The organism is Modestobacter sp. VKM Ac-2986, from assembly GCF_026967795.1.
Classification (GTDB): domain Bacteria; phylum Actinomycetota; class Actinomycetes; order Mycobacteriales; family Geodermatophilaceae; genus Modestobacter.
In genome coordinates this window covers 629,976-685,753 of record NZ_JAPVBH010000002.1, presented here as the reverse complement: position 1 = coordinate 685,753, position 55,778 = coordinate 629,976, and the positions used below count along the sequence as shown (strand labels likewise).

The 55,778-nt window shown below is 75.1% G+C and carries 55 protein-coding genes and 3 tRNA genes (2 of these 58 cut by a window edge); 29 read left to right on the top strand and 29 right to left on the bottom strand.

Annotated features, from left to right (window positions below; translation table 11 throughout):
* Positions 1-53 carry the 3' portion of a hypothetical protein gene (locus tag O2W14_RS07530; RefSeq protein ID WP_269175448.1) on the top strand. 454 nt of this gene lie to the left of the window's left edge, so 53 of the gene's 507 nt are visible here — the last part of the coding sequence; the start codon falls outside the window, past its left edge; its stop codon occupies positions 51-53.
* A 41-nt stretch (positions 54-94) separates the two neighbouring features.
* Positions 95-1,015, top strand: coding sequence for a DUF6910 family protein (locus O2W14_RS07525; RefSeq protein WP_269175447.1), 921 nt, complete (start codon positions 95-97; stop codon positions 1,013-1,015).
* Position 1,016: 1 nt separating this feature from the next.
* On the opposite strand, the gene O2W14_RS07520 is transcribed toward O2W14_RS07525, so the two are convergent.
* A tRNA-Leu gene (locus tag O2W14_RS07520) sits at positions 1,017-1,097 on the bottom strand.
* A 254-nt stretch (positions 1,098-1,351) separates the two neighbouring features.
* Here O2W14_RS07520 and O2W14_RS07515 point away from each other — a divergent pair.
* The 8 genes from O2W14_RS07515 to O2W14_RS07480 all read left to right on the top strand — a co-directional run bounded on the left by O2W14_RS07515 (position 1,352) and on the right by O2W14_RS07480 (position 7,447).
* Positions 1,352-2,227 carry an alpha/beta hydrolase family protein gene (locus O2W14_RS07515; protein ID WP_269175446.1) on the top strand — a complete coding sequence of 292 codons (876 nt, stop codon included), beginning with the start codon at positions 1,352-1,354 and terminating at the stop codon, positions 2,225-2,227.
* 116 nt (positions 2,228-2,343) lie between these two features.
* On the top strand, positions 2,344-2,934 hold the full coding sequence (locus tag O2W14_RS07510; protein ID WP_269175445.1) for a QsdR family transcriptional regulator: 591 nt from the start codon (positions 2,344-2,346) through the stop codon (positions 2,932-2,934).
* 81 nt (positions 2,935-3,015) lie between these two features.
* Positions 3,016-3,291 (top strand): DUF3618 domain-containing protein, encoded by a 276-nt coding sequence (locus O2W14_RS07505; RefSeq protein WP_269175444.1) that lies wholly within the window; start codon positions 3,016-3,018, stop codon positions 3,289-3,291.
* A 178-nt stretch (positions 3,292-3,469) separates the two neighbouring features.
* Positions 3,470-3,889: a DUF427 domain-containing protein gene (locus O2W14_RS07500; RefSeq protein ID WP_269175443.1), complete on the top strand. Its 420-nt coding sequence runs from the start codon at positions 3,470-3,472 to the stop codon at positions 3,887-3,889.
* A 46-nt stretch (positions 3,890-3,935) separates the two neighbouring features.
* Positions 3,936-4,643, top strand: a complete 708-nt coding sequence (locus O2W14_RS07495; RefSeq protein WP_269175442.1) for a hypothetical protein — start codon at positions 3,936-3,938, stop codon at positions 4,641-4,643.
* 50 nt (positions 4,644-4,693) lie between these two features.
* Positions 4,694-4,987 (top strand): metal-sensitive transcriptional regulator, encoded by a 294-nt coding sequence (locus tag O2W14_RS07490; RefSeq protein ID WP_269175441.1) that lies wholly within the window; start codon positions 4,694-4,696, stop codon positions 4,985-4,987.
* 34 nt (positions 4,988-5,021) lie between these two features.
* Entirely contained in the window at positions 5,022-5,216 is a 195-nt protein-coding gene (locus tag O2W14_RS07485; RefSeq protein ID WP_331253582.1) for a heavy-metal-associated domain-containing protein, read from the top strand.
* Positions 5,213-7,447, top strand: a complete 2,235-nt coding sequence (locus O2W14_RS07480; protein ID WP_269175439.1) for a heavy metal translocating P-type ATPase — start codon at positions 5,213-5,215, stop codon at positions 7,445-7,447. The genes O2W14_RS07485 and O2W14_RS07480 overlap by 4 nt, the downstream gene beginning before the upstream one ends.
* Positions 7,448-7,469: 22 nt before the next feature.
* Here the strand turns inward: O2W14_RS07480 and O2W14_RS07475 are convergent, their stop codons facing one another.
* Entirely contained in the window at positions 7,470-8,099 is a 630-nt protein-coding gene (locus tag O2W14_RS07475; protein ID WP_269175438.1) for a TetR/AcrR family transcriptional regulator, read from the bottom strand.
* 120 nt (positions 8,100-8,219) lie between these two features.
* Between O2W14_RS07475 and O2W14_RS07470 the strand changes: the two genes are divergently transcribed.
* Positions 8,220-9,299: an EAL domain-containing protein gene (locus O2W14_RS07470; RefSeq protein ID WP_269175437.1), complete on the top strand. Its 1,080-nt coding sequence runs from the start codon at positions 8,220-8,222 to the stop codon at positions 9,297-9,299.
* 91 nt (positions 9,300-9,390) lie between these two features.
* Here the strand turns inward: O2W14_RS07470 and O2W14_RS07465 are convergent, their stop codons facing one another.
* The gene (locus tag O2W14_RS07465) at positions 9,391-9,984 is read right to left on the bottom strand and encodes a histidine phosphatase family protein (RefSeq protein WP_269175436.1); all 594 of its coding nucleotides are present in this window, start codon (positions 9,982-9,984) and stop codon (positions 9,391-9,393) included.
* Complete coding sequence (locus tag O2W14_RS07460; protein WP_269175435.1) at positions 9,977-11,242, bottom strand: MFS transporter; 1,266 nt, start codon at positions 11,240-11,242, stop codon at positions 9,977-9,979. Before O2W14_RS07460 ends, O2W14_RS07465 begins: the two co-directional genes overlap by 8 nt.
* 171 nt (positions 11,243-11,413) lie before the next feature.
* On the opposite strand from O2W14_RS07460, the gene O2W14_RS07455 reads away from it, so the two are divergent.
* The gene (locus O2W14_RS07455) at positions 11,414-12,268 is read left to right on the top strand and encodes an aldo/keto reductase (protein ID WP_269175434.1); all 855 of its coding nucleotides are present in this window, start codon (positions 11,414-11,416) and stop codon (positions 12,266-12,268) included.
* A gap of 70 nt (positions 12,269-12,338) precedes the next feature.
* Here O2W14_RS07455 and O2W14_RS07450 read toward each other — a convergent pair whose 3' ends face one another.
* From O2W14_RS07450 to O2W14_RS07435, 4 genes are read right to left on the bottom strand one after another with little or no spacing between them, the layout of a single operon-like run.
* Positions 12,339-13,430 (bottom strand): NAD-dependent epimerase/dehydratase family protein, encoded by a 1,092-nt coding sequence (locus O2W14_RS07450; RefSeq protein ID WP_269175433.1) that lies wholly within the window; start codon positions 13,428-13,430, stop codon positions 12,339-12,341.
* A 30-nt stretch (positions 13,431-13,460) separates the two neighbouring features.
* Positions 13,461-14,543, bottom strand: coding sequence for a winged helix DNA-binding domain-containing protein (locus O2W14_RS07445; RefSeq protein ID WP_269175432.1), 1,083 nt, complete (start codon positions 14,541-14,543; stop codon positions 13,461-13,463).
* A gap of 40 nt (positions 14,544-14,583) precedes the next feature.
* On the bottom strand, positions 14,584-15,420 hold the full coding sequence (locus O2W14_RS07440) for an alpha/beta fold hydrolase (protein ID WP_269175431.1): 837 nt from the start codon (positions 15,418-15,420) through the stop codon (positions 14,584-14,586).
* A gap of 35 nt (positions 15,421-15,455) precedes the next feature.
* Positions 15,456-18,008: an EAL domain-containing protein gene (locus tag O2W14_RS07435; RefSeq protein ID WP_269175430.1), complete on the bottom strand. Its 2,553-nt coding sequence runs from the start codon at positions 18,006-18,008 to the stop codon at positions 15,456-15,458.
* A gap of 155 nt (positions 18,009-18,163) precedes the next feature.
* On the opposite strand from O2W14_RS07435, the gene idi reads away from it, so the two are divergent.
* Positions 18,164-18,709: an isopentenyl-diphosphate Delta-isomerase gene (gene idi / locus O2W14_RS07430; RefSeq protein ID WP_269175429.1), complete on the top strand. Its 546-nt coding sequence runs from the start codon at positions 18,164-18,166 to the stop codon at positions 18,707-18,709.
* Between the two features lie 115 nt (positions 18,710-18,824).
* Here idi and O2W14_RS07425 read toward each other — a convergent pair whose 3' ends face one another.
* A complete protein-coding gene (locus O2W14_RS07425; protein WP_269175428.1) occupies positions 18,825-19,805 on the bottom strand; it encodes an ATP-binding protein in 981 nt (326 codons plus the stop codon).
* A 133-nt stretch (positions 19,806-19,938) separates the two neighbouring features.
* Between O2W14_RS07425 and O2W14_RS07420 the strand changes: the two genes are divergently transcribed.
* The 4 genes from O2W14_RS07420 (at position 19,939) to O2W14_RS07405 (ending at position 23,239) form a co-directional block, all read left to right on the top strand.
* Positions 19,939-20,973, top strand: a complete 1,035-nt coding sequence (locus tag O2W14_RS07420) for a methylenetetrahydrofolate reductase C-terminal domain-containing protein (protein WP_269175427.1) — start codon at positions 19,939-19,941, stop codon at positions 20,971-20,973.
* Entirely contained in the window at positions 20,970-21,734 is a 765-nt protein-coding gene (locus O2W14_RS07415; protein WP_269175426.1) for a class I SAM-dependent methyltransferase, read from the top strand. Before O2W14_RS07420 ends, O2W14_RS07415 begins: the two co-directional genes overlap by 4 nt.
* A 135-nt stretch (positions 21,735-21,869) precedes the next feature.
* On the top strand, positions 21,870-22,943 hold the full coding sequence (locus O2W14_RS07410) for an FAD-dependent oxidoreductase (protein ID WP_269175425.1): 1,074 nt from the start codon (positions 21,870-21,872) through the stop codon (positions 22,941-22,943).
* Positions 22,940-23,239, top strand: a complete 300-nt coding sequence (locus O2W14_RS07405; RefSeq protein ID WP_269175424.1) for a hypothetical protein — start codon at positions 22,940-22,942, stop codon at positions 23,237-23,239. The genes O2W14_RS07410 and O2W14_RS07405 overlap by 4 nt, the downstream gene beginning before the upstream one ends.
* A gap of 38 nt (positions 23,240-23,277) precedes the next feature.
* On the opposite strand, the gene O2W14_RS07400 is transcribed toward O2W14_RS07405, so the two are convergent.
* The 3 genes from O2W14_RS07400 to O2W14_RS07390 are packed head-to-tail and all read right to left on the bottom strand — an operon-like array spanning position 23,278 to position 27,509.
* Positions 23,278-25,620: a SpoIIE family protein phosphatase gene (locus O2W14_RS07400; RefSeq protein ID WP_269175423.1), complete on the bottom strand. Its 2,343-nt coding sequence runs from the start codon at positions 25,618-25,620 to the stop codon at positions 23,278-23,280.
* Positions 25,617-26,342 carry a biliverdin-producing heme oxygenase gene (locus O2W14_RS07395; RefSeq protein ID WP_269175422.1) on the bottom strand — a complete coding sequence of 242 codons (726 nt, stop codon included), beginning with the start codon at positions 26,340-26,342 and terminating at the stop codon, positions 25,617-25,619. Before O2W14_RS07395 ends, O2W14_RS07400 begins: the two co-directional genes overlap by 4 nt.
* A gap of 18 nt (positions 26,343-26,360) precedes the next feature.
* Positions 26,361-27,509, bottom strand: coding sequence for a PucR family transcriptional regulator (locus O2W14_RS07390; RefSeq protein WP_269175421.1), 1,149 nt, complete (start codon positions 27,507-27,509; stop codon positions 26,361-26,363).
* Positions 27,510-27,613: 104 nt separating this feature from the next.
* On the opposite strand from O2W14_RS07390, the gene O2W14_RS07385 reads away from it, so the two are divergent.
* Positions 27,614-28,549, top strand: a complete 936-nt coding sequence (locus O2W14_RS07385; RefSeq protein ID WP_269175420.1) for a proline dehydrogenase family protein — start codon at positions 27,614-27,616, stop codon at positions 28,547-28,549.
* 53 nt (positions 28,550-28,602) lie between these two features.
* A complete protein-coding gene (gene pruA, locus O2W14_RS07380; RefSeq protein WP_269175419.1) occupies positions 28,603-30,228 on the top strand; it encodes an L-glutamate gamma-semialdehyde dehydrogenase in 1,626 nt (541 codons plus the stop codon).
* 43 nt (positions 30,229-30,271) lie between these two features.
* On the opposite strand, the gene O2W14_RS07375 is transcribed toward pruA, so the two are convergent.
* A complete protein-coding gene (locus O2W14_RS07375) occupies positions 30,272-30,814 on the bottom strand; it encodes a gluconokinase (RefSeq protein ID WP_269175418.1) in 543 nt (180 codons plus the stop codon).
* Between the two features lie 61 nt (positions 30,815-30,875).
* Here O2W14_RS07375 and O2W14_RS07370 point away from each other — a divergent pair, with 61 nt between their 5' ends.
* On the top strand, positions 30,876-32,048 hold the full coding sequence (locus tag O2W14_RS07370) for an MFS transporter (RefSeq protein ID WP_269175417.1): 1,173 nt from the start codon (positions 30,876-30,878) through the stop codon (positions 32,046-32,048).
* A gap of 7 nt (positions 32,049-32,055) precedes the next feature.
* On the opposite strand, the gene O2W14_RS07365 is transcribed toward O2W14_RS07370, so the two are convergent.
* Genes O2W14_RS07365 through O2W14_RS07355 form a run of 3 tightly spaced genes read right to left on the bottom strand, consistent with a single transcriptional unit; the run spans position 32,056 to position 33,629 of the window.
* Entirely contained in the window at positions 32,056-32,427 is a 372-nt protein-coding gene (locus tag O2W14_RS07365; RefSeq protein WP_269175416.1) for a hypothetical protein, read from the bottom strand.
* A 56-nt stretch (positions 32,428-32,483) separates the two neighbouring features.
* Positions 32,484-32,855 (bottom strand): hypothetical protein, encoded by a 372-nt coding sequence (locus O2W14_RS07360; RefSeq protein WP_269175415.1) that lies wholly within the window; start codon positions 32,853-32,855, stop codon positions 32,484-32,486.
* A 48-nt stretch (positions 32,856-32,903) separates the two neighbouring features.
* Positions 32,904-33,629 (bottom strand): GAF and ANTAR domain-containing protein, encoded by a 726-nt coding sequence (locus O2W14_RS07355; RefSeq protein WP_269175414.1) that lies wholly within the window; start codon positions 33,627-33,629, stop codon positions 32,904-32,906.
* A gap of 340 nt (positions 33,630-33,969) precedes the next feature.
* Here O2W14_RS07355 and O2W14_RS07350 point away from each other — a divergent pair, with 340 nt between their 5' ends.
* Positions 33,970-34,701: a GAF and ANTAR domain-containing protein gene (locus tag O2W14_RS07350; RefSeq protein WP_269175413.1), complete on the top strand. Its 732-nt coding sequence runs from the start codon at positions 33,970-33,972 to the stop codon at positions 34,699-34,701.
* A 175-nt stretch (positions 34,702-34,876) separates the two neighbouring features.
* Here O2W14_RS07350 and O2W14_RS07345 read toward each other — a convergent pair.
* Positions 34,877-34,952, bottom strand: a tRNA-Lys gene (locus O2W14_RS07345).
* 241 nt (positions 34,953-35,193) lie between these two features.
* On the opposite strand from O2W14_RS07345, the gene O2W14_RS07340 reads away from it, so the two are divergent.
* The gene (locus O2W14_RS07340; RefSeq protein WP_269175412.1) at positions 35,194-36,375 is read left to right on the top strand and encodes a L,D-transpeptidase; all 1,182 of its coding nucleotides are present in this window, start codon (positions 35,194-35,196) and stop codon (positions 36,373-36,375) included.
* Positions 36,376-36,427: 52 nt separating this feature from the next.
* On the opposite strand, the gene O2W14_RS07335 is transcribed toward O2W14_RS07340, so the two are convergent.
* Positions 36,428-36,970 carry a DUF1353 domain-containing protein gene (locus tag O2W14_RS07335; RefSeq protein ID WP_269175411.1) on the bottom strand — a complete coding sequence of 181 codons (543 nt, stop codon included), beginning with the start codon at positions 36,968-36,970 and terminating at the stop codon, positions 36,428-36,430.
* Positions 36,971-37,198: 228 nt separating this feature from the next.
* Here O2W14_RS07335 and O2W14_RS07330 point away from each other — a divergent pair, with 228 nt between their 5' ends.
* Complete coding sequence (locus O2W14_RS07330; protein ID WP_269175410.1) at positions 37,199-37,831, top strand: sortase domain-containing protein; 633 nt, start codon at positions 37,199-37,201, stop codon at positions 37,829-37,831.
* Between the two features lie 136 nt (positions 37,832-37,967).
* On the opposite strand, the gene O2W14_RS07325 is transcribed toward O2W14_RS07330, so the two are convergent.
* Both O2W14_RS07325 and orn read right to left on the bottom strand, forming a co-directional pair.
* A tRNA-His gene (locus O2W14_RS07325) sits at positions 37,968-38,040 on the bottom strand.
* 97 nt (positions 38,041-38,137) lie between these two features.
* Complete coding sequence (gene orn / locus O2W14_RS07320; RefSeq protein WP_269175409.1) at positions 38,138-38,806, bottom strand: oligoribonuclease; 669 nt, start codon at positions 38,804-38,806, stop codon at positions 38,138-38,140.
* A gap of 470 nt (positions 38,807-39,276) precedes the next feature.
* On the opposite strand from orn, the gene O2W14_RS07315 reads away from it, so the two are divergent.
* Positions 39,277-41,049: a hypothetical protein gene (locus O2W14_RS07315; RefSeq protein ID WP_269175408.1), complete on the top strand. Its 1,773-nt coding sequence runs from the start codon at positions 39,277-39,279 to the stop codon at positions 41,047-41,049.
* Positions 41,050-41,092: 43 nt separating this feature from the next.
* On the opposite strand, the gene O2W14_RS07310 is transcribed toward O2W14_RS07315, so the two are convergent.
* Positions 41,093-41,623, bottom strand: coding sequence for a ferritin (locus tag O2W14_RS07310; protein ID WP_269175407.1), 531 nt, complete (start codon positions 41,621-41,623; stop codon positions 41,093-41,095).
* Positions 41,624-41,725: 102 nt separating this feature from the next.
* Here O2W14_RS07310 and O2W14_RS07305 point away from each other — a divergent pair, with 102 nt between their 5' ends.
* Positions 41,726-41,878, top strand: coding sequence for a hypothetical protein (locus O2W14_RS07305; protein ID WP_269175406.1), 153 nt, complete (start codon positions 41,726-41,728; stop codon positions 41,876-41,878).
* Between the two features lie 72 nt (positions 41,879-41,950).
* On the opposite strand, the gene O2W14_RS07300 is transcribed toward O2W14_RS07305, so the two are convergent.
* The 3 genes from O2W14_RS07300 to O2W14_RS07290 all read right to left on the bottom strand — a co-directional run bounded on the left by O2W14_RS07300 (position 41,951) and on the right by O2W14_RS07290 (position 45,478).
* Positions 41,951-42,964 carry an NADPH:quinone reductase gene (locus O2W14_RS07300; protein WP_269175405.1) on the bottom strand — a complete coding sequence of 338 codons (1,014 nt, stop codon included), beginning with the start codon at positions 42,962-42,964 and terminating at the stop codon, positions 41,951-41,953.
* A 94-nt stretch (positions 42,965-43,058) separates the two neighbouring features.
* Positions 43,059-43,325 carry a WhiB family transcriptional regulator gene (locus O2W14_RS07295; RefSeq protein WP_269175541.1) on the bottom strand — a complete coding sequence of 89 codons (267 nt, stop codon included), beginning with the start codon at positions 43,323-43,325 and terminating at the stop codon, positions 43,059-43,061.
* A gap of 470 nt (positions 43,326-43,795) precedes the next feature.
* Complete coding sequence (locus O2W14_RS07290; RefSeq protein ID WP_269175404.1) at positions 43,796-45,478, bottom strand: DUF885 domain-containing protein; 1,683 nt, start codon at positions 45,476-45,478, stop codon at positions 43,796-43,798.
* Positions 45,479-45,631: 153 nt separating this feature from the next.
* Here O2W14_RS07290 and O2W14_RS07285 point away from each other — a divergent pair, with 153 nt between their 5' ends.
* Complete coding sequence (locus O2W14_RS07285) at positions 45,632-46,453, top strand: SRPBCC family protein (protein WP_269175403.1); 822 nt, start codon at positions 45,632-45,634, stop codon at positions 46,451-46,453.
* Between the two features lie 99 nt (positions 46,454-46,552).
* On the opposite strand, the gene yczE is transcribed toward O2W14_RS07285, so the two are convergent.
* A complete protein-coding gene (yczE, locus tag O2W14_RS07280) occupies positions 46,553-47,182 on the bottom strand; it encodes a membrane protein YczE (protein WP_269175402.1) in 630 nt (209 codons plus the stop codon).
* A gap of 60 nt (positions 47,183-47,242) precedes the next feature.
* Here yczE and yczR point away from each other — a divergent pair, with 60 nt between their 5' ends.
* Both yczR and O2W14_RS07270 read left to right on the top strand, forming a co-directional pair.
* Positions 47,243-48,625, top strand: a complete 1,383-nt coding sequence (yczR, locus tag O2W14_RS07275) for a MocR-like transcription factor YczR (protein ID WP_269175401.1) — start codon at positions 47,243-47,245, stop codon at positions 48,623-48,625.
* Positions 48,626-48,772: 147 nt separating this feature from the next.
* Positions 48,773-50,701, top strand: a complete 1,929-nt coding sequence (locus tag O2W14_RS07270) for a coagulation factor 5/8 type domain-containing protein (RefSeq protein ID WP_269175400.1) — start codon at positions 48,773-48,775, stop codon at positions 50,699-50,701.
* A 58-nt stretch (positions 50,702-50,759) separates the two neighbouring features.
* Here O2W14_RS07270 and O2W14_RS07265 read toward each other — a convergent pair whose 3' ends face one another.
* The 4 genes from O2W14_RS07265 to O2W14_RS07250 all read right to left on the bottom strand — a co-directional run bounded on the left by O2W14_RS07265 (position 50,760) and on the right by O2W14_RS07250 (position 55,443).
* On the bottom strand, positions 50,760-51,746 hold the full coding sequence (locus O2W14_RS07265) for a LacI family DNA-binding transcriptional regulator (protein ID WP_269175399.1): 987 nt from the start codon (positions 51,744-51,746) through the stop codon (positions 50,760-50,762).
* A 148-nt stretch (positions 51,747-51,894) separates the two neighbouring features.
* Positions 51,895-52,896, bottom strand: coding sequence for an ABC transporter permease subunit (locus tag O2W14_RS07260; RefSeq protein WP_269175398.1), 1,002 nt, complete (start codon positions 52,894-52,896; stop codon positions 51,895-51,897).
* Complete coding sequence (locus tag O2W14_RS07255; protein ID WP_269175397.1) at positions 52,893-54,434, bottom strand: sugar ABC transporter ATP-binding protein; 1,542 nt, start codon at positions 54,432-54,434, stop codon at positions 52,893-52,895. Before O2W14_RS07255 ends, O2W14_RS07260 begins: the two co-directional genes overlap by 4 nt.
* A gap of 61 nt (positions 54,435-54,495) precedes the next feature.
* On the bottom strand, positions 54,496-55,443 hold the full coding sequence (locus O2W14_RS07250) for an ABC transporter substrate-binding protein (RefSeq protein WP_269175396.1): 948 nt from the start codon (positions 55,441-55,443) through the stop codon (positions 54,496-54,498).
* A gap of 214 nt (positions 55,444-55,657) precedes the next feature.
* On the opposite strand from O2W14_RS07250, the gene O2W14_RS07245 reads away from it, so the two are divergent.
* Positions 55,658-55,778 carry the 5' portion of a class I mannose-6-phosphate isomerase gene (locus O2W14_RS07245; RefSeq protein ID WP_269175395.1) on the top strand. The gene runs 869 nt beyond the window's last position, so 121 of the gene's 990 nt are visible here — the first part of the coding sequence; the start codon lies at positions 55,658-55,660; its stop codon lies beyond the right edge, outside the window.

The window sequence follows — 55,778 nt, the reverse complement described above, 5'->3', positions numbered from 1 at the left end:
TGGTGCTCGAGTGGGCGGGTCCCGGCCGGCGGTCCCGGCGCCAGGGCCCCTGACCCGCCGGGCGCCCGGCGGGTCGGGGCGGCACAGTGACGGCATGCGGGTGACGGCGGACGGCGTCCGCGAGCTCCGGTTCGACGACGGGAGCCCGGTGACGGCCGCCTCGGCGATCGCGCCGCTGGGCGGGGGCTGGCTGGTGGCCCAGGACGACGCCACCTCCGCCGCCTGGGTGCGCCCGGACGGCGTGCGCCCCGTGCGGCTGCTCCCGCCGGTGGAGGGGCACGACCGGTTCGCCGAGGCGGCCGGGACCAAGCACCTCAAGCCCGACCTGGAGGTGGCCTGCCCGGCCGAGGTCGACGGCGAGCCGGCCGTGCTGCTGCTCGGCTCGGGCTCCACGCCCCAGCGGATGCGCGGGGTGCTGGTCCGGCTGGTGGACGGCGAGCCGGTGGTCGCCGCCGCGGAGCTGGGCCCGCTGTACGCACGGGTCGCCGCGGTCCTGGGCACGCCGATGGACCAGCTGAACCTGGAGGGCGCCAGTCGCTCAGCCGGCACGGTGCGCTGGTTCCAGCGCGGCAACCTGGCCGCCGGCGTGCCCTCGGCCGGCGTCGACGTCCCGCTGGACGCGCTGGTCGACGCCGTCCTCGGGGTCACCGACCCTGCCGGGGTCCCGGTCACCGCCCCCGGTGTGCTCGACCTGGGCGAGGTGGCCGGCGTGGGCCTGGCCGTCACCGACGCGGTGGCGCTGCCCGACGGGCGGCTGCTGCTCAGCGCGGCGGCGGAGGACACCCCGAACGCCGTGGACGACGGCCCGGTCGTGGCCGCGGCCCTCGTGCTCGTCGACGGGACGACCGTGCAGTCCGTCGTCCCGCTGCCCGAGGTGGCCGGCCGGGTCCTGAAGGTCGAGGGGCTGGCGCTGCGCTCCGCCGGTGCCGGGCGTGCCGACCTGCTGGCCGTGGTCGACGCCGACGACCCGGACGCCCCGTCGGTGCTGCTGGAGCTCGGCGTCGACCTCGGCTGAGTGCGAGAGGCGGGAGTCGAACCCGCACGCCCGAGGGCACCAGGACCTAAACCTGGCGTGGCTGCCGTTACACCACTCCCGCGTGAGCCAGGAGTCTAGGAGGGCAGGGCGCCCCGGTCGTCCTGGCCGGGGCAGGACGGTCGACGGGACGTGAACGCCGTGGAACAGATGAGCATTTTGTTCCGCCAGACCGTTGACCCGTCCCCGGGCACCTGGTTACGGTCCGATCACGCACCGACGTGAGGCAGCTCACCGGACGGACGCCAGCGGCGGTGCGCGCAGGTCCCTTCCCCCCGCCGTGGTGCAGCAGCGCCCACGGCTCCCGAGAGGACGACGATGCACCTCCCACGTCCCCTGGCGAGCACGCTCACCGTGCTCTCCGTGGCGCTGGCCACGCTCCTCACCGCGCCCGGCACCGCCAGTGCCGATCCCTCCTGGTGGCGGGGTCCCGCCCCGACCCAGGCCAGCGTCAGCGCCACGACCGGCCCCTTCGCCACCACGTCCACGACCGTGTCGGACCTGTCGACCCGCGGCTTCGGCGCAGCGACGATCTACTACCCGACCTCCACCACCCAGGGCACGTTCGGGGGCGTGGCGATCGCGCCCGGCTACACCGCTGCCCGGTCCAGCGTCGCGTGGCTCGGCCCGCGGATCGCCTCGCAGGGCTTCGTGGTCATCGTGTTCGACACCAACTCCCGCTACGACCAGCCGGCCGCGCGCGGCGACCAGCTGCTGGCGGCGCTGGACCACCTGACCACGGTCAGCTCGGTGCGCAGCCGGGTCGACCCCGACCGGCTGGCGGTCATCGGCCACTCGATGGGCGGCGGTGGCACCCTGGAGGCGGCCAAGGACCGGCCCACCCTGGACGCGGCCATCCCGCTGACCGGCTGGAACACCGACAAGAGCTGGCCGGAGGTCCGCACCCCCACCCTGGTGATCGGCGCGGAGGAGGACACCGTCGCGCCGGTGGACAGCCACTCCATCCCGTTCTACGAGTCGCTGACCAACGCCCCGGAGCGGGCGTACGTGGAGCTGAACAACGCCAGCCACTTCGCCCCGAACAGTGCGAACACCACGATCGCCGCCCAGTCGATCGCCTGGCTCAAGCGGTGGGTCGACGCCGACACCCGGTACAGCCAGTTCCTGTGCCCCGGCCCCAGCGTCACGCTGACCGGCCCGGTCTCCGACAGCCGGTCCACCTGCCCGGTGTGACCGCACGTCGCTGAGGGGGGCGGTCGCCGTGGGGACACGGCGGCCGCCCTCCGCCACGTCCGGCCCTGGCACGCCGAGGACCGGGAGGTGGCCGGTCCTCGCCTACGCTCCCCGCCGTGATCGCGCCCCCGGAGGAGGTCGTCCGCGCCGCCGCGCACACGCTGCTGCGCGGTGAGCGCCTGGACACCTCGACGCTCGCCGCGGAGCTGGGGATCTCCCGGGTGACGCTGTTCCGGCGGGTGGGCAACCGGGACGCGATCCTGGGCGAGGCGCTCTGGGTGCTGGCGCGGGGGGCGCTCCTGATCGCCACCGAGGTGCACGACGCCCGGCCGCCGGACGCCACGCCACCGAGCCGGATGCGCTCGCTGGAGATCGCCGAGGAGCACCGGCACCTGGTGAGCCTGGCCCCGGCGCTGAAGCGGCTCCTCGAGGAGGAGCCCACGACCACGCTGCGCATCGTCACCGATCCGGGGGGCCGGGTGCAGCCGCGGCTGGTCGAGGCCTACACCGACCTGTTCCAGCGGGACGTCGACGAGCTCGGGCTGGTGCCGCTCGTGCCGCTGCCGGTCCTGGCCCTCGCCGTCGTCCGGCTGGGGGAGTCGTTCCTGTACTCCGACGTCCTGGTGTCCCGGGCCCCGGACCTGGCGGCGGCGACCACCGTCCTGGACGCGCTGGTGACCGGCGTGCTCGGGCTCCCCTCCCCCTGACGGGTGTCCCCGTCGCGCGGGAGGGGGAGTGCGGAGGCGGCCGATCGGCCGAGGCGGCCGGCATCTGGCAGGCTGTCGCCCGTGCCACGCAGCCCCGAGCAGATCCAGCAGGAGATCGACGCCGCCCGAGAGTCCCTCGGGTCGACGTTGGACGAGCTGGCGTACCGCACCAACCCGACCCGGCTGAAGGCGCAGGGCAAGGCCAAGGCGCAGGCCTTCCTCGCCAGCCCGACCGGCATCGCCGTCGAGAGCGCCCTCGGCCTGGTCGTCACCCTCGTGGTGACCACCAAGGTCGTCCGCCGCGTCCGCAACCGCCGGCGGGCGAAGGTCGTGGTCGGGCACACCCGCCGGCGCTGACCGCCTCCCGGCACCCCTGCCCGCCGCGTGCGGGAGGGGGTGTCCGGTCGCGGGCCCACGCGGCCCGCACGCGGCGTCCGGCGGGGGCACACTCGGGGCCGTGAGGCACCCGACACCCGATCCCGCAGGTCCCGGCCAGGAGTCCGTCTGGGACTATCCCCGCCCACCGTCGGCGCAGGTGACCGGCCGCCGTGTCGAGGTCACCGCCGGCGGGCAGGTCGTCGCCACCACCGACCGCGCGGTGCGCGTCTGCGAGACCAGTCACCCGCCGGTCTACTACGTGCCCCGGGACGACGTCGTCCCCGGCGTCCTGGAGCGCGGCAACGGCTCCTCGTGGTGCGAGTTCAAGGGGCAGGCCACCTACTGGGACCTCGTCGTCGACGGTGTCCGCCACCCCTCGGTCGCCTGGTCCTACGAGCGGCCCTCGCCCGGCTACGAGCACCTGGCCGGTGCGGTCGCCTTCTACCCGAGCAGGGTCGACGGCGCGACGGTCGACGGGGAGCCGGTGCGCGCCCAGGCCGGGGACTTCTACGGCGGCTGGATCACCGCCGACGTGGTGGGCCCGTTCAAGGGGGAGCCCGGCACCCGCGGCTGGTGACCGGGGTGCTGGCCCGGCGGGGGCGGAGCTGTCATGCTCCCCGGCCATGCGACGGGGAGCCCTGCTGGTCCTCGGGCTGGTGACGTCCTCGGTCCTGACCGGGTGCGGCTTCCTCGAGGAGCTGGCCCACCCGCCGGTCACCCCGGTCGCCGCCCCGGTGTCGACCACCCCGCGCCCGACCCCGACCCCGCCGCCGGCCACCCCCGTGCTCACCGCGCAGCTGCTCGACGACCGGCAGCTGCCCGGCGGGCCGTTCCGCGGCAGCCTGCTGGTCGACGCGCACCCGGTGACCGCCGGCTTGCCGCCCCTGGACGTCACGTTCCCCACCGACTGTGGCCTGGAGGAGGCGACGACGCGCCACCTCGCCGTCGACCTCACCTTCACCGACCGCCCGGGCGCGGTGACGGTGGTCTCCGCCGGCGTCTCGGTGAGCGGTCCGGCCGTGGACGCCGGCGTCGTGGGGCTGTTCGTCGAGTCCTCGGACAGCGACGTCTGGTACTGCCGGGACGGTGACCGGACGCCGTCCGCCGACCACCTCGTGCTGGGCGCCACGGAGGCGACCACCGTGACGGCGTACCTGGTCGTGGGCCCCGACGCCCCGGACGACGCCCTCACCGGGCTGACCGTGGCGCTCACCGACCTGCGCGACCCGGTGGCCGGGGGCTCCGGCCGCGACGGACCGTGGACGGTGGTGGGCGGGCCGGCGTCGTCGTGCCTCGACGCCCCGGGCGGGCTCTGCGTCTCGGTCGGCTGACCACCGCCCGGGCTGGCGCGAGGGTACCCCCGGGGGGTACCCTCGGTCGCATGACGGGCTACGCGGGGGAGAAGGACCAGCTGCTCGCGCGCCTCAAGCGCGTGGAGGGCCAGGTCCGCGGCATCGCACGGATGGTCGAGGACGACACGTACTGCATCGACGTGCTGACCCAGGTCTCCGCGGCCACCAAGGCGCTGCAGGCGGTCGCACTCGGCCTGCTCGACGACCACCTGGCCCACTGCGTCCGCGACGCGGTGGCCAGCAGCGCCGCCGACGACGGCGCCACAGCCGACGCCAAGATCGCCGAGGCCTCCGCCGCCATCGCCCGGCTCGTCCGTTCCTGACCCGACCGACCACAAGGAGCCCCCTGTGCCCACCATGGACTTCACCGTCACCGGTATGACCTGCCAGCACTGCGTCGCCTCGGTCACCGAGGAGGTCAGCGAGCTCGGCGTCACCGAGGTCGACGTCGACCTGGCCACCGGCCGGCTGCACGTCGTCGGCGACGTGACGCCCGAGCAGGTGCAGGCCGCCGTCGCCGAGGCCGGCAGCTACACCGCGCAGCCGGCATGAGCGCCGGGCCGGAGGCGGCCCGGTCGCAGGCGCCGGCGCCGCTGGACGAGGTCCGCCTCGACATCACCGGGATGACCTGTGCCAGCTGCGCGAACCGGATCGAGCGGAAGCTCAACAAGCTCGACGGCGTCGAGGCCAGCGTCAACTACGCCACCGAGGCCGCGACCGTCCGGTTCGACCCGGCCCGGGTCGTCACCGACCGGCTCCTGGAGACCGTGAGCGCCGCTGGGTACGCAGCCGCGCTCCCCACCCCGCCGGCGGACGACGACGAGCAGGAGCCCGTCGCCCCCGAGTCCGCACTGCGGCAGCGGCTGCTGGTCAGCACCGTGCTCGCGCTGCCGGTGGTGCTGCTGTCGATGGTGCCGGCCTGGCAGTTCACCAACTGGCAGTGGGTGGCGCTGGCGCTGGCCACCCCGGTCGTGCTCTGGGGGGCCTGGCCCTTCCATCGCGCCGCCGTCGTCAACGCCCGGCACGGCGCCAGCACCATGGACACCCTGGTCTCGATCGGCATCACCGCGGCCTACCTGTGGTCGCTGTGGGCGCTGTTCCTCGGCGACGCCGGCATGGCGGGCATGCGGATGAGCTTCACCCTGCTGCCCGAGCGCGGCGCCGGCACGCACGAGATCTACCTGGAGGTCGCCTCGGCGGTCACCGTCTTCCTGCTCGCCGGCCGGTGGGCCGAGGCCCGCGCCAAGCGCCGCTCCGGCGCCGCGCTGGCCGCGCTGCTCGAGCTCGGGGTGCGCGAGGCCGCCGTGCTGCGGGACGGCGTCGAGGTGCGCGTGCCGATCGCCGAGCTCGCCGTGGGCGACCGTTTCGTCGTCCGGCCGGGGGAGAAGGTGGCCACCGACGGTCTCGTCGTGAGCGGCAGCTCCGCGGTCGACCTGTCGATGCTGACCGGGGAGAGCGTCCCGGTGGAGGTCGCCGAGGGTGACCGGGTCACCGGCGCGACGGTCAACGTCGGTGGCCGGCTGGTCGTCGAGGCCACCCGGGTCGGCGCGGACACCACGCTGGCCCAGCTCGGCCGCCTGGTCACCCAGGCGCAGAGCGGTAAGGCGCAGGTGCAGCGGTTGGCCGACCGGGTCTCGGCGGTGTTCGTGCCGGTGGTGCTGGTCATCGCGCTGGGCACCCTGCTCGGCTGGCTGCTCCTCACCGGCGACGTCACGGCCGCGTTCACCGCCGCCGTCGCCGTGCTGGTCATCGCCTGCCCGTGCGCGCTGGGCCTGGCCACCCCCACCGCCCTGCTGGTGGGCACCGGCCGCGGCGCCCAGCTGGGCGTGCTGATCAAGGGCCCGGAGGTGCTGGAGAGCACCCGCCGGGTCGACACCGTGGTGCTGGACAAGACCGGCACCGTCACCACCGGGCAGATGAGCCTGGTCGAGGTCGCCGGCCACCCCGACACGCTGCGGCTCGCCGCGGCCGTCGAGGCCGGCAGCGAGCACCCGATCGCCCGCGCCGTCGTCGCCGCAGCCGGTGCACCGCTGGCGCCGGTCACCGGCTTCGCCAGCCAGGCCGGCATCGGCGTCACCGGCACCGTCGAGGGCCACGACCTGGTCATCGGCTGCCGCGGCGACCTGCCGCCGGTGCCGGCCGACCTGGCCGCCGTCGCCGACGCCGCCGAGGCCGCCGGGCGCACCGCCGTCCGGGTCGCCTGGGACGGCGAGGTGCGCGGGGTGCTGGTCGTCGCCGACACCGTCAAGCCCAGCAGCGCCGCGGCCATCACCCGGCTGCGCGCGCTGGGGCTGGCGCCGGTGCTCGTGACCGGCGACAACGCCGGGGCCGCCGCCGCGGTCGCCCGCGCCGTGGGCCTGGCCCCCGACGAGGTGGTGTCCGGGGTGCTGCCGGCCGGCAAGGTCGACGTCGTCCGCGACCTGCAGGCCCGCGGCCGGGTGGTCGCCATGGTCGGCGACGGCGTCAACGACGCCCCCGCACTCGCCCAGGCCGACCTCGGGCTGGCGATGGGCTCGGGCACCGACGTCGCGATCGAGGCCAGCGACCTCACCCTGGTGCGCGCCGACCTCGACGCCGCGGTCGACGCCGTCCGGCTGGCCCGGCGCACCCTCGCGGTGATCAAGGGCAACCTGTTCTGGGCCTTCGCCTACAACGTGGCGCTGGTGCCGCTGGCCGCGCTCGGGTTCCTCAACCCGCTGCTGGCCGGGCTGGCCATGGCGGCGTCCTCGGTGCTGGTGGTGACCAACAGCCTGCGGCTGCGCCGCTTCCGGTCGGCCGCCTGACCTGCCCGGCTGCCCCGGCCGCTCAGCCGGGGCAGCCGGCCCGGCGGGCGGCCAGCAGGGGCAGGACCACGTCGGCCAGGATCTCGTCGGCGTAGGCCTCGGTGACCGGCTCGCTGCTGAACAGCCAGCGCTGCAGGATCGGCGCGCTGGCCGAGGAGGACACCGCGCTGCCGGGCACGGAGTCGTCGACCTCGCCGCGCGCCACGGCGCGTGCCCAGACCTGGCGGTACACGACCGACCACAGGTCCATCGGCCCGCTGCGGAACGCCGTCTGCAGCGCCGGCTCGTGCGGCAGTGCCGACATCAGCGACAGCGTCGCGGCACCCAGTGGCCCGTTGACCGCCGACACCAGCCCGTGCAGCAGCAGGCGCAGGTCGCCCTCCAGCGACCCGGTGTCCGGCAGCGTCATCGAGGAGGCGCTCAGGTCGGCGACGGCGTCGGCGACCAGGTCGGACTTGGTGCGCCAGCGGCGGTAGATCGTCGCCTTGCCCACCCCGGCGGTGGCGGCCACGGCGTCCATGGTCAGGCCCGCGTACCCCGACTCGGCCAGGACCGCGAGGATCGCCGAGCGGATCGCGCCGTCCCGGGAGGGGTCGCGGGGACGGCCGCCGCGACCGGGTCGGTCGCCGGCAGGGGAGGTGGGGTCGGACACGACTAGACACTAGTCCGGTTGATCATCGTTCCCACTGTGAGCCGGGCCCCACCTGCCCCACTGCGCTCAGCGACCGCGCGCCTGCGGCTGGTCACGGAGGTGGTCGGTCATCCTGCTGCCGTGACCGGCCCCGTCGACTCCGTGCGTCCCTCGTGGGAGACCCCGCGGTCTGCCCGCCGCCTGCTCCTGGCCAGCACCCTCACCCACGTGCTGCCCAGCATCTCCCGGGTCGCCGGGGCGATGGGCCTGCGGATCGGCACCGCACCGGGGCTGCTGGACGTCGTCGACGACGAGGGCGGCCGGCGGATCGACCGGCTGCTCCAGCGGCTGGCCCGCGAGCTGACCTCCGCCGAGACCCAGGCCGTGCGGGTCACCACCGACCCGCCCGCGGACGGCGTCGCGCTGGCCACCCGGCTGCTCACCGCGCCGACGCTGGCCGTCGAGCTGGCCCGCCGCGGCATCACCGTGGAGATGGGCCTGCTCACCGGGGCCGAGCTGTGGCCGGTCTACCAGCCGATCATGTCGCTGACCTCCGGCGGGATGGTCGGGCACGAGGCGCTGCTGCGCGGCCGGGTCGACGGCCGCGAGGTCGGCGGGGGCGACCTGTTCTTCCTCGCCGAGCGCGGCGGCTGGCTGGACCGGCTCGACCGGCTGGCCCGCGAGGCCGCGATCAGCCACGCCGCCGGCTGGCTGGGCGGCGCCGACCTGTACGTGAACTCCGACCCGGCGGCGGTCCACCGGCCCTCGGTCTGCCTGGCCAGCACCGAGCGGGCCGTGCACGAGGCCGGGATCGACCCGCGGCAGCTGGTGTTCGAGGTGGTCGCCTCGCACGCGGTCACCGACCGGGAGCACCTGCTGTCGGTGCTGGAGCACCACCGCTCGCTGGGCTGGCGGGTGGCCCTGGACGACGTCGGCGTCGGCTGGTCCGGCCTGGCGCTGGTGTCGGTCGTCCGCCCGGACGTCGTCAAGCTCAGCAAGGCGCTGGTCGCCCGGCTGCACGAGCCCGGACCGAACGCGATCGCCCGGGCGCTGACCGAGCTCACCCACCTGCACGGCGGCACGGTCGTGGCCGAGGGCGTGGAGTCCGAGCTGATGGCCGACCGGGCGCGGGCCGTGGGCGCCGACCTCGGGCAGGGCTGGCTCTTCGGCCACCCGGTGCGCCCGGAGCCGGAGTCCGAGCCCGAGCTCGTCCTGGTCTAGCGGCCCGCGCCCGTCCGCCGTCCGAGCCGCTGTCCGGCCCCCTCGCAGGGGCCCGCCGCGAGCGTGCGGGTGGTGGGGGGCGAGGGGCTCCTCAGACGGTGTTCCAGCCGATGAGGGCCGGCCAGTCGTGCTCGTGGCCCAGGACGCCGTAGCGGCCGGTGGCCAGCGGGAAGATCGCACCCTTCTCCGGGCCGAAGCCCAGCCAGCGGGCGGTGAGGATGCGCAGCACGTGCCCGTGGGCGACCAGCGCGACGTCGCCGTCGGCCAGCAGCGGCCGGGCCCGCTCCAGCACCCGGTCGACCCGCGCGGCGACCTGGACCAGGCTCTCGCCGGGGGTGTCGCCGGGCTCGGTGCCGTCGCTCCACAGCGACCAGGGGTGGCCGAGCTCCTCGTGGATCTGCGGGGTGGTCTTGCCCTCCCACCGCCCGTAGTCGACCTCGACCAGGTCGGGCTCCAGCTCGGCGGTGATGCCGTGGTCGAACAGGCCGGCCAGTTCCGCGGTGCGCCGGGCCCGGGCCAGCGGGCTGACGAAGGCGTGCGTGATCTGCCGGTCCGACAGCTCCGCCCGCAGCGCCCGGGCGTCGTCCTCACCGCCGGGGAGCAGCGGCAGGTCGGTCAGCCCGGTGTGCTGCCCGCTCGTGCTCCACTCGGTCGCCCCGTGCCGGACGACGACGATCTCACCCACGACGTGCCTCCTCTGCGGGCGCCGGTGCCGGCGCCGCGTCTCGTGCTGCCTCGGTCCGTCCGCCGGCGGACGCAGTCCCGGCGACGGCCATCACGGCCACTGATCCACAGATGACCAGCAGCGGTGCGGTCCAACCGCCCGTCGCGTCGTGCACGGCCCCCACGACCAGGGGTCCGGTGGCCGCCACGACGTAGCCCCCGCCCTGCACCATCGCCGACAGCTGCCGGCTCCGGGTCAGGTCGGGCGACCGCCGCACGATGGCGATGAAGACGACGGTGATGCCGCCGCCCTGGGCCGCCCCGGCGAGGCTGCACCACAGCGGCCACAGGCCCGGGGCGACCAGCAGCCCGATCGGCAGCGTCGCCCAGAAGGCGGTCACGGCCAGCAGCACCAGCGCGGGGCGCTTCCACCAGGCGACCAGGGCGGGCACGGAGAACGCCCCGACCACCGCCAGCACCTGGAACAGCGAGGAGCTGACCCCGGCCTGGGCCTTGGTCAGGCCGTTCTCGTCGGCCAGCAGCGTGGGCAGCCAGGCCGTCGTGCCGTAGTAGCTGAACGCCTGACCGGAGAAGGCCAGCGTCAGACCCCAGGCCACCGGGCTTCGCCAGACCGGGGGGCCCGGGGCGGCGGCCGGTGGCGGGGGAGGGGCGGTGCCCGCGGCCTCGGCGGCGGCGGCGCGGGCCACCTGGCGGCGCAGCGCGGTGGTCCAGACGGCCGCGGCGACCACCACCAGCAGGCCCCATGCGGCCAGCGCGAGCTGCCAGCCGACGAGGTCGGCCAGCGGCGCGGTGAGCGCGGACGTCGTCGTCGCCCCGACGTTGAGCGCGGCGGTGTACGCGGCGGTGACGATGTTGGTGGCGCCGGGGAAGTCGCGGCCGATGACCACCGGGACGACGACGTTGCCCACGGTGATGCCCAGCCCGATCACCACCGTGCCGGCGATCGCGGCCTCCTGGCTGCCCAGCGACCGCAGCACCGTGCCGGCCAGCACCCCGGCCAGGGAGAGCAGCACCGCCCGGTGCACTCCGCTGCGGGCGATCAGCAGCGAGGCCAGCGGGGCGGCCAGGCCGAAGCACAGCACCGGGATGCTGGTCAGCAGGCCGATGGTGCCCGCACCGACGCGGAGGTCCCGCTGCAGGTCCTCGACCACCGGGGCGACCGCGACCAGCGGCCCGCGGAGGTTCAGCGCGACCAGCAGCACCCCGGCCAGGAGCAGCACCGGCAGGGCCGTCGTCCCGGCCCGCCGTGTCCGTTGCACCGGACCACCTTCCCCCACCGGGGCCCGGCGTCCAGCATGCGCACCAGCGACTGTGCCGACCCTCACATGACCGGGGGCGGGGAAGGACGGGCGCCCGGGAGCCCTTGTAGGGGACGGGACCCCGCAGGCCGCAGCCGCGGGTCCCACCCGACTCGAGCTCCTGGAGGACCCATGACCGCCCCCACCACCCCGCTCACCTTCGACCTCGGCGGCGACCTCACCGTCCACCGCCTCGGCTACGGCGCCATGCAGCTCACCGGCCCGGGCGTCTGGGGCGAGCCGGCCGACCGCGCCGGCGCGCTCGCCGTGGTCAAGGCCGCGATCGAGCAGGGCGTCGACTTCATCGACACCGCCGACTCCTACGGCCCGCAGGTCAGCGAGCAGATCATCGCCGAGGCCGCGTTCCCGTACCCGGACGGCCTGGTCATCGGCACCAAGGCCGGCCTGACCCGCACCGGCCCCGGCGTCTGGCCCCCGGTCGGTCGCCCGTCCTACCTCAAGCAGCAGGTCGAGCTGTCGCTGCGCAACCTCAAGGTCGACCGGATCGACCTGATCCAGCTGCACCGCATCGACACCGAGGTGCCCCTCGCCGACCAGCTCGGTGCCTTCGCCGAGCTCAAGGAGGAGGGCAAGGTCCGCCACGTCGGCGTCTCGGAGGTCTCCGTCGACGAGCTGAAGGCCGCCCGCGAGATCACCGAGATCGTCTCCGTGCAGAACCTGTACAACCTGACGAACCGGCAGTCCGCCGACGTGCTGGCCTACGCCGAGGCCGAGGGCATCGCGTTCATCCCGTGGTTCCCGATCGCCACCGGTGACCTGGCCAAGCCCGACAGCCCGGTCGCCGAGGTGGCCCGCGAGCTCGACGCGACCCCCTCGCAGGTGGCACTGGCCTGGCTGCTGCAGAAGTCGCCGGTCATCCTGCCCATCCCGGGCACGAAGTCGATCGACCACCTGACCGAGAACATGGGCGCTGCGCAGCTGACGCTGTCCGCCGAGGACATGGCCAAGCTGGACGCGCTGGCGTAAGCGCTCCACGACAGCCGACGACGGCCGGGTCCCCGCACGGGGGCCCGGCCGTCGTCGTCCCGGCGGCTGGTCAGGCGGGGGTGTGTTCCGGGCCGGTGCCCGGGTGCAGCAGCGGGCCCTCGCCGCCGTGGCCGGCGCCGAGTGCGGCGACGAAGTCGCGCAGCGCGTCGCCGCCGCTGTGCTTGGCGCGCCAGCCCAGCACCGTGCGGGCGCGGGTGGTGTCCATCGGCGGGACGCCCAGGCCCAGGTCCAGCCAGCCCGGCTCGATCTGCAGCAGCCGGGACAGGAACGCCACCTGCATCCCGGTGCGCAGCACCACCGCGGGCACGGCCACCCGCTTCATCCCCAGCGCCCCGGCCAGGCCGGCGGCGTCGAAGTTCGGCGGGGCGGTCACGTTGAACGCGCCACCCGCCCGGCGGTCCAGGGCCCGGGCGATCACGTCGGCCACGTCGTCGGCGTGCACCACCCCGATCGACAGGTCCGGGATCGGCAGCGGCAGCACCTTGGCCGCCACCCCGGCCACCGGGGCCGGCAGGGCGCGGGCCGCGGGGAACAGCACCGGGCCGAGGAAGTAGCGGCCGATCTCGCTCGCGGCGTCGGGCTGGAGCACCAGCGTCGGGCGGATCGCGGTGACGGTGGTCCCCGGGTTGGCGGCGTCGAACACGCGGAGCATCCGCTCGCACTCGACCTTGAGCCGGCTGTACTGCGAGCTCGGGACGCCGGTGGTCGGCCAGTCCTCGCCGACCGGGTGCGTCTGCGGGCCGGCGGCGTAGGTGCCGATCGAGGACAGGTGCACGACGTGCCGCACGCCCGCCGCGGCCGCGGCGTCCAGCACCCGCCGGGTGCCGTCGACGTTCACCCGCTGCAGCCGCTCCGGGTCGCGGTCGGGGACCAGCGCCCACGCCGAGTGGACGACCGCGTCGACGCCGTCGAGGAACTCGGCCAGCACCGGCTCGCTCTCCGGCGTCCCGAGGTCGGCGGTGTACCAGCGCACCCCGGCGTAGGGGGCGGTCTCGGGGGGACGGCGGCGGGCCAGCCCGCGGACCTCGGTGACACCGGCGTCGGCGAGGGCGCGCAGCAGCGCCGTCCCGACGTTGCCGCTGGCGCCGGTGACGGCGACGGTCAGGCCGGGGAGCAGGGAGGAGCCGGTGGGTTCAGCCATGACCGGGCGCTACCCGCATCGGCGCACCCCTCAACCGCCGACGGTGAGCCCTGCCAGCTCGGTGCCCCGGACGGCGGCCAGCCGCTCGGCCTCGGCCTCCAGCGCGGCGACCGGGACGTCGCGCCACGGGTCGACCTGCACGGTCAGCCGCCGGCCGGCCTTGCGCGGCCGCCAGGTGCCGGCGACCTCCCCGTCGACCAGCACCGCCCCGGGCCGGCCGAGGACGCGCCACAGGTCCGACGCCTGCGCCGCGTCGGGCACCAGCAGGGTGCGGTCGCGGGTCTGCAGGTAGGGGTCGAAGGGGCCCAGCAGCCGGGTCGTGCGTGCCGGGCCGGCGCCGAGGCCGTCGACGTCGGCGGCCAGCAGCCACCGCCGCTCGCCGTCCACCTGCACCTCGACCGCGTCGTCCGGCCAGTGCCCCCGCACGTCCTGCACCGGGGCGTCGAGGTAGGCCGCCACCTGCTGCGGGGTGGCCGGGCCGTGCAGCCGCAGGTACCCGCGGACGACGTCCAGGTGCGCGGGCACCTCGGCCGCGGGCACGAGCCCGGGGACTGGCTGGAGCACCGGGGGAGAGGTGTCCGGCTGCAGCTCCAGCCCGGCGCGCAGCGCGGCCAGCCGGAACGTCTGCTCGTACACGTGCACCGCGTGGCAGGGGCGGCAGTGGCGCAGGTACGGGGCGTCCATCCGTTCCGTCAGCTGCCGGGACAGCTCGCCCTTGACCGTCGGTGCGGTGACGACCTCCCGCATCGCCGCGGCCATGGTGTCCAGCGCCGTCAGCACCGGGACGCCGGCGGCCCGCAGCGGCCGTGCGCCGTCGAAGACCCGCTTCGCCGCGTCGGCCTCGGAGAACGGGGCGGTCGCCGCGGCCACCCCGGGCAGGTCGGCGCGGCGGTACACGTGCGGTGCGCCGCGCAGCGTCCAGACCAGGGCCAGGTCACCGGCCGGGACGTCGACCAGGCCGCGGACGGCGAGCGCCCAGCGGGCCGCGTCCGCGCCGGTGTCCTGCACCCCGAGGTCCAGCACCGCCGTGTCGGCGAGCGTGCCCGCCGTCCGGTCGAGCTGGTGGGCGCGCACACGGGACGCCAGCACGTCCGCCCGGGTCACCTGCCGCACGCGGTCACCGTAGGGCGCGGCGCGGCCCGCCGGGACCTGTTCAGCTGCCGTGGGTGCGGACGTGCGCGGTGACCAGCTCCGCGGTGCGCTCGGCGGCCAGCTCGGGGACCCAGTGGTTCATGCCCTCGAGCACCTCCAGGGCGTAGGGGGCGTCGACGAACTGCGCGGTCGCCTCGGTCGCCGCCCGGCCCAGGAAGGCGTCGCCGTCGCCCCACACGTGCAGCGTCGGTACCCGCACGGTGCCCACCGGGGTGTTGCCGGACAGCGGGAGCGCCCGGTACCAGTTCAGCGCCGCGGTCAGCGCGCCCGGCTGCTGCAGCCGCTCGACGTAGCCGTCGGCCAGCTCGGGCGGCAGCCCGCCCTGGCGGAGCGTCCGCCGCAGCACCGCGCCCCGGCCGGCCAGCAGCACCGCCTCGGGGACGGCGGGCACCTGGAAGAAGCCGACGTAGCTGCTGCGCAGGGCCTGGTCGCTGTGCCCCAGCGCCTGGGTCATCGCGGCCGGGTGCGGCACCGACAGCGCGGTCAGCGTGCGCACCCGCCACGGGTGCCAGGCCGCCAGTGCCCAGCCCACGATGCCGCCCCAGTCGTGCCCGACGACGTGCGCGCTGGCCAGCCCGGCGGTCCGCAGCAGGGCCAGCACGTCGTCGACCGACTCGCGCAGGCGGTAGGCGGAGCGCCCGGCCGGCCGGGCGCCGGGGGAGTAGCCGCGCTGGTCGGGGGCGAGGGTGCGCAGCCCGGCCGAGTGCAGCGCCGGGGCCATCCGGTCGAAGGCCGAGGAGTCCTGCGGGAAGCCGTGCAGCAGGACGACGGGCTCCCCGTCGCCGGGCCCGGAGTCGCGGACGTCGAAGACCAGCCCACCGCGGGAGAAGGTGTCCATGCCCGTTCTCTGCCCGCTGCGGGGCGGGGCCACGCTCAGACCGCGACGGCGACCCGCGCGGGCTCGGGCAGCACGTGGGCGAACACCGACGTCGGGGTCCCGTCGGCGTCGCGCACCACCGAGACCCGCACGGTGACCGGCAGCTGTGTGCCGTCGGCGTGCCGCAGGCTGGTGGACAGCTCGGTCCGGCCGTCGGCCTCGGTGAACAGGGCCATGACGGCGGTGGCCTGCTCCGCACGGTCGTACGCCGGGGTGAGGTCCTGCACCCGCCGGCCCACCAGCGCCTCGCTGTCGGTCCCCAGCAGCGCGGCGAAGGCCCGGTTGGCCCGCAGCAGCGAGCCGTCGGTGCGGGCCAGCAGCATGCCGATCGGGGCGTCGTCGAAGGCGTGCCGGAACATCTGCTCGCTGTCGGTCAGCGCCCGCCGGGCCTGCACGGTGGCGGTGACGTCGCGGGAGACCGACAGCACCTCGCGCACCCGGCCGTCCTCACCGGTCAGCCGCCGGGTGGTGCTCTCCAGCCACCGGGTGCTGCCGTCCCGGTGCCGGACGCGGTGCACGGCGGTGCCGTCGTCCCACGGCCCGGCCGGGGCCGGGGAGTCGAGGTAGAAGGTGCTGGTGAGGTCAGTGCCGGTGATCTCCTGCGGCAGCCGGCCCAGCACGGCCTGGCTGCTGGCCGAGGCGTAGGTGACGACCCGGTCGGGGGTGGTCACCAGCACCAGCTCGTCGTTGCCCAGCGGGAGCACGGCCTCGGCGGCGAGCGGCTCGGCCAGCGCACGGGAGCTGAGCCGCTCGGTCAGCCGGGCCGAGGCGGGCTCGGGCCGGCCGAACAGCCAGCCCTGGGCGGAGTCGCAGCCCATCGCGACCAGCTGCTGGGCCTGCTCGGCGGTCTCGACGCCCTCGGCGCAGACCCGGCGGCCCAGGCTGTGCGCGGCCTCGATGACCAGCCGGGCCAGCACGGCGTCGGCGGTGTCGCTGGCGACCCGCTCGATGAAGGAGCGGTCGATCTTGACCAGGTGCACCGGCAGGGCGCGCAGCAGGGCGAGCGCGGAGTGCCCGGTGCCGAAGTCGTCCAGCGCCAGGCGGACCCCCAGGTCGCGGACCTGAGCGAGGCGGGCCGCGGTGGCGTCGAGGTCGGTGATGGCCGCGGTCTCGGTGATCTCCAGGCACAGCCGGTCGGGGGCCAGGCCGCTGTCGGTGAGGGCGGCGGTGACGTCGTCGATGAAGCCGCGCTGGGTGAGCTGGACGGGGGAGACGTTGACGGCCACGGTCGGCGGCAGCCCTGAGGGCCCGGCAGCCCAGCCCGCGGCCTCCCGGCACGCGGTCTGCAGCACCCAGCGGCCCAGGTCGACGACGAGGCCGGTGCGCTCGGCGAGCGGGATGAACCGGTCGGGGGCGACCCGGCCCAGCTCGGGGTCGGTCCAGCGGGCCAGCGCCTCGACGCCGGTGACCTGGGCCGAGGGCAGGCTGACGACCGGCTGGTAGTGCAGCTCCAGGCTGCACGACTCGATCGCCTGCCGCAGCCGGCGCTCCATCTCGTGCTGGGCGCGGACGGTGTCGGAGGTCTCGGCGTCCTCCACCAGCTCCGTGCCGAAGTGGGCGACCCGGCCGCGGCCCAGGGACTTGGCCCGGTGGACGGCGAGGTCGGCCCGGTGCAGCACCGCGTCGGGGGTGAGCCCACCGGGACCGGCCGCGCCGGCGACGCCCACGCTGGCGCCGAGGCTGACCAGGTGCTCGCCGCCGGACCCGGTGCGCGCGGTCACGACGTAGGGCGCGGCCGCGGTCAGCACGATCCGCTCGCCCAGCGCGGTGGCCTGTGCGCCGCTCAGCGGTGCCTCGGTGAGCACCGCGAACTCGTCACCGCCGAGCCGCACGACGAGGTCGCCGGTGCGGGCCACGGAGCGCAGCCGGCCGGCGAACTCGACGAGGACGTCGTCGCCGGCGGCGTGGCCGAGGTGGTCGTTGGTGTCCTTGAAGCGGTCCAGGTCGATGGAGAACAGCACGCCGGTGGTCCCGGCGGCGTGGGTCTGCCGGAGCCGCTCGAGCAGGAAGAGCCGGTTGGGCAGCCCGGTCAGCGGGTCGTGCAGGGCCTGGTAGGCGTAGCGCTGGGCCAGCTGCTCGAACACCGCGGTGACCGGTGCGACCGCGAGCCGGCCGTCCGGCCAGGTCACGAGCACCGCGTCGAGCAGGGTGTCGCCGGCGGAACGGCGCTCGATGACGGCGGCGGCCACCGTGGCCACCGGGCAGTCGGCGGCGAAGCGGAGCGTGGCCGGGGGCGCGGAGTCGGCCACCGGACGGCGCTGCAGCAGCAGCCGGCCGTAGCCGAGCCGTCCGGTCATCGCCAGCTCGAACCAGGAGCGGCTGACCAGCTGGGGCGCGCCGGGGGTGTCGACGACGACCCAGCGCAGCGCGGCGTCCCGGCGGAAGAGGACGTCGACCGAGGCCATGCTGGCCGTTGCCGGGACCAGGTGGGCCGGGCGGGACAGCTCGCCGAGTCCGCGCCCGGCGTCCGGGCCGGTCGGGTCGGCGGAGAGCGCCACCTGCAGCACGCCCGCCGGGCGCGTGGTGGAGGACGTCGAGGTCGTGGTCATGCGTTCGTGCCTGCCTCTCGTGGTCCCCGTCCGTGGTGACGACGCCGAGTGTGTCGAAAGTTGCACATCGTCACGACAGCCGCTCACCCGTCCGAGGTGCACCCCCGCCGGGGACCCATCCGGAACCGGATCCACCGCCGGGGGAGGATGGACCCGTGGTGGCCCCTCCGACGACAGAGCTGATCGTGTTGGTCGATGACCACGGGACGGCGATCGGCACGATGCCCAAGCCCCTGGTGCACACCGGGGAGACCCCGCTGCACCGGGCCTTCTCCGCCTACCTCTTCGCCGACGACGGCCGGCTGCTGGTCACCCGGCGGGCCGAGTCGAAGGCGACCTTCCCGGGGATGTGGACCAACACCGTCTGCGGCCACCCCGGCCCGGACGAGCCCGACGTCGACGCGATCGCCCGCCGTGCGGGGTACGAGCTCGGCCTCGGTGTCGCCGACCTGCGCCCGGCGCTGCCGTCCTACCGCTACCGCGCGGAGTTCCGCGGTGTGGTGGAGAACGAGATCTGCCCGGTCTACGTCGGCCGCTTCACCGGCACGCCCCGCCCCGACCCGACCGAGGTGGGCGAGTGGGAGCTGCTGGGGTGGGCGGCCTTCCGCGACCGCCAGGAGACCCAGGAGTACGAGGCCTGGTCACCGTGGTGCCGCGAGCAGGCCCGGCTCATCGAGGCCAACGGGCTCCTGCCGGCCTAGCAGCCGGTCGGCCCACGGCCCGTCCGTCCGGCCCTGATCCGGACGGACCCCGCTGCAGTCCTCGCCGGCTCGGCGCGGGCCCTGCGGCGAGGCCGCAGGGCAGCGCGTTCCTCCCTCAGGCGTGCACGACGAGGCGGACGGTGCAGCCGTCGCCGGAGTCGTCGGCGGGGGCGGCGGTGAGGCTGTCGACCGACCGGCGGGCCAGCCACAGGCCCATCCCGCCCACGGCCATGTCGCCGTGCGCCGGGCCGTAGCCCACCAGCGGGTCGTCGAAGGCCGCGCCGCGGTCGGTGACCGCGCACAGCAGCCGCTCCGGGGTGCACCACAGCCGCACGTCGACCGGCGGGATGCCGTGCTCGGAGGCGTTGGCGGTCACCTCGTCGATGGCCAGCACGAAGTCCTGGGCGGCGTCCGCGGACAGGGAGCTGTCGGCGAGCACCCGGGTCAGCGCCCGGCGCAGGGCGCGCATGTCCTCCATGTCGACCACCGACAGGGTCGGCTCGGTCTCCTCCAGCGGGTCGGGCACCGAGGCCCGCTGCACCTCCCGCAGCAGCTCGGCCGGCGGCCGGTAGGCGGGGTTGCGCACCGTGCCGACCTCGGTGAGCAGCCACGGGTGGGTGGCGTGCACGACGGCGTCGACGTCCACGACGGGACCGGTGCCGGCGGCCGGGCCGGCGCCCAGGGGGCCGAGCAGGCAGATGTGGTCGACCGGGCGCTCGGCCAGCACGTGGTTGAGCAGCGCCTCGGTCTGCATCCACACGGCCGGGTCGGTGTGCGGGCCGCCGGGGCCGGTCACCAGGTGCAGCCGACGCCCCTCACCGGGGGCGCGGGCGTCGACCAGCTCGGCGATCGCGGCGAGCGCCGCCGGCGGGCGGTCGTCCAGCGGGTCGGTCGGGGCGACGTACACGTCACCGACGCCCTCCAGCGTGGCCAGCACGGCAGCCGCGACCGCCTCGGGGCAGGCCACCACCACGGGCTCGCCGTCGGCCACCGCACGGCGCAGGACCGGGCCCACCACCGTCGTCATGTCCAGATCGACCCCGAGCACGTGTCCCACGTGCCGGTAGCCCTGGTGCTCCTCGATGCTGTGCGTCACGGGACCACCGCCTCTCTCCGCCGCTGCTGGACGTTCTCCGTCCACTGCCCGCTCCGCACGTCCGGGACACATGACGCGCACACGTCACACCCCTCGGCGTTTCGCCCGGTGCCCGGGCGGACAGCGTCCACGGGTGACCGTGCTGGAGCAGGTCCCGGACGGGGTCCGCGCCGGGTGCCCGAAGCGGATGGTGTTCGGCCCCTGCGGCGGGGTGCGCGAGGACGGTGGCTGCGAGGCCGCCACGCACCGGTGCGTGTTCCTCGACCAGCCGCTGCCGCGGTGGACCGACCCGGCACCGCCCCGTCCGGCGCCGGCCGCCGACGGCCTGCTGGTCCGGTCGCGCCGCGGTCCCGTCGTCCTCTCCGACCTCACCGTCCGGCCCTTCGACCGCTCCTGCGTGCGTGCGGTGGTCGGGGCGCTGGCCCCGGTCAGCGACGGACTGCTGATCGGTGAGCACCAGGGCCGCCCCGACCTGCCGCCCACGCTGATGGCCGCCGACGTGCTCGCCGCCGGGGGGCGCCCCTGGACGACGCTGGCCTGCCGCGACCGCAACCGGCTGGTGCTGGAGCAGGAACTGGCCGGGCTGGCCGAGGTGGGCGTCGACGGCGTCCTGTGCGTGACCGGGGACGCCCGGGGTCCCGGGACGCGCCCCGGCGTCACCTCGGTGTTCGACCTCGACGGCACCCGGCTGGCCGCCCTGGCCGCGGCGGCCGGGCTGACCACGGCGGTGCCGGAGTCCCCGGACGCGCCCCCGCTGGCGCTGCGCCCGGCGCGGGTCGCGGAGAAGGAGCGCGCCGGCGCCCAGCTGGTCGTGCTCAACCACGTCGCGTCCGCAGCCCGGCTGGCCGCGTTCACCGCGGCCGCGCGGGCCGCCGGTGCCACGCTGCCGTTCATCGCCGCGGTCGCGGTCTACACCGACGAGCGTTCGGCGCGGGTGCTGCAGCGCTTCCCCGGGCTGCACCTGGACGACGCCGCGGTGCAGCGGGTGCTCGACGCGCCCGATCCGGTCGCAGCGGGCATCGTGGCGGCGGTGGCCGAGGCGCGGGCGCTGCTCGCCGTCCCCGGGGTCGTGGGGGTGAACCTGTCCGGGCTCGCCTCGGCGCGGGGCGAGGAGACGGCCGCGGCGATCAAGGCCGAGGTGGCCACGAGGGTCCGGGAGGGCGCATGAGCGAGATCGCCAGCGAGGCCATGGAGACCGAGTTCGGCACGGTCGCCGGCTGGACCGCCGAGGCGGTGCGGGCGCTCGGCCCGGAGCACGCCGTCCCGGCCGGGTGCCGGGGGAGCGGCAGCGAGGGCGCGCTGCGCTGGCTGGCCGACGCCCTCGACCTCCGAGACGGCGCCCGGGTGCTGGACTCCGGCGCGGGCGTCGGCGGCCCGGCGGGCTGGCTGGCCGCCGAGCGCGGCGTCCGTCCGGTGTGCGTCGAGCCGATGGCCGAGGCCGTGCGCGCCAGCGCCACGTTGTTCGGACTGCCCTCGGTGGTGGCGCTGTCGCAGTCGCTGCCGCTGGCCGACGGCGCCTTCGACGCCGCCTGGTGCCTGGGCGTGCTGTGCACCACCGAGGAGAAGCCCGCGCTGCTCGCCGAGCTGCACCGGGTGCTCGTGCCCGGCGGCCGGCTGGGCCTGCTGGTGTTCGCCGCCGACTCCCCCCTGCCCCCGCCGCTGCCCGAGGGCAACAGCTTCCCCTCCACCGCCGAGGTCGACGCGCTGCTGGCCGACGCCGGGTTCACCGTCACCGGCCGGGCCGAGGCCGACCTGTCCGACAGCTCGGCGCAGTGGCGCGAGCGCGCCGACGCCGTGGAGGCCGAGGTGCAACGCCGGCACGGCGACGACCCGCGGTGGGCGGAGGCGCAGGAGCAGTCCGGCCGGGTCGGCGCGCTGCTGGGCTCGGGTGCTCTGCGGCCGCGGCTGCTGTCCGCCGTCCGCTCCTGAGCCCAGACGGTGATCAGGTCACCTCAGCACCGTCTGTCCGACCTCACCAGCGCTGCTGAGGGAGGACAGAGTCTGATCAGGTGACCTGATCACCGTCTGCGGCATGAGCGGGGCGCCGGTGGTGTTGCCGGGGGCGTGCACAGCGACGTGGTGGTCATCGGGGCGGGTCAGGCCGGGCTGTCGGCGGCGTACGAGCTGCGCCGGCGGGGCGCCGACTTCGTGGTGCTCGACGCCGACGCCGGCCCCGGTGGGGCGTGGCAGCACCGCTGGCCCTCGCTGCGGTTGGACAAGGCGCACCGGATCGCCCCGCTGCCCGGGATGGACCTGCCCGACGCCGACCCGGCCGCACCGGCCAGCGAGGTGGTCAGCGCGTACTTCGCCGAGTACGAGCGGCGCTTCGAGCTGCCGGTGCACCGCCCGGTCGCCGTCCGTGCGGTGCACCGTACGGACGAGGGGTTCGTGCTGGACACGAGCGCGGGGGAGTGGACGGCGCGCGGGCTGGTCAACGCCACCGGCACCTGGACCCGGCCCTTCTGGCCTGCCTACCCCGGACGTGAGCTGTTCACCGGCCGCCAGCTGCACGCCGCCGACTACCGCGGTGCGGCGGAGTTCGCCGGGCAGCGGGTGGTCGTGGTCGGTGGGGGCACCTCCGCGGTGCAGCAGCTGATCGAGATCAGCGAGGTCGCCGCGGCCACGACCTGGGTCACCCGACGGGAGCCGGTGTGGCGCACCGGGCCCTTCGACGAGGACGCCGGCCGGGCCGCGGTCGCCCTCGTCGACGAGCGGGTGCGGGCCGGGTTGCCGCCGGTCAGCGTGGTCGGGGTGACCGGGCTGCTGGAGACCGAGGCCGTGCTCGCCGCCCGGGCCCGGGGCGTGCTGGACCGGCAGCCGGTGTTCGACCGGCTCATCGCCGACGGCGTGGCCTGGGACTCCCCGCCCCGGTCCGTCCCCGCCGACGTGGTCCTGTGGGCGACCGGCTTCCGGGCGGCGCTGGACCACCTGGCCCCGCTGCACCTGCGCAGCGCGGGCGGCGGCGTCGTCATGGACGGGACCCGGGTGGTGGCCGAACCGCGGCTGCACCTGGTCGGTTACGGGCCCTCGGCCAGCACGATCGGGGCGAACCGGGCCGGCCGCAGTGCCGTACGGGAGCTGGTGCGCACGCTGGCCGAGGGTTCGCCGACCGCCCCGCTCGGTAGGACAGGGACATGACCGAGCAGCGCGACACCCCCGACAGCACCCTGCCCGACAGCACCCTGCCCGACACCGCGATGGCCACCGGCAACGACGAGGGCGAGCCAGGCCACCCCGACAGCCGCCCGCTGGCCAAGGAGGAGCGCAAGCTGCTCAAGGCGCTGCAGAAGCCGGGCAAGGGCGAGGCGGAGCCGGCCGTCGAGGACTCCCCGGAGGTCGCCGCCGCCGCGGCCGACGACGCCCCGCTGCCGCTGGGCGAGGACGTCGCCGGCGGCAACGCCGACGGGCTGGACGCGGAGTTCACCGACCGCTGAGGAGGACGGGGCCCGCCCACTCGCGGTGGGGCCCTGCGTCAGATCCCGGGCAGCTGGTGGTTGAGCCGGACGGCGACCAGGGCGACGTCGTCCTCGGCGCGGTCGGGCACCATCCGGGCCAGCAGCTGGTCGGCGACCTCGGCGACCGGGGACCGCCACAGCGTGCGCAGCTCCTCGCGCAGCTGGTCGACCCCGGTGTCGAACAGCTGGTCGCGACGCTCGACCAGCCCGTCGGTGTAGAGCACCACCGTCGCCCCGCGGGAGACCGTGAGCACGTGGTCCCGCCGCGGGGCGCTGGGCTCGACGCCGAGCAGCAGGTCCGGTCGGGCGGCGTCGAGCACCTCGATCTGCCCGTCGGCGTCCACCACCACCGGCGGCAGGTGCCCGGCGTTGGACCAGCGCAGCCGGGTGACGCCCTGGGCGACCTCGGCCGGGGTCTGCTCCAGCCGGGCCACCAGGACCGAGGCCATGGTCTTCAGCTCCAGCCCGGCGATGGCCCGGTCGAGCCGGGTCAGCACACCGGCGGGGCTGTCGGCGCTGTCGTAGGTGATGCCGCGCAGCAGGCCGCGCAGCTGGCCCATGCAGGCCGCCGCCTCGGTGTCGTGACCGACGACGTCGCCGATCACCAGCACGGTGGCCCCGTCGGGTTGCTGGAACACGTCGTACCAGTCGCCGCCGACCTGCGAGTCGCGCGAGGCCGGGACGTAGCGGACGGCGAAGTCCAGGTGGTCGGGGTCCGGGGGCTCGGACAGCAGGCTGCGCTGCAGGGTGATCGCGGTGCGCGCCACCCGCCGGGAGCGGGCGTACAGCGCCTCGAGCAGGTTGGCGCGGAGCTCGCCGGCCTCGGCCAGCTCGGCCGGCGTCCAGGCCTCGGCGCGGTTGCGCACGGTCTCCCGCCACCGGTCGAAGGACTTGCGCGGGGAGAGCCGCACCCGGTCGCCCTCGCGCTCGGCGATCGCCTTGTTGTGCGGGTCGCCGCCCCAGTCGACCGAGTGGACCTGCTCGGCGCGGGTCCAGATGACGTACTGCCCCTCTGCCAGCGGCAGGGCGAGCACGCCGCACCCCAGGTCGCCGGGCACCTCCAGCTGCGGGGCGACCAGCGGCAGCCGGTCGGTGCTCACCACGTCGCCGTCCTGGTCGGCGACCCAGGCGGCGATCGCGGCGGTGACCTCGGGCGGGAGCGGGACGCCCGCGCCACCGGTGGAGCCCTGCAGGTTCACCAAGACCGAGTCGGCCGGGACGACGTCGAGCAGGCCGGGCCGCCCGAGCATCGTCTCGGCCAGCGGGCGGTCCTCGTCCAGCGCGGCCGCGGTCAGCCAGGCCATGGTGGAGCGGACCCGCAGCGCGCGCCGGTGCTCCTCGTCCTCGGTGCGGTCGACCAGGCGCAGCGACAGCGTCGAGCCCAGGAACTCCGCGGCGGCGCGGGTGGCGTAGGGCGGGGCGTGCGGGCCGGTGTAGTGGTGGCAGGCGATGAGGCCCCAGAGCTTGTCGTCGCGCAGCAGCGAGATCGACATCGACGCCGCCACGCCCATGTTCTGCAGGTACTCGCAGTGGATCGGCGAGACGCTGCGCAGCGTTGAGTAGGTGAGGTCCAGCGGCGCACCCGTCGCGGGCAGGTCGACCGGCTCCAGCGGGGACGGCGTGTAGGTCACGTCGTTGATCAGCCGGACCCAGTTCTTCTCGTACAGCGCCCGGGCCTGGGCCGGGATGTCCGAGGCCGGGTAGTGCAGGCCGAGGAAGGAGTTGAGCTCCGGCAGCTTGGCCTCGGCGACGACCTCGCCGTTGTAGTCGGCGTCGTAGCGGTAGACCATCACCCGGTCGAAGCCGGTGAGGGTGCGCACCGCCTGGGCGGTGATGTCGTAGAGCTCCTGCAGCGAGCTGGCGCGGTTGAGCTCTGTGATCGTGCCGCGCACCGCCTGGTAGGTGTTGGGGAAGGAGAACGGGCGGGGCCCGAAGGCCGGCTCGAGCTCCACGACCAGGGTGCTCGCGCTCGGCAGGTCGGGGTGCACCCCCACGTGCGCGACCCGGTGCAGGATCGCGTCGACCGGGCAGGGCGTGCCGTCGCAGTCGAGGATCAGCTCGACCGGGTTGCGCTCGCGCAGGTCGCCGAAGGCGCTGGCCGAGCGGGCGATCGCGTCGGCCGGGCCGACGCCCACCACCTCGCCCAGCGGGCGGCCCAGCGCGTCGTCCCAGGCCACGCCCACCACGTCGGCGAGGTTGCGGGACACCTGGCGCACGACCATGTCCGGCTCGCTGACCGCCAGCAGGACGCCGCGGGGCTGGATGCTGCCGGGGACGTGGATCGGTTCGCGCTCGCAGTTGGTCAGGTCGACCGTCTCGCCGGGAGCCAGCCAGGGGCCTGACTGCAACTGGTCCGTCACGCGACGACCTCGTTCCCTCGGGTGGAGCTGTGCGTCGAACGGGTCGGTGTCCAGCGTGCCCCGCCGGGCGACGGTGCGCCGCACCAAGCGGCCAGGGCACCGAAGGTCTCCCGGGCAGCAGCGACCAGCCGGTCGGCATTCCCGCCGTCGGCGATCCGCGCGCGGGTCACCGTCCGGAAGGCGTGCCACATGGCGCCGGTCTCCTCGCCGTAGGGGCTGAAGGCCGACAGCCGGCCGACGTCGGTGAGCTGGGGGAGCGTGGCCAGGTGCCGGTCGATGAACACCCCGCCCAGCGAGGAGCCCTCCAGCACGTACATCCGGCCCAGCGCCGCGTCGGTGTCGGGCACCTCGGACAGCGCGGGCCGCGGCGGGGGACCGGTCGTGCCGAGCGCGGCCAGGTCGGCGGTGAACAGCGCGGCGCGGCGGCGGCGGGGCCAGTCGACCCCGGCGGCGTCGGCGGGCTCGGCCTGCGCCCACGCGTCCAGCGAGGCCTCGGCCGCCAGCCAGAAGCCGTGCATGGCGGTCAGGACGTCGGCCAGCCGGTCACGGGTGAGCGTGGGGGACAGCAGGTCCAGGGTGTCCTCGACGGCCTGGTGCTCCACGGCCGTCTCGGTGCGCAGCCGGCGCAGCACGTCGGTCCCGCGGTCCTCGTCGACCACCCGCACCTCGCCGTCCCGCGCATCCGGCCCGTGGAACGGGGAGGCGCCTTGTGCTGGAGTCATGAGCCTGTCGAGTTTAGGTCACTGTTGGTAGCCGAGGTCGTTGCCCCCGCGAACGAAGCGTGTGAGCCGCGCCGCACGCACCCCCAGGTGCAGCAGCAGCCGGTCGGCGCCCTCGGCGAGGTCCAGTCCGGTCAGCTCCTCGATCCGGCCCAGCCGGTAGTACAGCGTCTGCCGGTGGATGCACAGCCGGGCCGCGGCCCGCTGCGGGCTGCCCGCGCAGTCCAGCCACACCTCCGCGGTCCCGGTCAGCACCGGGTCGGCCAGCAGGCGCGCCAGCGCCGGGTCCGGGTCGCCGACGGCGGCCACCTGCCGCCACGCACCGAGCTCGGACCAGGACGCCGCCGGGGCCAGTCCCGGGTCGACGGCCGCGACCCGGGCCGCCGTCCGCGCCTCGTGCCACTGGGCGGACAGGTCCCCACAACCCCGGCGCGCGGCCGCGACCCCGGCGGTGCTCCCCGGCGGCAGCCCGGTCAGGGCGGCGGCGGCCAGTGCACCGGCCGGGCGGGTGTCGCCACCGGCGGGCAGCGGCAGCAGGACGGCGACCTCGGCGCCCCCGGCCAGCACCGCCGGCACCGCTCCCGCGGCCGGGGGCGCCCAGCCGGCGGGGAGCCCGGGCGCGGGCACGAGCAGCGCCACCAGGGTGACCGGGGCGTCGGTGCCCAGGGCGGCGCCCAGTGCCCGGGCGGCGCGGGGCGCGGGACCGGTGAGGACCTCGCGCAGGGCCGTCGACAGGTCCTCGGTGCCCGGGCGCCCCGCGGCCAGCAGCCGGCCGGCCGCCGCGGCCACGGCCATCGCCGCCGCGAGCCCGGGGGCCGCCGGGTCGGTCAGGTCGGTGCGGCCCTCGTCGAGCAGCCACAGGTACCCGTGCAGCTCGCCGTCGGCCCGCACCGGCAGGCACAGCCGGGTCAGGACCCCCGCAGCCGGGTCGGCCGGCACCCGCACCGGGGCGGTGGCACCGGCGATGCCGTGGCCCTCGAACCAGGCGCGCACCGCGGGCGTGGAGCTGCGGCCGAGGATGGACCGGGTGCGGACGACGTCCATCGTGGTCGTGCGGTCGTCGTCGTGCGCGCAGAACGCCAGCAGTGTGAAGTCGCGGTCCTCCAGCGTCGCCGGCGCCCCGAGCACGCGGGAGACGTCGTCCACCAGCTCCTGCAGGTCGTCGCGCACGATGCCCCTCCCGCCGCCGATCAGACGATCGTACGAGGCGCGGGTCACGAGTCCGGACATCTGTCGGTGGTGCGCGGGGGCCCGCCGTCCCTAGCGTCTGTCCCGTGCCCGTCCTGCAGAAGGCCCTGCTCTCCGCCTCCCGCCGTCCCGGCCTGCGCCGCGCGGTCACCGGCACGCCGGTCAGCCGCCGGGTGGTCGACCGGTTCGTCGCCGGGGAGACCCTGCCCGCCGCGCTGACCGCCGTCCGGGCGCTGGCCGCCGACGGGATCGGCGTCACCCTGGACCACCTCGGCGAGGACGTCACCGACCGCGCCGAGGCCACCCGCAGCCGGGACGCCTACCTGGCCGCGCTCGACGGGCTCGCCCCGCTGGGCCTGGGCCGCGCCGCCGAGGTGTCGGTGAAGCTGTCGGCCTTCGGGCAGGCGCTGCCGGTCGGCGGCGACGACGTGGCGCTGCAGTTGGTGCGCCCGGTCGTGGAGGCCGCCACCGCGCTGGGCACCACCGTGACCGTGGACATGGAGGGCTCCTCGACCGTCGACTCCACGCTGGCGATCGTCGCCGAGCTGCGCCGCGAGCACCCCGGCACGGGCGCGGTCCTGCAGGCGATGCTGCACCGCACCGAGGACGACGTCCGCACCCTCGCCGTCCCCGGGTCGCGGGTGCGGCTGGTCAAGGGCGCCTACCAGGAGCCGGCCACCGTGGCCCACCAGGACAAGGCCGCCGTCGACGCCGCCTACGCCCGCTGCCTGGAGACGCTGGTCCGCGGCGGCGGGTACCCGATGGCCGGCACCCACGACCCGGCGCTGATCGCCCGGCTGCTGGCGCTGGTCGCCGAGACCGGCCGCACGAGCGACAGCTACGAGTTCCAGCTGCTCTACGGCATCCGCCCCGAGGAGCAGGTCCGCCTGGCCCGCGCCGGGCACACCGTGCGGGCCTACGTTCCCTACGGCGCCGACTGGTACGGCTACTTCATGCGCCGGCTGGCCGAGCGCCCCGCCAACCTGCAGTTCTTCCTCCGCTCCCTCGCCACCCGTTCCTGACCCCTCCGGGCGGAAGTGGCCACTTCCGCCCTCCTCCAGCTGAGGAGCACCCCATGGACGCCGTCACCCAGGTCCCCGCGCCGCGCAACGAGACCGTCAAGGACTACGCGCCCGGCTCGGCCGAGCGGGCCGAGCTGCAGCAGCGGCTCACCGAACTGGCCGCCACCCCGCACGAGCTGACCGCCACCATCGGCGGTGCGCAGCGGATGCCGGGCGGGGAGTCCTTCGACGTCGTCGCCCCGCACCGGCACGCCCAGGTGCTCGGGACGTCGGCGCACTCCACCACCGCCGACGCGCAGGCCGCGGTGGCCGCGGCGAAGGCGGCCGCACCGGGCTGGTCGGAGCTGTCCTTCGACGACCGGGCCGCCGTCTTCCTCAAGGCCGCCGACCTGCTGGCCGGGCCCTGGCGGCAGACGCTCAACGCCGCCACGATGCTCGGGCAGTCCAAGACCGCCTACCAGGCCGAGATCGACGCCGCCTGCGAGCTCATCGACTTCTGGCGCTGGAACGTGCACTTCGCCCGCGAGGTCCTCGCCCAGCAGCCGGTCTCGGGCCCCGGCGTCTGGAACCGGGTCGACCACCGCCCGCTCGAGGGCTTCGTCTACGCGGTCACGCCGTTCAACTTCACCGCCATCGCCGGCAACCTGCCCACCGCCCCGGCGCTGATGGGCAACACCGTCGTCTGGAAGCCCTCGCCCACCCAGCAGCTGGGCGCACACCTGACCATGCGGCTGCTCGAGGCCGCCGGGCTCCCGGCCGGCGTGATCAACATGCTGCCCGGCGACGGCATCCCGGTCTCCGACGTCGTGCTGGCCGACCGCGACCTGGCCGGCATCCACTTCACCGGCTCGACCCGGGTGTTCCAGCACCTGTGGCGCACGGTGGGGGAGAACATCGCCTCCTACCGCGGCTACCCGCGCGTGGTCGGCGAGACCGGCGGCAAGGACTTCATCGTCGCCCACCCCTCGGCCGACCCCGACGTGCTGCGCACGGCGATGATCCGCGGCGCCTTCGAGTACCAGGGCCAGAAGTGCTCGGCGGCCTCCCGCGCCTACGTGCCGCGGAGCCTGTGGGCGCGGATCAGGGACGACCTGGTCGGCACGGTCGAGGCCATCCCGATGGGCGACGTCACCGACCTGTCCCACTTCATGGGCGCCGTCATCGACCGCCGCTCGTTCACCAAGCTGTCGAAGGTGCTGGAGGCCGCGCACGCCGACGACGCACTCACCGTGGTCGCCGGCGGAACGGCCGACGACAGCGAGGGCTTCTTCGTCCGGCCCACCGTCATCGAGGGGACCGACCCCGGGCACGAGGTGTTCAGCACCGAGTACTTCGGCCCAGTGCTGGCCGTGCACGTCTACGACGACGCCGACTACGACACCGTGCTGCGGCAGATGGAGTCGGTGGCCCCCTACGCGCTCACCGGCTCGGTCATCGCCCAGGACCGGGTCGCCATCGCCCACGCGCAGCGCTTCCTGCGGCACGCCGCCGGCAACTTCTACGTCAACGACAAGCCCACCGGCGCCGTCGTCGGTCAGCAGCCCTTCGGCGGGGGCCGCGCCTCGGGCACCAACGACAAGGCCGGCGCCGCGCAGAACCTGCTGCGCTGGACCAGCGCCCGGTCGATCAAGGAGACGTTCGTCCCCGCCACCGACCACCGCTACCCGCACATGCAGTGAGTGGAGGAGGATCGCGCCGGTCACCGGCGCGATCCCACTCCGCTCAGCTCTGCAGGGTGCGCTCCTCGCGGAGGTCGGCGAGCACCTGGGCGACGGTCTGGTCGAGCGGGGCGTCCCCGGCGATGACGTCGCCGGGCTCGTCCTCGCCGAGCCGCTCGAGCGTCGCGAGCTGGCTGTCCAGCAGGGACGGCGGCATGAAGTGCCCGCGGCGGGCGGCCAGCCGTGCGGCCAGCACCTCGCGGGGGACGTCGACGTGGGCGAACCACACCGACGGGTTGCCCTCGCGCAGCAGGTCGCGGTAGCTGCGCTTGAGCGCCGAGCAGGTGATCACCAGCGAGTGGCCGGCGGCCTCGTGCTCGCCGATCACCTCGGCGACCCGGCGCAGCCACGGCCAGCGGTCGTCGTCGTCCAGCGGGGTGCCGGCGGCCATCTTCGCCACGTTGGCCTCCGGGTGGAGGTCGTCGCCCTCGATGAACTCCCAGCCCAGCTGCCGGGTGATCTCCTGGGCGGCGCTGGTCTTGCCGGCACCGGACACCCCCATGACGACGATCGTGGTGGTCGCCGGGATGCTGACGGGAGAGGTCATGGGGGAACCGTAGGCAACGGCCCCGTGCCGCCACCAGCGAGTGCCCGGAACGGGGGACGGAGTGCCGACGGCCGAGCGCGTCTCGCTGTGGCGGCTGCCGGCCGTGCGGGCCATGTTCGCCGTCAGCCTGCTGGGCCTGACGAGCTACTCGGTACTGCTCGCCGCGCTGCCGGCGTACGCGGCGGACGCCGGGGCTGGGCTGGTCGCGGCCGGCTCGGCGACCACCGTCTTCCTGCTGGTCACCGTGCTCGTGCAGGGCACCGTCCCGGCACTGGTGCGCCGCTGGGGCCTCGGGCCGGTGCTGGCCGCCGGGCTGGTGGCGCTGGGGGCACCGGCCCCGCTCTACCTCGCCGGGGACGACGTCGCCTGGCTGCTGGCGGTCTCCGCCGTCCGCGGTGTGGGCTTCGCCGTCCTGACCGTGCTGGGCTCGGCGATCGCGGCCCAGGCGGTGCCGCCGGAGCGGCGCGGGGAGTCGATCGGCATCTACGGCCTGGGCGCCGGCCTGCCCACGCTGGTGGCCGTGCCCGGCGGTGCCGCGCTGACCCTGGCCGGGCACTTCCCGTGGGTCGCGGCGCTCGGTGCCTCGGCGGTGCTGGCGCTGCCGTTCGTGCCGGGGCTGGTGCGGGCGCTCGGGCCGCCGCCGGCGGACGCCGGGCCGGGCACCTCGCGCGCCGCGGTCCGGGCCTCGGCCGCGCCGTCCCTGGTGCTGCTGACGGTCACCCTGGCCGGCGGCGGGCTGGTCACCTTCCTGCCGATCGAGCGGCCGGACGGCGCCACGGCGACCGCGGCGCTGCTGGTGTTCGGCGTCAGCACGGCGGTCTGCCGCTGGCGGGTCGGCGTGCTGGTCGACCGGATCGGCGCCCGCGTGTTGCTGCCCGCCGCCCTGGGCACCGGCGTCGCCGGGCTGGCGCTGGTGGCCCTGGGGCTGTCGCTCGCCGGGCCGGCGGGCACCGGCGCGCTGCTGCTGGGGAGCCTCGGTCTGGGCGTGGCCTACGGCGCGGTGCAGAACCTGACGCTGGTCGTCTCCCTGGCCCGGGCGGGGGAGGGCAGCACCGCCACGGTCAGCGCGGTGTGGAACGCCAGCTTCGACACCGGCACCGCGATCGGGGCACTGGCGGTGGGCGCCGTGGCCGCCGGGCTGGGCCTGCCCCTGACCTACCTGCTGGTCGCCGGGCTGCTGGCGCTGGTGCTGCCGGTCGCGGTCGCGGTCGCCCGGGCGCCGCGGCTCAGCTGACGGCGGCTCAGCTGACGGCGGCCTGGTCGCCCAGCCGCAGGCGGGCGGCCTCGGCCAGCCGGTTGACCGTGCGGACCTCCTCGCCCGCCTCGCGCAGCCAGCGGCGCAGGCCGTCGGGGTCGCGCCGGCTGGCGTCGCGCAGCTGGCCGAGCAGCACCTGGCGGGTGCTGGCCTGGGCGCGCATGGCCGTGGGCAGGGTACGGCCGGTGCGGCGGGCGAGGGCGGTGAAGCCGGCGCCGACGAAGACCAGCTCGCGGGCGTCGGTCAGCCCGGCGAGCAGCGCCTCGGCCTCGTCGCTGCGGTCGGCGTCGAGCAGCCGGAGGTACTCGGCGGCGCGGTGGGCGCCGAGGTCGGCGGGGGACTGGGACGGTGCGGTCACCCCTCCACTGTCCCTGCCGCCCGTCGCGCCGACCACCGCGCCCGGTCCGGCGCACGTCAGGGGGACAGGAACAGCGCGCGGCGTGCTGCCGCATCGGGCTCGGCCAGCCGGGTGACGGCGAGCGCCTCGGCGGTGGCCTGCCGCAGCCAGCCCCGCAGCGCATCGACGTCGGACCCGGCGTCGTCGCGCACCCGGGCGAGCTCGAGCTGCCGGGCGCCGGCCCGCGCACGCGGAGCCGGGGGGAGCAGTCGGGCGGCCATCCGGGCCAGCGCGGTGGACCCCGCTCCCATGGCCAGCAGCGCGCCGGGGTCGCCGAGGACGTCGATCACGAAGTCGGCCTGCTCGCGGTGCCCGGCGTCGGCCAGGGACAGGTGCTGGCGCGCGCGCCGCGCGCCGAGGGCGACGGCGTTCTCGGTGGGGGTGGTCATGCCCGGGACCGTGCCCAACGGGGGGTGCTGCCCGAACCCGCCGCCGGGTCAGGGGGTGTGCGGCAGCTCGCCGGTGTGCACGAAGCGCTCGGCGACGTCGCGCACCCGGGTGTTGGTCGCCATCGACACCTCGGCCAGCGCCGAGAAGGCCTGGTCGGCGGAGAGCTTGTGGCGCTCCATCAGGATGCCCTTGGCCTGGTCGATCACGGCCCGGGAGTCCAGCGCGGCGCGGAGGTTCTCGGCCCGCCCGACCGCGCTCTCGTACAGGTACATGTTCGACACCGGCACGACCGCATAGGCGGCGAAGCGGGCGGCGACGGCCCGGGTGCGCTCGTCCAGCGGCTGTGACGTGCTGCGGGAGTAGACGTTCAGCCCGCCGCTGATCAGCTCCTGCGGCGGCAGCGGGAACGACATCACCCCCTTGCAGTCCCGCTGGGCGGCGACCTGCGGGAAGGGGGCCCAGCGCGACTCCGTCGCGGTGTCGAGCAGCTCGACCACGACGCCCGTGGTGGCGGCCTGCAGGCACGGGCCGGAGCCCTGGGCGTACTGGACCTGGTCCAGTTGTCGGGCCAGGGGATGGCTGGCGGCGACGGTGGTCGCGCGGCCCGCGTCGACGATCGTGACGGAGGTGGCCGGCTCGCCGGGGAGCACCCGGGCGGCCAGGTCGGTGACCTTCTGCAGCACCGACTCCAGCGAGTGGTCGGCGAAGGACATCCGGCCGAGCTCGTCGAAGGCGAGCTGGGCGAGGTCGTCCTCGTGGGTGGGGCGCGTCAAGGGGGTGCTCCGGCGTCAGGTGGCACCGGACAGCCCACGTGCCGGCGGGATCGAGCCCATGGGCTCGGGCGGAGTGCAGAGGTCGGGACCCTGCTGCCGCACGCCGGCTGTGTGACGCGTTGGCCTGGCGAGCATAGCCAGACCCGCCCGCGTCCACACGGCCGGTCGAGGAGCCGCGGTGACGAGGACGTCCGCCGCCGTCCGGCCGGGTATCTTGGTCGCACAACCACGACCCAGTCGTGCGCGTTGTGCGTCAGACAGCGGCGTGCGTGCGAGCGGGGCCCCACGGCGGGGCCCTTGCCGAGGTCGACGCCCCGGTGAGCCGAACCGGAGCACCGTCATGCCCGAGAACACCCAGTCCCGTCATGCCCAGGCCCTGGACGCTCTGGAGCGTCTGGGCAACATCGCCCTCCGGGACCAGTCGATGGAGTCGGTCCTGCGAACGGTGACCGACCTGGCGAAGGAGGTCCTGCCGGGCAGCCCGGAGGTCTCGATCACGCTGTTGGCCAACGACAAGGCCACCACCGCGGTCTCCACGGGCCAGCTGGCCATGGACCTCGACGAGAGCCAGTACGGCCGCGGGTACGGCCCGTGCCTGCACGCCGCCTCGACAGGTGAGCTCACCGAGATCAGTGACGCCAGCACCGACCCGCGCTGGCCGGAGTACGCGGAGGTCGCCCGGGAACGGGGCAGCGGCAGTTCCCTGTCGGTGCCCCTGCGCATCCAGGAGGGGCTGTCCGGGGCGCTGAACGTCTACGCCCGTGAGACGGACGCCTTCGACGACGAGGCCCGGCAGGCGGCACAGAAGTTCGCCCCCTACGCCGCGGTCGCCGTGGCCAACATGCACGCCTACGAGACGGCCCGGAACATGGCCGACAACCTGCAGGTGGCGCTGGAGTCCCGGGCGGTCATCGACCAGGCCAAGGGCATCCTGATGGAGCGGCACAAGCTGACCGCCGACCAGGCGTTCCAGGCGATGGCCGCGGTGTCGATGCGGGCCAACCGCAAGCTCCGCGACATCGCCGAGCAGCTGGTGCGCACCGGCGAGTTCCAGCTCGACCGGCCCAGCTGACCCCGGCGCCGGTTGCGCGCCCCACTGTTCGGGAACGACCTCCTGAGGAGCTGCGCCGTGCCGGCACGGGGCAGGTCCCAGGCCCGGTGGTCGACGACACGGCCACCGGGCTGCCCCCTGTCCGGGGGCTGGAACGACGGAACGGCCCCGTCCGGGTGGACGGGGCCGTTCCGTGTGGTGCGCCATCAGGGACTCGAACCCCGAACCCGCTGATTAAGAGTCAGCTGCTCTGCCAATTGAGCTAATGGCGCGTGCTCCCCGGGCGGACCGGGCAACAGGAGAGAACTGTACACGTCGGTCCGGGCGCGTGTCGGTGGGGGTCCTGCCCGGCCGAGAGCGGTCCGGACACACCGTGCCGCGACCCAACCGACTGACAGCCAGCGCGTGGACACTGAGGGTGGTGTGCACCACCGGCCGGGAGGGTCCCGGCCGGTGGTGCTCGCGGGGAGGCAGGTCGTCGTGGGGGTCCAGCAGGGGAGAAGGACCGCGCCGGTGCTCGTCGCCGCGGTGCTCGCACTCGTGGCCGGCTGCACGGGCGCCTCGTCCGACGCCACCGCCGACAGCGGGGCGTCGTCGTCCGCTTCCTCGTCCGCCCCGGCCGCCCCGCCCGCGCAGTTGACCGTGAACATCGCCGACGGCGCCACCGACGTCTCCCCGGCCCAGCCGCTGGAGGTCGACGTCACCGACGGCGAGCTCGACGACGTCACGGTCACCGACGGGAGCGGGGCGCCGGTGGACGGCGCGCTGGTGCCGGTGGACGCCGACACCGAGGCCTGGACCCCGGCCCAGGACCTGGCCTACGGCACGACCTACACGGTGACGGCCACGGCGGCCAGCGCCGGCGACCAGGTGACCACCGGGACCTCGACCTTCACCACGGTCACCCCTCGGCTGCAGGACAAGCCCGACATCGGCCCGCTGGACGGCACCACCGTGGGGGTGGGCATGCCGGTCCGGGTCTTCTTCGACGAGCCGGTGGCCGACCAGGCGACCGTCGAGCGCCACCTGACCGTCACCTCCTCCACCCCGACCGACGGGGTGTGGAGCTGGGTCGACGCCAGCGAGGTGCACTTCCGCCCGTCGACCTACTGGCCGGCCGACACCGACGTCACCGTCACCGCCGACCTGTTCGGCGTCGACTTCGGCGACGGGGTCTGGGGCAAGGTCGACCGCACCGTCTCCTTCCACGTCGGCGAGGCGCACGTCTCGGTCGCCGACGCCGCCGCGCACACGCTCACCGTGCGCAGCGGCGGGGAGGTCCAGCAGACCTTCCCGATGAGCGCCGGCAGCGCGGAGAACCCCACCCACAACGGCGCGCACGTGGTGCTGGAGAAGTTCGCCGACATCACCATGGACTCCTCGACGTTCGGCCTGGCCGCCGACGCCCCCGGCGGCTACCGGACCCCGGTCAAGTACGCGACCCGCATCTCCAACAACGGGGAGTTCGTGCACGGGGCGCCGTGGTCGGTGCGCCAGCAGGGCTCGTCGAACGTCAGCCACGGCTGCATCAACCTCACCGACGAGCGGGCGCGGTGGTTCTACGAGTTCTCCCAGCCCGGCGACGTCGTCGAGGTGGTCAACTCCATCGGCGGCACGCTGGGCCCGGCCGACGGCGACATCTACGACTGGGCAGTCCCGTGGGACCAGTGGACGGCCGGCAGCGCGCTGTCCTGACCCCCCGCCCCCAGCGGCCGCGACCCGACCGGGTCGCGGCCGCTGTCGCGTCTCAGAGGCGCAGGCCGCGATCGCCCCGTCGCCCGCTCCCCGGCACGAGCCGGGTGACCGCGGACTCGACGACGGTGTAGACCGCCAGGGCCGCGCTGATCACCAGCGCGGGCGGGACGACGACCGGCGCGGCCAGCACCGACAACGGCAGCAGCCGCGGCGCGTCCCGCCACCAGCCCGGCCGGCGCAGCGGGTTGGCCAGCGCGCCCCACCGGACGCCGCACCACATCAGCCAGCGGCGCACCGGCGGCACGTCGAGCTCGGCGAGCACGCGGCGGAACAGCCCGTCGGCGTCCCGGGAGCTGACCGCCCCGGAGAGCAGCCCGACCGTGACCAGCCAGTCGTGCAGCACCGCGGCGAGCGTGTACCGGCCGAAGCGGGGGATCAGCCACACCACCACCCGCGGCACGGTGGCGAAGTCGGTGCGGAACCCGGCCGGGACGACGAAGGTGTCGCGGCGGCCGCGGTAGACCAGGGGCTCCAGCACCTCCCAGGTCTCCTCACCGGTCCGGCGGACGGTGATCGTGCGGGAGTCGAAGGGCACCCGCCGACGATGCCCCACGGTGCCGACGGACGCACGGCGTCCCCGGGCCGGCGCGGAGGTGTGGCGCCCGCCGGACCCATCCGGATCGCGGTCCCGGCACGAACCCGGGTCAGCCCTGCGGACGCGGGGTGCCCCGCAGCCGGGGCCGGGGTCGAGCAGGGGGAGGTGCACCGTGCGGAGCAGCACCCGAGCGGGCGTCCTCCGCGCCGTCGCCCGGTGACCGGCAGCGTGGCAGGTGCCCCTGACCGCCGTCCCGGTGGCCGGGCGGCCGTCGTCCTCGCGGCGCTGCTGCTCCTCGGGAGCGGTGGCGCAGCGGCGGTCGGGGTCCTGGGCCAGGACCCCGGCACGGCCCTGGCCGCGGCGACGGTCGGTGCCCCGCCGTCCACGGCCGTGCCCGTCCTGGTCGACCTGCCGACGGCGGCGCCGGTCGAGCTGCCCGTCTCGGTGGAGATCCCGGCGATCGACGTCGAGTCCCCGGTGCTCCCGCTCGGCGCGGGCGACGGGGCGGCCACCGGGTCCGGGTCCTGCCCCGACCACGAGGCGGCCGCGTGGTCCACCGGCTCACCGCGGCCGGGGGAGCGGGGTCCGGCCGTGTTCGAGGGGCACGTCGACAGCGCCGCCCACCTGCCCGCGGTCTTCCACGACCTCGGCGAGCTGACGGTCGGCGACCAGGTCGAGGTGACCCGCGCCGACGGCACCCTGGCCCGCTTCACCGTCTACGAGACGCGGGTCGTGCCCGGGGGCCGGTTCCCGACCCTGGCCCTGTACGGCGACACCGAGGAGCCCGAGCTGCGGTTGATCACCTGCGGCGGCCCGTCCGACAGCAGCCCCGCCGACGACGTCGTCGTGTTCGCCCGCTGAGTCGGGACCCCGCTCCACCCATGACCCTGACCCCGTCATGACGCCCGAGACCCCGGTCGGTCCGCCGACCGGGGTCTCCGGTGTGCCCGGACGCAGGAGGGCCCCGGTCAGCGTGCTGACCGGGGCCCTCTGTCGGGGTGAGTGACGGGACTTGAACCCGCGACATCCAGGATCACAACCTGGCGCTCTACCAACTGAGCTACACCCACCATGTACACCGGGCGGCTGGCGAGAGCCGGCCCGGTGGACGAGATGACGATACCGGAGACCCTCAGGCCGGTGACGAGCCCGGGGTCGGGGACCCGGTCAGGCCTGCGCGGCGGCCGTCCCGCCGTCGGCCGCGCCGGCCTCCAGCACCGGTGCGAACGCGGCCACGACGTCGGCCGCGGCGGCCTGCGCCTGGTCGCTGGTCGGGCCGGGGTCGGGCACGAAGAGGGTCTGCCGGTAGTAGGCCAGCTCCCGGATCGACTCCAGGATGTCGGCCAGCGCCCGGTGCGCCAGGCCCTTGGGCGGCTGGGCGAAGTAGACCCGCGGGTACCAGCGGCGGCCCAGCTCCTTGATGGAGGAGACGTCGATCATCCGGTAGTGCAGGTGGTCGTCGAGCTCGGGCATGTCGCGGGCCAGGAAGCCGCGGTCGGTGCCGATCGAGTTGCCGCACAGCGGGGCGGTGCGGCGCTCGGGCACGAACCGCTTGACGTAGGCCAGCACCTGCTCCTGGGCCTCGGCGAGCGTGACCGTCGAGGCCCGCACCTCCTCGGTCAGGCCCGAGTGCGCGTGCATCTTCCGCACGACCTCGACCATGCCGTCGAGGTCGGCGTCGTCGGCGTGGATGATCACGTCCAGGCCGGGGTCGAGCACGTTGAGCTGGGAGTCGGTGACCACCACCGCGACCTCGATCAGCTTGTCGCTGACCAGGTCCAGTCCGGTCATCTCGCAGTCGATCCACACCAGGTTGTGCGCTGCACTGTCCGCCACGTGGGCGACCCTACGCACCGCCGGGGCGGCCCACTCGCCACACCCGCCACAGATCTGCCGCATCCCGGCTCGGGAGCGGTCGTCCCGTGGCTGCTCTCCGGCTCCCTGCAACGACCCCGCGGAGCCGCTCGTGTCCTCCAGCACGTCCCCCGCCGCGCCGTCGCCGGCCGCGCCGTCCTCGCTGCGCGCCGGCTTGCGTCACCTGGTGGCCCTGCTGTGCCGGCTCTGGTCTCGCCGTGCCCTGGACGGCGCTGGACCGGCTGGCCGTCAGCTCCCGGTGCCGCCGCTGGCAGGCCCCGGTGGCCTGCGCCCCGGACACGCCGGTGGTCACCGGGGCGGGCGGCGCGTCCCTCCGGTGAGCCCGGAGCGGGCCCCCCGGATGACGTAACGTCGGGGCGGACCGCCGCCGTCTCGCCGCGGGAACCGCCGCGTCCCGCGCCGCCCTCTCGCTGCCTGCCCCTGGAGACCCCGTGCTGATCCTCACGCCGACGCCGTTGCAGACGGCCGCCGAGCGTGCGTTCTTCGCCGAGCTCGCCGGCTGGGACACCGGCAGCGGCGTCCGCGGGGCGGTGATGGCCTCCCTGCCCGTCGTCGAGGGCCCGATGAACCGCCGGCAGGCCGACGCGGTGCTCTTCGTGCCCGAGGGCCTGGCCGTCGTCCGCGTCGTGGAGGTGGAGCGCCGCTCCGGCGTCGTCACCGCCTCCCAGGAGGGCGCCTGGACGATCGGCTCCGGCGACGGCCCCGGGGACGTCGTCCAGCTGGCCGGTGGCGGTTCCACGCCGCTCGAGGGCCTGATGCGGGCCGGCATGCAGGCCGCGGTGACGCTGCGGGCGGCCGGGCTGGAGCCCGGCCGGATCGCCCGGCTCACCGTGCTCACCGGCGCGGTCACCGGCATCGTCCCGGCCGACGGAGACCTCGGCGAGGGCGACCAGGTGGCCCTCCTCGACCAGCAGTCGCTGCTGCTCGGGGTGGCCCGTGCGGCCCGGCACGCCGGCACCGACAACCCCCGGCTGTGGACCACGGCCGACGTGCGGGCCGGCATCGAGGCCCTCGGCGTCGCCGGGCGCACCCCGTCGGTCGAGGAGCTCAACGGCGAGGGGTTCCCGTACTCGCCCTACGTCCTGCGCCGCCAGGAGCTGCTCACCCCCGCGGCCCTCAACGCCGCCCCGCCCCGCTACGCGCCGCAGCCGCTGTCCACGCCCGAGCCGCCCGCGGCGCCGGTCCCGCAGCAGCGCACCCCGCCGCTGGTCGACCCGGCCGCCGCCGCCCGGGTGGCCGCCGCGGCCGTGCAGGCCCAGGAGGACGCCGAGCGCAGCAGTGCCGCGCAGGTCGCCGACCAGGACCGGCACACGCAGGACGTCCGCACGTACCGTCCGGTCGAGCCCGTGGTCCAGCAGACCCAGGCGCTGACCCCGGACCGGGCGCCGTTCCAGGAGCCCCGCGGGCTCGAGGACAGCGGTGGCCTGGGCGGGCTGTTCGGGTCCACCCCGACCGTCGAGGTCGCACCGCAGCCGCGGCGGGAGCTGCCGCCGGAGCTGCGGCCCCGGGCCTCGGCCGCCGCCGTGCCGCCCACCCGCAGCACCAGCACCGTCCCCCCGGAGGGGAGCAGCGCCGCCGGGGCGGACACGTCCGGACGGCGCCGCGCCCTGCTGGTCGCTGCCGCGCTGGTGGTCGTGGCGGCCCTGGTGACCGTGGTCGTCGTCCTCGTGGGCGAGCGGGACGGCGCCGCCGAGGCCCCGCAGGCCGGCCCGTCGTCCAGCGCCGCCCCCGACGCCGTCCCGGCCGGGCCGGCCCCGGGGGACACGCAGGTCGTCGACGGCACGACGTTCACCCTCGAGGCGACCACGACCGAGGACACCTGTGCCGACCACGCCTACGGTGCGGTCGCCGACTTCTTCGCCCGGTCGGACTGCACGTCGCTGACCCGGTCGCTGTGGTCGGCCGAGGTGGACGGACGGCCGGCCGTGGTGTCGCGGGCGGACGTGACCATGCCCGACGCGGACCTGGCCGCCGCGCTGGTCACCCTCGCCGACACCGACGGCAGCGGCAACGTCAACGACCTGCTGCGTGAGGGCACCGGCTACCCCGGTGGCCCGGAGCGGTTGTCCTCCTCGCGGGAGTACGCCAGCCGCCCGCAGGATGCGGTGGCCACCATCGTGGAGACCGCCTACGTCGGCGGGCAGGGCTCCTCCGAGGAGCTCGACGCGCTGGCGAGCGCCGCCCTGGCCCTCGGGTCCGACTGAGCTGGGCGCCCGCCCGGTGTGCGCACCGGGCGGGGCGCGCAGGTCAGCGGGCGGCGCCGGCGATCGAGGGGGCCATCGGGTCGGCGCCCTCGGCCTTGACCTCGCGCAGCACGTAGTCCTCGATGGTCTCCAGGTCGTGGGTGGACCGGCGGACGATGGCCAGCAGGTCGCTCATCTTGCTGACCTCCTCGACCTGCTCCTTGATGAACCACTGCATGAACTGGTCCGAGGCGAAGTCGTTGTGCTGCCGGGCGACCGCGGTGAGCTGGTTGATCTGCTCGGTGACCCGCTTCTCCTGCTCCAGCGCCAGGGACACGGGGGCGACCACGTCGGGGAACTCGTTGATCGGCGCGGCGATCCCGGGGACCTGCACGCGCGCGTCGGCGTCGAGGAGGTAGCGGACCATCATCATCGCGTGGTCGCGCTCCTCGCCGGCCTGGTCGAAGAACAGCTGCGCGGTCTGCGGCATGGTCAGGTCGTCGAAGTAGATGGCGATCGCCACGTACTGCTGGTGTGCGGCGAACTCGTGCCCGATCTGGGCGTTGAGCAGGTCGATGAAGGCATCGGCGGCCATCGGGGCTCCTGGTCGGTGCGAGGGGCGGGACGTCCCCGCAACGGTAGTGGCCCGGGCGCCCCGCCCGGTGAGCGGTCGGGAAGGCATGGCTAACCTCACCTCGTGGCGAAGTCGGCGAAGATGCCCAAGAGCAAGTGCTGCGAGGACCGGCCGCGGTGCACCCGCTGCCCGCTGCGCGCCCTGGCCGAGGGCACGCTGCCGCCGGGCTACACGGTGAAGAAGCGCCGGCTGGTCAAGGTCGGCAAGGCCGCCTGAGGGAGGACCCCTGCCCCCACCGCTCGCAGGCTCGCGGCGGGGCCCTGCAGGGGTCGGGGGCAGGGGCCGTCCTCAGCGGGTGACGTCGATGAGCACCTTGCCGGTGACGCCGTCCTGGACGGCCTGATGGGCTGCGGCGGTCTCGGCCAGCGGGAAGACGTGCAGCGGCAGGCCGGCGTCCTCGCCCACCCGCACGGCGCCGTCCAGGACTGCGGCGTTGACGTCGGAGACGGCGAGGTCCTTGGCCCGGGTCGGCTCGGTGTAGACCAGGACGAACTGCCAGCGGGCGTTGGGCCCCATCTGGCTGCGGATCGGGACGGTGACCTCGTCGCCGCCGTCGTTGGCGTACATCGCGACGGCGCCGTGCGGGGCGATGACCTGTGCGTCGATCGCGGCGTTGGCGGCCGGGGCGACCTCGACGATCGCGTCCACGCCGCCCGGCACGATCTTGCGGACCTCCGCGACGACGTCCTGGCGCGTGTAGTCGATGACGTGGCTCGCGCCCGCGGCGGCGGCCAGCTGGGCCTTGCGCGGGGAGCTGACCGTGGTGATCACGGTGGCGTCGGCCCAGCGGGCGAGCTGGATGGCGGCGTTGCCGACCGCGCCGGCGCCACCCTGCACGAGCACGGTGCGGCCGTTCAGCGAGCCGGGGGAGAGCCGGTCGGGGAGCGACTCGGCGACGGTGAGGCAGCGGTGCGCGGTCAGGAACGGGATCCCGAGCGCGGCGCCGAGCTCGAAGGAGGCGTCGGCACCGAGCAGCACGGTCTGCCGGGCCGGGACGACGGTGTGCTCCGCGGCGGTGCCGTGCGGGCGCTGCCAGGCGGCCTCCCAGACCCAGACGCGCTCACCGACGAGCACCGGGTCGACGCCCTGGCCGACGGCGGTGATGGTCCCAGCGCCGTCCTGGTCGGGGACCTGGCCGTCGGGGCCGGGCTGGGTGCCGCTGCGGGACTTCCAGTCGGTGGGGTTCACGCCGGAGAAGGCCAGGCGCACCAGCACCTCACCGGGTCCGGGTTCCGGGGTGGGGCGGTCGACGAGCTGCAGGACGTCGGGACCGCCGGGCTGGGTGTAGGTGATCGCTCGCACGAGCGCCCACTACCCCGCGTGCGCCCGCCTCGATCGTCGGCCCCTTCGCAGGGTCCCGCCCCGAGCGTGCGAGGGGTGGGGGGCGAAGGAGTCCTCAGACGGCGCGGCGACGCAGGCGACGACGCTCGCGCTCGGACAGGCCGCCCCAGATGCCGAAGCGCTCGTCGTTGGCCAGCGCGTACTCGAGGCAGTCGTTGCGGACCTCGCAGCCGGTGCAGATCTTCTTGGCCTCGCGGGTCGAGCCGCCCTTCTCCGGGAAGAAGGCCTCGGGGTCGGTCTCGGCGCACAGTGCGCGCTCCTGCCAGCCGCCGTCCTCGACGACGTCCAGGGTGCCGAAGCCGGCGTCGTAGACGTCGGCCATGCCCAGCACGTCCTGGCCGTAGTTCACCGGAGCCACCTCGGCAGCTGCGGTGCGGTACTCGCTCATCCACGTCACGTCGGCCATCGCGATTCGTCCCCCTGCGTCTCGGTCCGGCGTCCGTTCGTCACGGTTGCCGTGTGCTCACTTGCTGTGAGCACGGGATGAATTACACGGGTGCCGTTCCGAGGGGTCAAATGTCTTCCGTGTTACGCCCGGTCACACCGGTCACACCTGTCGCGCCCGCCCCTGCTGCGTGCGGAGGTGTGCCCGACACGCCGGTCCGGGGGTCAGGTTCTGCCCACCGGGGCGGTCGAGTTCGTCCAGATCGCGAACGGTCCACGAGCGCGGATCTGGACGATCGCAGGCCGGTCCGACCACCCGTCGAGGCCGCGGGTCGACACCGGCCGAGCGGGCCGGCCGGACGCCTGCATGATCATCGGCAGCCGGTACGGCCGGTCTGACGGCGGCGGTCAGAGCCGGGCGAGCTCGGCGATCAGCGGGCCCAGCCCCAGCGGCCCCAGGGCGAGCACGTCGCGGTGCCACGTCTTGAGGTCGAAGCCGGCGCCGGCGCGCCGGCGGGCCTCCTCCCGGCAGGTGAGCAGGACGCGCTCGCCGACCTTGTAGACCGGCGCCTGGCCGGGCCAGCCGAGGTAGCGGTGCAGCTCGTCGACCCGCATCGCGTCCTCCATGTCCACGTGCGCGCGGAGGAAGGCCAGGGCGACGTCGTAGGTCCAGCGCTCGCCGGTGGCGCGACCGGGCGGGATCGGCAGGTCCAGGTGCAGCCCGATGTCCAGGACGACCCGGGCCGCGCGCAGCTCCTGCGCGTCGAGCATGCCCAGCCGGTCGCCCGGGTCGTCGAGGAAGCCCAGCTCGGCCATCAGCCGCTCGGAGTACAGCGCCCAGCCCTCGGCGTGCCCGGAGCAGTCGGCCAGCAGGCGCTGCCAGCGGTTGAGCCGCGCGGCGTCGTGCACGGTCTGGCCGATCTGCAGGTGGTGGCCGGGTGCGCCCTCGTGGAAGACGGTGGTCGTCTCCCGCCAGGTGGTCATCGAGGTGACGCCCTCGGGGAGCGACCACCACATCCGGCCCGGGCGGCTGAAGTCCTCGGTCGGGGCGGTGTAGTAGACGCCCTCGCCGGAGGTCGGGGTGAGCAGCCCCTCGATCCGCCGGACCGGGGCGGGGATGTCGAAGTGGACGCCGTCCAGGGCCGCGATCGCCCGGTCGGCGGTCTCCTGCAGCCACGCCTGCAGCGCCTCGCGCCCGTGCACCTGGCGGGCGGGGTCGGCGTCGAGCCGGGCGACCGCGCCGGCCACGCCCTGCCCGGGGGCGATCTGCTCGGCGACCGCCTCCTTCTCCGCCACGATCCGGGCCAGCTCCTCCCAGCCCCAGGCGTAGGTCTCCTCGAGGTCCAGGTCGACGCCGGCGTGGAAGCGGGACTCGACGGCGTAGCGCTCCCGGCCCACCGCGTCGCGTTGCGGGGCCAGCGGCAGCAGCCCGCCCTCCAGGCGGTCGGCGAAGTCGAGCAGGGCGGCCGACGTCGCCGCCGCCGCGCGGGTGAGGTCGCTCGTCAGCCCGGCCGAGCCGGCGGGTGCGGAGGAGGCCAGCTCGGTGAAGTACCCGGGGCGCTCGGCGGTGCCGGCCCAGCGGCGAGCCGTGGCGGCCGCCAGCGTCACCTGCCGCGCCGCGGCGCTGCGGCCGTGCCGGGCCGCCTCGGTCAGGCCGGCCAGGTAGCCGTCGAGGGCGCGGGGCAGGGCGGCCAGCCGCCGGGCGATCACCGCCCAGTCGGCCTCGGTCTCGGTCGGCATCATGCCGAGCGTGATCCGGAACTCCGACAGCGGGCTGGAGACGTTGTTCAGCGCGGCCTGTGCCCAGCCCGCCTCGTAGCGGGCGAGCTCGGCGCCCAGCCGCTCGGTCATCGCCGCCCGGGCGACCTCCTCCCGGTGGTCGACGGGTCGCACGCGCCCGGCCATGCCGATCGCGGTGCGCAGCAACTGGGCGTGGGCGCCGTGTCCCTCGGGCGTGAGGTCCGACCAGCGGTCGTCGTGCCCGGGGACCCCGATGTAGGTGGCCACCTCCGGGATCGAGGCGGCGTACTCCTCGACGACGCGGTCGGCGAGCAGGTCGAGCTGGGACGGCGGACGCACGGGCTCACTCACGGACTCTCCTCGGCACCTCGGGGGACGGCAGCTCCATCCTGCCGATCCGAGGAGTGCGACCGCCGGTCGCCCCGGGGTGTCAGCGGATGTCGGAGGGGTAGCACGTGCCCGCGCTGTTCGGCGAGCGTGTCCTGCGATGAAGGAGGAACCACGATGACCACCAAGGTCGAGGAGTCCGTCCAGGTGGACGTCCCGGTGACGACCGCCTACAACCAGTGGACCCAGTTCGAGGACTTCCCGCACTTCATGGGAGGCATCAAGGAGGTCCACCAGCACGGGGACCAGCGGCTGCACTGGGTGGCCGAGATCGCCGGCGTGCGTCGCGAGTGGGAGGCCGCGATCCTCGAGCAGGTGCCCGACGAGAAGATCGCCTGGGCCGCGACGAGCGGTGCGACCAACGCCGGCGCCGTCCGGTTCACCCCCGTCGGCCCGACCTCCACGATGGTCCACCTGACCCTGGAGTACGAGCCCGAGGGCCTCGTCGAGCAGGCCGGTGACAAGCTCGGCATCGTGGGACGGCAGGCGAGGTCCGACCTCGCCAGGTTCAAGGCGCTCATCGAGGACCAGGGCTACGAGAGCGGTGCGTGGCGCGGTTCCGTCGAGCACGGCGTCGGCGTGGGCACGCCCGGTGTCGAGGACGCCAGCCTGTCGCGCGGGGACAGTGGCAAGGCCGGGGTGTCGGCCACGGGTGTGATCGCCGGTGTGGCGGCCGTCGCGGCGGCAGGCGCGGCCGTGGCGGCGGCCAGGAGCGGTTCGGACACCGAGCAGTCGGAGCAGGTCGCCCCGTCGCAGCCGGTGGCCCCGGTGCAGGAGGTGACCGTCGTCGAGCAGCCGCCCGTGGACCAGGTCCGTGACGACGTGCTGCTCGAGGAGTCGCCCGCGGAGGGCTACACGACCCCGACGTCGACCGAGGGTGTCGAGTCGACGGTGCGCAGCACCGGGGACGACCCGATGGTGGGCGGCGGCAGCCGCTGACCCCGCCGGTCGGTGGGGGCGCGGTCCAGTCGCCCCCACCGGCCGCTGCGCGCCGCCGGTCGGTCGGCCGCATCGTGGTGGCCTGCCGGGGTGGCCGGGTCAGGAGGCAGCGCCGGTCGGCACCCGGTCACGCAGCCGCAGCGCGGGGACGGTCGCGTGGGTGAGCACGCCGATCGTGGCCGCGTAGAGCACGGTGCCGACGCCCACGTTGCCGCCGAGGACCCAGCCGAGGCCGAGCACGCCCAGCTCGATCGAGGTGCGCACCACCCGCAGCGAGAGCCCGCGTGCCGCCAGTCCGGTGCTCAGCCCGTCGCGCGGCCCGGCACCCAGTCCGGCCCCGATGTAGGCACCGGTGGCCACGCCGTTGAGCACGATGCCCGCCAGCAGCAGCGGGACGCGCACGGACAGGCCGGTCGGCGTCGGCACCACGGCCAGGGTGGCGTCCAGTGCCAGGCCGAGCACCACCACGTTGGCCAGCGTGCCGACGCCCGGGCGCTGTCGCAGCGGCACCCAGGCGAGCAGCACGAGCACGCCGACGGCGATGGTCCAGGTGCCGATCGACCCACCGAGGGTGCGGGACAGGCCCTGGTGCAGCACCGCCCACGGCATCTGCCCGAGCCCGGCCTCGAGCATCAGCCCGGAGCTGGCGCCGTAGAGGACCAGCCCGGACAGCAGGAGCAGCAGGCGGGTGGGCCGGCGGTCCGGCGGCATCGGCGCGAGGAGGTGCACGCCCTCACCCTCACCGGCTTGGCCTTGTCCGAGAAGGGCCAAGTTCGCCATCATGGCCGGGTGGGCACCGATCGGCTGGCCGAGCTGCTGGACCCGTGGCTGGGCGAGGGACCGGCCTACGGGGCGGTGGCCGCCGGCATCCGCGGGCTGGCGCTGGACGGCCGGCTCGCGCTGGGCAGCCGGGTGCCCAGCGAGCGCAGCCTGGCCGCCGCGCTGCGGCTGAGCCGGACGACGGTCACCGCGGCCTACGACGTGCTGCGGGCCGAGGGCTACCTGGTGAGCGCCGGTGGGGCGGGCAGCCGGGTCACCCTGCCGGCGTCCGCCCCGGTGCGCCCGGACGCCGACCCGGGGGAGCCGGCCGTCGTCCGGGACCTGACCGTGGCCGCGACGCCGGCGCCGGCCCAGCTCGTGGACGCGGTCGCGCAGGCGGCCGCGGACCTGCGGCCGCTGCTGTCCGGGCACGGGCTGCACCCCTACGGCCTGCCGGCGCTGCGCAGCGCGGTCGCCGGGCACCTGACCCGGCGGGGGCTGCCCACCGTGGCCGAGCAGGTCATGGTGACCAACGGCGCGCTGGCCGGCTGGGACCTGCTGCTGCGCACCGTGACCACGCCGGGTCGGCGGGTGCTGGTCGAGCAGCCCACGTACCCGGCCGCGCTGGACGCCGTCGCGGCGGCGCACCTGCGCGCGGTGCCGCTGCCGGTCACCGCAGAGGGCTGGGAGCTGCCGGCCGGCGCCGCCGACGTCGCCCTGCTGACCCCCGACGGGCAGAACCCCACCGGGCTGCTCGCCGACGACCGGCAGCGGCGCGCGCTGCTCGCGGCGGTGGACGCCCCGGTCGTCGCCGCCGACGAGACGTTCACCGACCTCGTGCTCGACGGGGAGCCGGCGACGCCGCTGGCGGTGCTGGACCGCCGGGTGGTCACCCTCGGCTCGATGAGCAAGGCGTTCTGGTCGGGCCTGCGGGTGGGCTGGGTGCGCGCCGACCCACCGCTGCTGGCCCGGCTCGCCCAGGCCCGCGGGACCGTCGACCTGAGCAGCCCGGTGCTCGAGCAGCTGGTCGCGGTGCGGCTGCTCGCCGTCGCCGACGAGGTGGTGGCCGACCGCGTCGCCTGGCTGACCGCCTCGCGCGACGCACTGCTGGCCGCGCTCGCCGACCAGCTGCCCGACTGGCGCGTCACCCGGCCGCGGGCGGGCGCGATGCTCTGGGTCCAGCTGCCCGCGGGCAGCTCCACCCGGCTGGCCGGGCACGCCCTCGACCTGGGGCTGCGGATCACCCCCGGGCCACGGTTCACCGTCGACGGCACCGCCGACCGCTGGCTGCGGCTCCCGCTGTCGGTGCCCCCAGAGGCCGTCGGCGCGCTGGTCGCGGTGCTGCGGGAGGCCTGGGCGCGGACGGCCGCCGGCGCGGTGTCCGGCCGGACGGCGCCCCGCTGGACCGCCTGAACCCGGTGCACCGCCGGGACCGGCGGGCGCGGCACGCCGGGTGGCCGGGTGGGTCGACCGGCGCGTCTTGACAAGGCTGTGCGCGTCCTCAGAATGACAAGGGTGACACGAGTCACCTGACTGCCGAACTCAACGAAGAGGACGCGCATGGACGCCCCAGCCATCCCCGCGGAGTCGACGGTGCCCCGGCGCCGCGGTCTCCGTCGCCTCCCGGGCCTGCTGGCCCTCACCCTCGCCCTGTCCGTCGCCCCGGCGACGATGGGCGCCGCGACGGCCGCCCCGACGCAGCAGGTCGACGCGACCTCGCCCGACCTGGGCGTCAACGTCACCGTCTTCGACCCGAGCACGCCGGTCGCGCAGATCCAGGCGCAGGCCGACGCGATCTACGCCCAGCAGGTGGCCAACGAGATGGGCACGCAGCGGTACGCGCTGCTGTTCAAGCCCGGCACCTACGGCACCGCCACCGAGCCGCTGCAGCTCAAGGTCGGCTACTACACCGAGATCGCGGGTCTGGGTGCCTCCCCACGAGACGTCACGATCAACGGCAAGGTCGAGGTCTACAACCGCTGCCGCCCTAACGCCGACGGCACGCCCAACTGCATCGCGCTGGACAACTTCTGGCGGTCGGTCTCCAACTTCCACCTGAACGTCAACGCCACCGGCCAGGACGGCTGCCGGTCGACGGCCAACTTCTTCGCCGTCTCCCAGGCCTCGCCCATGCGCCGTGTCGAGGTCAGCGGCGGCACCCTGTCGCTGATGGACTACTGCACCGACGGGCCGCAGTTCGCCAGTGGCGGCTTCATCGCCGACACGCTCGCCGGCGACGTCGTCAACGGGTCGCAGCAGCAGTGGCTGACCCGCAACAGCACGATCGGCAGCTGGTCCAACGGCGTGTGGAACCAGGTCTTCTCCGGTGTCGAGGGCGCGCCCAGCGAGGCCGGCTTCCCGGACCCGCCGTACACCACCGTGGAGAACACGCCGGTCAGCCGGGAGAAGCCGTACCTGTTCGTCGACGCGAAGGGCGCCTGGCAGGTCCGCGTCCCCTCGGCCCAGACGAACAGCCGGGGCGTCACCTGGGACGAGGGCCTGACCCCCGGCCGCACCGTCCCGCTGACCGACTTCTTCATCGCGAAGCCGACGACCAGCGTGCAGGAGATCAACAACCAGCTGGCCCGCGGCAAGCACCTGCTGCTCACCCCCGGCGTCTACGACGTCGCCTCGAGCATCGCCGTCAAGCGTGCCGACACCGTCGTCCTCGGGCTGGGTCTGGCCACGCTGACCGCGGTGGACGGCGCCGTGCCGATGACCGTGGCCGACGTCCCCGGTGTGGTCGTCGCCGGCGTCACCATCGACGCCGGCACGAAGGAGTCGCCGGTGCTGCTGGAGGTCGGCAAGAAGAACGGCAACAGCAGCCCGAAGAAGAGCGGTGCCACCAACCCGACGACGCTGTCCGACGTCTTCTTCCGCGTCGGCGGCCCGCACGTGGGCAAGGCCGACACGGCGCTGGTGGTCAACAGCGACCACGTGCTCGTCGACCACACCTGGGTGTGGCGCGCCGACCACGGGGTGGAGGGCTTCACCGCCGGCGTGAACGGCGACACCGACCGGTGGCGCACCAACATCGGCCGCACCGGTGTGGTCGTCAACGGCGCGGACGTCACCGCGACCGGCCTGTTCGTCGAGCACTTCCAGGAGCACAACACCGTCTGGAACGGCGAGCGCGGCCGGGTCGTGCTGTACCAGAACGAGATCCCGTACGACCCGCCGTCGCAGGCCGACTGGCAGGAGCCGAACGGCACGCTCGGCTGGGCCGGCTACAAGGTCGGGGAGCAGGTCACGACCCACCGGCTGGACGGCGGTGGCGTGTACGGCTACCAGCGCAACGCCGGCCCCGGCATCACCACGCAGATGGGCTTCGAGGTGCCGAACACCCCGGGCGTCCAGCTGCACCACGTGATGACCGTGCACCTCGACGGGCTCGGCGTCATCGAGCACGTGGTCAACGACGTGGGCGGCCGCTCCGACGGCACCACCCAGGGAAGGCCGCAGTACGTCGTGGACTACCCCGCACGCTGACCCATGGGCAGGACCCGGTGGGGCGGCGCGCCCGGGCGCCCCGGCCCACCGGCACGTCTCAGGCCGACTCCCGCACCACCAGCCGCAGGACGTCGTCGGGGTGGGCCGGCGGGGGCCGGCCGTCCAGCGCCGCGGTCACCGAGTCCGAGAGGAAGCGGGCCTGCACCGCCGCCGACTGGGACACCGTCGTCAGCGGGGGAGCCGCGAGCCGGGCGGCCGTGACGTCGTCCACCCCGATGACGGCGACGTCGTCCGGGACCCGCAGGCCCTCCGCGCGCGCCCCGGCGAGGACGGCGAGGGCGACCTCGTCGTTGTAGGCGGCGATCGCGCTGGCCGGCTCGAGCCCGGCCCGCAGGGCGCGCACCGCCGCCCGTCCGGACTCCGCGGTCAGCTCGACGGCGTGCACCCGGGGATCGGGGAGGCCCAGCCGTCGGCACTCCTCGCGCACCCCGGCCAGCCGTGGGTCGGCGAACTCGGCCAGCCGCGGGTCGGTGGTCGAGGCGTAGCCGATCACGCGGTGCCCGGCGCCCACCAGGTGCTGGGCCTGCAGCCGCCCCACCTGCAGCTGCCCGACGGCGAAGGCCCCGGGCCGGCGGGGCTCCTCGTCCAGCACGGTGGCGACCACCTGGATGCCCGCCCGGCGCATGCCGACCTCGTCGGCGTCGGGGAAGGCGGTGAAGCCGACGACGGCCCGCGGGGTGACCGCCCGCCACAGGTCCGCCAGCGGCCGCTGCCCGCGCGAGTGGTGCACCAGCACCGACAGGTCGCGGGCGGCGAGCTCGCGGGTCAGGTGGTCCAGCAGCGCCTCCATCACGGGGCCGACCGGCCAGTCCGGCACGACGCAGAGCACGAGGTCGCTGCGCCCGCTGCGCAGCGTGCGGGCGGCCGCCGACGGGGCGTACCCGAGCCGGTCGGCGGCCTCGCGCACCCGCCGCCGGGTCTCCTCGGAGATCACCGTGCCGGACGTGTCGTTGAGGACGTAGCTGACCGTGGTGCGGGACACCCCGCTCTCCCGCGCGACGTCCGCGCTGGTCACCCGTGGCACGCCGGCTCCTCCCACCGCGCCGGGCAGGGTCCCGGCGCCGGACATCCTGCCGGACCAGAGGGCGTGTCGGACCGATCGTCGTCCGGCTGGGTGGGTGGAGACGCTGGGCTCCCGCCCCCGACGGCCGGGGGGCGGGAGCCCAGCGTGGTCAGCCCGAGGTGCGGCCCAGCCGCTTCAGGCTGTCCAGCCCGATGGCCAGGATGATGACGACGCCCTTGATGATCAACTGGTAGAAGAACGGCACGTTCATCAGCACGAGGCCGTTGGACAGGACGCCGATGATCACCGCCCCGATCAGCGTGCCGAGGATGCGTCCCCGTCCACCGGCCAGCGCCGTCCCGCCCAGCACGACCGCCGCGATGGCGTCGAGCTCGTAGCCGCTGCCGGCGGTGGGCTGGGCCGACAGGACGCGGGCGGAGAAGATGACGCCCGCGACGCCGGCGGTCGCGCCGCCGATCATGTAGACGGTCATCAGCACCCGCTTGACGTTGATGCCCGCCAGTCGGGCGCCCTCGCTGTTCCCACCGACGGCGTACACGTGGCGACCGAAGCGGGTGCGCTCGAGAACGAACCACAGCACCGCGTAGACGATCACCATGAGCACCACCGGCTGGGGGATCCCGGCGACGCTGCCGTTGCCGACGCCGCGGTAGCCGAGCTCGGTCGCCACCAGTGGTTGTCCGTCGAGCAGCGAATACGACAACCCTCGCAGGTAGGTCATCGACCCCAGCGTCACGATGAACGCCGGCAGGGCGAATCGGGCGACGAAGACGCCGTTGACCGCCCCGGCCAGGGCTCCGACCAGGATGCCGCCGATCAGGGCCAGTGGTGTGGGTACGCCGTTGGTCCACAGCAGGACGCCGGTCACGCCCGAGACCGCCAGGATGGAGCCGACCGACAGGTCGATCCCGCCGGTGAGGATGACCAGCGTCATCCCCGCGGCGAGGATCGCGTTGATCGAGACCGACCGGGCCACGTTGACGCCGTTGCTGACCGACAGGAAGTTCGGGGCCAGCACGGCCATCAAGAGCACGAGCAGGACGAGCACCAGCAGGATGCCGACGCGGTCCCACCAGTAGCCGAAGCCGTTCCTGCGTGTGCTGTCGCTCGGGACGACGGTGCTGTCGGCCGTGTCGACGGTGGTGCTCATCTTCTCGCTCCTGCGTCGTGGGCCCGGTCCCGGTCCCCGGTCGATGTGGATGGTGTGTGCACGCCGGTGGCGTGCTGCATGACGGACTCCTCGCTCGCCTCGGCGGCGGGCACCTCGGCGACGATCCGGCCGCCGCGCATCACCAGGAGGCGGTCGCTGATGCCGAGGGCCTCCGGCAGGTCGGAGGAGATGACGAGGACGGCCGTCCCGGTCGCGGCGATCTCGTCGATGATCGTGTAGATCTCGCTCTTGGCACCGATGTCGACCCCGCGGGTGGGCTCGTCGAGGATGAGCAGCCTGGGCTTCTGCAACAGCAGCCGGCCGAGCACGACCTTCTGCTGGTTGCCACCGGACAGCGCCCGCGACTCCAGGTCGACGGCGTTGGCCCGCACCTTCAGCTGCTGCATCACCCCGCGGACGGCGGACAGCAGCCGCCGCCCACGCAGCACGCCGCCGCTGGTGTAGTCGCCCAGCGTCGAGACGCTCACGTTGTCCCGGACCGACATGTCCAGGAAGAGCGCCTGGTCCTTGCGGCTCTCCGGGAGCAGCCCCACCCCGGCACGGATGGCGTCCGCCGGTCCGCGCGCCTCGAGCGGCCGGCCGTCGAGCTCGACCACCCCGCCGGTGCGCCGGTCGGCCCCGTAGACGAGCCGGGCCACCTCGGTGCGGCCGGCCCCGATGAGCCCGACCATCCCGACGATCTCACCGGCCCGGACGTCGAAGGAGACCGGACCGATGCCGCCGGGGCCGGTCAGCTCACGCACCGACAGGCGCACGTCCCCTCCGCCCCGGCGGTCGTGGGTGTAGAGGTCGGAGATCTCGCGGCCGACCATCATCTTCACGATGTCATCGGGAGTGACCTGGTCGGCGCCCTGGGCGTGCATGTCCCGGGTCCCGATGAGCTTCCCGTCCCGGAAGACGGTGACCCGGTCGGCGAGCTCCCAGACCTCCTCCATCCGGTGGCTGATGTAGATCAACCCCATCCCGGCCTCGCGCATGGTGCGGATCAGCCTGAACAGGTGCTCGGACTCGCTCTTGGACAACGACGCCGTCGGCTCGTCGAGCACCAGCACCTTGGCGTCCTCGGCGACCGCGCGGGCGATCTCCACCACCTGCTGCATGCCAACGCTGAGGCGGCCGATCGGCCGGTCGGGGTCGATGTCGGCGCCGACCCGGGCGAGCTTCTCCTGGGCCTGCTGCCGCATCGCCCGCCGGTCGAGCAGCACCCCGAAGCGGGTCGGCTCGGCCCCGGTCGCGAGGTTCTCCGCGACCGTCATCTCGGGGATGGTGTTCAGCTCCTGGTGGATGATCGCCACTCCGGCCGCCATGGCGTCGCGGGGCGACGTCAGGACGACCGGGGAGCCGCCGATGCCGATCGTGCCGGTGTCCGGCTGGTAGTTGCCGGAGATGATCTTCATCAGCGTCGACTTGCCAGCGCCGTTCTCGCCCATGAGGGCGTGCACCTCACCGGGCCGGACGTCGAAGCTCACGTCCGACAGCGCCCGGGTGGCGCCGAAGCGCTTGCTGATCCCCGACACCTCCAGAAGGGATGCTCCGGGCGTCCCGCTCACGCCCGTGCCCCGCGCCGCCCCCGGTACGTCACCAGCCCTTGTAGTCACTGACGCTGTCCTTGGTGACGATCGTGGGGTCCAGCAGCGTCACCCGCTCGGTGGGGGCGTTGCCCGCGACGATCTCCCGGCCCACTTCGAGGGCCTTGACGGCCATGCCGCCCGGGTCCTGCGCTGCGCTGGCCCAGAAGTCGGAGGCGGGGTCCTGCAGCGCCTTGACAGCCTCGGGCGACCCGTCGACACCGGTGATGACCACGCCGGTGCGGCCGGCCTGCTGCACGGCCAGGGACGCGCCGAGCGCCTCCGGGTCGTTGATGGCGAAGATGCCCTGCACGTCACTGTTGGCGGTCAGCATGTCGGTGGTCAGCGTCAAGCCGCTGTCGCGGTCGTTCTTGCCGGCCTGGCGCGCGAGCACCTTGATGTCGGGGTTCTCGGCGAGCACGCCCTCACAGCCCTTGACCCGGTCCTGCGGCGCGGTGGTGGGGGTGCCTTCGACCACGAGGATGTTGCCCGCGCCGCCCATCTTGTCGACCAGCGCCTGGCAGGCGAGCTCGCCGGCCTTAACGTTGTCGGTGGTGACGGCGGCCTGGGCACCGGCGGCGTCGACGTCCACGGCCACCACCGGGATGCCGGCCGCCTGGGCGCGGGCCACGCCGGAGGCGATGCCGTCGCTGTCGACCGCGTTGAGCAGGATCAGGTCCATGCCCTGCTGGATGAAGGCGTCGATCTGGTCGTTCTGTGTGCCGAGGTCCTGACGCCCGTCCTGGACGTTGAGCTCGAAGCCGTCGGCCTCGGCCGCCGCCTCCATGCTCGCCTGCATCGACGCGAAGAACGGGTTGGAGATGTCCTGGAGCATCAGGCCGACCTTCTCCACCTCACCACCACCGCCACCGCCGCCGCCACCGGCGGCCGGGGTCTGGTCGCCGTTGCTGCAGCCCGTCATGACGAGGGCCCCCGCGAGGAGCAGAGCGCTGGACATCGTCCGGGAGCGTGAGAAAGACATCGTCGTGTTCCTCCGTGCTGGCTGTACCGCGGGCCGGTCTCCTGCCCGATCAGAGCCGTTTCTGGGCCCTTCGCCGGGCCGTTGAACCTGCCTGCGCCGTGGCGCCGTCGCCACGTTGCGAACGCTAACATCGCCCACGTGCGCTAGATCACCATGGTGTGCATCACGATCTCGTGACGAGAGGAGACCCGTGGCAGTCACCCCGTTGCCCCTGCCGGCCAACCAACCGGCCGACCGCTTCTACGCCGGAGGTGGACGGATCGCCGAGTTCCGCCGGCAGGTGTGGGACGGCAGCCGGGTGCCCGAGGACT

What these genes read in the sequence shown, in the direction of transcription:
- O2W14_RS07525 (WP_269175447.1), top strand. Translation starts at nt 95, where the DNA reads ATGCGGGTGACGGCGGACGGCGTCCGCGAGCTCCGGTTCGACGACGGG.
- O2W14_RS07515 (WP_269175446.1), top strand. Translation starts at nt 1,352, where the DNA reads ATGCACCTCCCACGTCCCCTGGCGAGCACGCTCACCGTGCTCTCCGTG.
- O2W14_RS07495 (WP_269175442.1), top strand. Translation starts at nt 3,936, where the DNA reads ATGCGACGGGGAGCCCTGCTGGTCCTCGGGCTGGTGACGTCCTCGGTC.
- O2W14_RS07490 (WP_269175441.1), top strand. Translation starts at nt 4,694, where the DNA reads ATGACGGGCTACGCGGGGGAGAAGGACCAGCTGCTCGCGCGCCTCAAG.
- O2W14_RS07485 (WP_331253582.1), top strand. Translation starts at nt 5,022, where the DNA reads ATGGACTTCACCGTCACCGGTATGACCTGCCAGCACTGCGTCGCCTCG.
- O2W14_RS07480 (WP_269175439.1), top strand. Translation starts at nt 5,213, where the DNA reads ATGAGCGCCGGGCCGGAGGCGGCCCGGTCGCAGGCGCCGGCGCCGCTG.
- O2W14_RS07455 (WP_269175434.1), top strand. Translation starts at nt 11,414, where the DNA reads ATGACCGCCCCCACCACCCCGCTCACCTTCGACCTCGGCGGCGACCTC.
- O2W14_RS07450 (WP_269175433.1), bottom strand. Translation starts at nt 13,430, where the DNA reads ATGGCTGAACCCACCGGCTCCTCCCTGCTCCCCGGCCTGACCGTCGCC.
- O2W14_RS07440 (WP_269175431.1), bottom strand. Translation starts at nt 15,420, where the DNA reads ATGGACACCTTCTCCCGCGGTGGGCTGGTCTTCGACGTCCGCGACTCC.
- O2W14_RS07435 (WP_269175430.1), bottom strand. Translation starts at nt 18,008, where the DNA reads ATGACCACGACCTCGACGTCCTCCACCACGCGCCCGGCGGGCGTGCTG.
- O2W14_RS07415 (WP_269175426.1), top strand. Translation starts at nt 20,970, where the DNA reads ATGAGCGAGATCGCCAGCGAGGCCATGGAGACCGAGTTCGGCACGGTC.
- O2W14_RS07405 (WP_269175424.1), top strand. Translation starts at nt 22,940, where the DNA reads ATGACCGAGCAGCGCGACACCCCCGACAGCACCCTGCCCGACAGCACC.
- O2W14_RS07395 (WP_269175422.1), bottom strand. Translation starts at nt 26,342, where the DNA reads ATGACTCCAGCACAAGGCGCCTCCCCGTTCCACGGGCCGGATGCGCGG.
- pruA (WP_269175419.1), top strand. Translation starts at nt 28,603, where the DNA reads ATGGACGCCGTCACCCAGGTCCCCGCGCCGCGCAACGAGACCGTCAAG.
- O2W14_RS07375 (WP_269175418.1), bottom strand. Translation starts at nt 30,814, where the DNA reads ATGACCTCTCCCGTCAGCATCCCGGCGACCACCACGATCGTCGTCATG.
- O2W14_RS07360 (WP_269175415.1), bottom strand. Translation starts at nt 32,855, where the DNA reads ATGACCACCCCCACCGAGAACGCCGTCGCCCTCGGCGCGCGGCGCGCG.
- O2W14_RS07350 (WP_269175413.1), top strand. Translation starts at nt 33,970, where the DNA reads ATGCCCGAGAACACCCAGTCCCGTCATGCCCAGGCCCTGGACGCTCTG.
- O2W14_RS07310 (WP_269175407.1), bottom strand. Translation starts at nt 41,623, where the DNA reads ATGGCCGCCGATGCCTTCATCGACCTGCTCAACGCCCAGATCGGGCAC.
- O2W14_RS07295 (WP_269175541.1), bottom strand. Translation starts at nt 43,325, where the DNA reads ATGGCCGACGTCTACGACGCCGGCTTCGGCACCCTGGACGTCGTCGAG.
- O2W14_RS07285 (WP_269175403.1), top strand. Translation starts at nt 45,632, where the DNA reads ATGACCACCAAGGTCGAGGAGTCCGTCCAGGTGGACGTCCCGGTGACG.
- O2W14_RS07270 (WP_269175400.1), top strand. Translation starts at nt 48,773, where the DNA reads ATGGACGCCCCAGCCATCCCCGCGGAGTCGACGGTGCCCCGGCGCCGC.
- O2W14_RS07260 (WP_269175398.1), bottom strand. Translation starts at nt 52,896, where the DNA reads ATGAGCACCACCGTCGACACGGCCGACAGCACCGTCGTCCCGAGCGAC.
- O2W14_RS07250 (WP_269175396.1), bottom strand. Translation starts at nt 55,443, where the DNA reads ATGTCCAGCGCTCTGCTCCTCGCGGGGGCCCTCGTCATGACGGGCTGC.